At 63.8% G+C, this 56,030-nt stretch carries 54 protein-coding genes and 4 tRNA genes (2 of these 58 running past the window's edge); 24 read left to right on the top strand and 34 right to left on the bottom strand.

Annotated features, from left to right (window positions below; translation table 11 throughout):
• From LDL32_RS13500 to LDL32_RS13525, 6 genes are all read right to left on the bottom strand, one after another.
• On the bottom strand, positions 1-1,256 hold the 5' portion of the coding sequence (locus LDL32_RS13500) for an AMP nucleosidase (RefSeq protein ID WP_233067755.1). 199 nt of this gene lie to the left of the window's left edge; the window shows 1,256 of its 1,455 coding nt (coding positions 1-1,256); the start codon lies at positions 1,254-1,256; its stop codon lies off the left edge, out of view.
• 30 nt (positions 1,257-1,286) lie between these two features.
• Complete coding sequence (locus LDL32_RS13505; RefSeq protein WP_233067757.1) at positions 1,287-2,447, bottom strand: energy transducer TonB; 1,161 nt, start codon at positions 2,445-2,447, stop codon at positions 1,287-1,289.
• 126 nt (positions 2,448-2,573) lie between these two features.
• Positions 2,574-3,365, bottom strand: coding sequence for an alpha/beta fold hydrolase (locus tag LDL32_RS13510; protein ID WP_233067759.1), 792 nt, complete (start codon positions 3,363-3,365; stop codon positions 2,574-2,576).
• 12 nt (positions 3,366-3,377) lie between these two features.
• Positions 3,378-4,421 carry an NAD(P)H-quinone oxidoreductase gene (locus LDL32_RS13515; protein WP_233067761.1) on the bottom strand — a complete coding sequence of 348 codons (1,044 nt, stop codon included), beginning with the start codon at positions 4,419-4,421 and terminating at the stop codon, positions 3,378-3,380.
• Between the two features lie 208 nt (positions 4,422-4,629).
• Positions 4,630-6,090, bottom strand: a complete 1,461-nt coding sequence (gene glnA / locus LDL32_RS13520) for a type I glutamate--ammonia ligase (RefSeq protein WP_233067763.1) — start codon at positions 6,088-6,090, stop codon at positions 4,630-4,632.
• Positions 6,091-6,213: 123 nt separating this feature from the next.
• Positions 6,214-6,552 (bottom strand): P-II family nitrogen regulator, encoded by a 339-nt coding sequence (locus LDL32_RS13525; protein WP_233067764.1) that lies wholly within the window; start codon positions 6,550-6,552, stop codon positions 6,214-6,216.
• Positions 6,553-6,712: 160 nt separating this feature from the next.
• Between LDL32_RS13525 and LDL32_RS13530 the strand changes: the two genes are divergently transcribed.
• The gene (locus LDL32_RS13530) at positions 6,713-7,918 is read left to right on the top strand and encodes an aminotransferase (protein ID WP_233067766.1); all 1,206 of its coding nucleotides are present in this window, start codon (positions 6,713-6,715) and stop codon (positions 7,916-7,918) included.
• Between the two features lie 43 nt (positions 7,919-7,961).
• A tRNA-His gene (locus tag LDL32_RS13535) sits at positions 7,962-8,037 on the top strand.
• A gap of 46 nt (positions 8,038-8,083) precedes the next feature.
• On the opposite strand, the gene LDL32_RS13540 is transcribed toward LDL32_RS13535, so the two are convergent.
• Together LDL32_RS13540 and LDL32_RS13545 are read right to left on the bottom strand one after the other, a co-directional pair.
• A complete protein-coding gene (locus LDL32_RS13540) occupies positions 8,084-8,944 on the bottom strand; it encodes an SDR family oxidoreductase (protein ID WP_233067768.1) in 861 nt (286 codons plus the stop codon).
• The gene (locus LDL32_RS13545) at positions 8,944-10,290 is read right to left on the bottom strand and encodes a hypothetical protein (protein ID WP_233067770.1); all 1,347 of its coding nucleotides are present in this window, start codon (positions 10,288-10,290) and stop codon (positions 8,944-8,946) included. The genes LDL32_RS13540 and LDL32_RS13545 overlap by 1 nt, the downstream gene beginning before the upstream one ends.
• 231 nt (positions 10,291-10,521) lie before the next feature.
• On the opposite strand from LDL32_RS13545, the gene rplM reads away from it, so the two are divergent.
• Together rplM and rpsI are read left to right on the top strand one after the other, a co-directional pair.
• Positions 10,522-11,004: a 50S ribosomal protein L13 gene (rplM, locus tag LDL32_RS13550; RefSeq protein ID WP_233067772.1), complete on the top strand. Its 483-nt coding sequence runs from the start codon at positions 10,522-10,524 to the stop codon at positions 11,002-11,004.
• A gap of 5 nt (positions 11,005-11,009) precedes the next feature.
• Positions 11,010-11,513, top strand: coding sequence for a 30S ribosomal protein S9 (rpsI, locus tag LDL32_RS13555; protein ID WP_102325205.1), 504 nt, complete (start codon positions 11,010-11,012; stop codon positions 11,511-11,513).
• A gap of 202 nt (positions 11,514-11,715) precedes the next feature.
• Here the strand turns inward: rpsI and LDL32_RS13560 are convergent, their stop codons facing one another.
• Together LDL32_RS13560 and LDL32_RS13565 are read right to left on the bottom strand one after the other, a co-directional pair.
• Positions 11,716-11,997 (bottom strand): hypothetical protein, encoded by a 282-nt coding sequence (locus LDL32_RS13560; protein ID WP_233067775.1) that lies wholly within the window; start codon positions 11,995-11,997, stop codon positions 11,716-11,718.
• 29 nt (positions 11,998-12,026) lie between these two features.
• Positions 12,027-12,848 carry a DNA/RNA non-specific endonuclease gene (locus tag LDL32_RS13565; RefSeq protein WP_255673943.1) on the bottom strand — a complete coding sequence of 274 codons (822 nt, stop codon included), beginning with the start codon at positions 12,846-12,848 and terminating at the stop codon, positions 12,027-12,029.
• Between the two features lie 97 nt (positions 12,849-12,945).
• On the opposite strand from LDL32_RS13565, the gene LDL32_RS13570 reads away from it, so the two are divergent.
• Positions 12,946-13,131 (top strand): hypothetical protein, encoded by a 186-nt coding sequence (locus LDL32_RS13570; RefSeq protein ID WP_233067780.1) that lies wholly within the window; start codon positions 12,946-12,948, stop codon positions 13,129-13,131.
• Here LDL32_RS13570 and LDL32_RS13575 read toward each other — a convergent pair.
• Complete coding sequence (locus LDL32_RS13575; protein WP_233067782.1) at positions 13,128-13,736, bottom strand: hypothetical protein; 609 nt, start codon at positions 13,734-13,736, stop codon at positions 13,128-13,130. The two genes, LDL32_RS13570 and LDL32_RS13575, sit on opposite strands and share 4 nt — an antisense overlap.
• A gap of 567 nt (positions 13,737-14,303) precedes the next feature.
• On the opposite strand from LDL32_RS13575, the gene LDL32_RS13580 reads away from it, so the two are divergent.
• The gene (locus LDL32_RS13580) at positions 14,304-14,516 is read left to right on the top strand and encodes a hypothetical protein (RefSeq protein ID WP_233067785.1); all 213 of its coding nucleotides are present in this window, start codon (positions 14,304-14,306) and stop codon (positions 14,514-14,516) included.
• A 108-nt stretch (positions 14,517-14,624) separates the two neighbouring features.
• On the opposite strand, the gene ilvD is transcribed toward LDL32_RS13580, so the two are convergent.
• Entirely contained in the window at positions 14,625-16,487 is a 1,863-nt protein-coding gene (ilvD, locus tag LDL32_RS13585; RefSeq protein WP_233067788.1) for a dihydroxy-acid dehydratase, read from the bottom strand.
• 202 nt (positions 16,488-16,689) lie between these two features.
• On the opposite strand from ilvD, the gene LDL32_RS13590 reads away from it, so the two are divergent.
• Positions 16,690-18,855, top strand: coding sequence for an AsmA family protein (locus tag LDL32_RS13590; protein ID WP_233067790.1), 2,166 nt, complete (start codon positions 16,690-16,692; stop codon positions 18,853-18,855).
• 94 nt (positions 18,856-18,949) lie between these two features.
• Positions 18,950-19,024 (top strand) — tRNA-Thr (locus LDL32_RS13595).
• 199 nt (positions 19,025-19,223) lie between these two features.
• Here LDL32_RS13595 and LDL32_RS13600 read toward each other — a convergent pair.
• Both LDL32_RS13600 and LDL32_RS13605 read right to left on the bottom strand, forming a co-directional pair.
• On the bottom strand, positions 19,224-19,781 hold the full coding sequence (locus tag LDL32_RS13600; protein WP_233067793.1) for a thioredoxin: 558 nt from the start codon (positions 19,779-19,781) through the stop codon (positions 19,224-19,226).
• A 123-nt stretch (positions 19,782-19,904) separates the two neighbouring features.
• A complete protein-coding gene (locus tag LDL32_RS13605; protein WP_233067795.1) occupies positions 19,905-20,720 on the bottom strand; it encodes an SDR family oxidoreductase in 816 nt (271 codons plus the stop codon).
• A gap of 426 nt (positions 20,721-21,146) precedes the next feature.
• Between LDL32_RS13605 and LDL32_RS13610 the strand changes: the two genes are divergently transcribed.
• Complete coding sequence (locus LDL32_RS13610) at positions 21,147-22,313, top strand: IS110 family transposase (protein WP_051672012.1); 1,167 nt, start codon at positions 21,147-21,149, stop codon at positions 22,311-22,313.
• Between the two features lie 702 nt (positions 22,314-23,015).
• Here LDL32_RS13610 and LDL32_RS13615 read toward each other — a convergent pair.
• The 4 genes from LDL32_RS13615 to LDL32_RS13630 all read right to left on the bottom strand — a co-directional run bounded on the left by LDL32_RS13615 (position 23,016) and on the right by LDL32_RS13630 (position 26,022).
• Positions 23,016-23,106 (bottom strand) — tRNA-Ser (locus tag LDL32_RS13615).
• A gap of 144 nt (positions 23,107-23,250) precedes the next feature.
• Positions 23,251-25,056 carry a translation elongation factor 4 gene (gene lepA, locus LDL32_RS13620; RefSeq protein WP_233067797.1) on the bottom strand — a complete coding sequence of 602 codons (1,806 nt, stop codon included), beginning with the start codon at positions 25,054-25,056 and terminating at the stop codon, positions 23,251-23,253.
• 82 nt (positions 25,057-25,138) lie between these two features.
• Positions 25,139-25,810 carry a helix-turn-helix transcriptional regulator gene (locus LDL32_RS13625; protein WP_233067800.1) on the bottom strand — a complete coding sequence of 224 codons (672 nt, stop codon included), beginning with the start codon at positions 25,808-25,810 and terminating at the stop codon, positions 25,139-25,141.
• Positions 25,807-26,022, bottom strand: a complete 216-nt coding sequence (locus LDL32_RS13630; protein ID WP_233068914.1) for a hypothetical protein — start codon at positions 26,020-26,022, stop codon at positions 25,807-25,809. The genes LDL32_RS13625 and LDL32_RS13630 overlap by 4 nt, the downstream gene beginning before the upstream one ends.
• 376 nt (positions 26,023-26,398) lie before the next feature.
• Between LDL32_RS13630 and LDL32_RS13635 the strand changes: the two genes are divergently transcribed.
• Positions 26,399-26,860, top strand: a complete 462-nt coding sequence (locus LDL32_RS13635; RefSeq protein WP_233067802.1) for a hypothetical protein — start codon at positions 26,399-26,401, stop codon at positions 26,858-26,860.
• An 81-nt stretch (positions 26,861-26,941) separates the two neighbouring features.
• Here LDL32_RS13635 and LDL32_RS13640 read toward each other — a convergent pair whose 3' ends face one another.
• From LDL32_RS13640 to LDL32_RS13665, 6 genes are all read right to left on the bottom strand, one after another.
• Positions 26,942-27,721 carry a hypothetical protein gene (locus LDL32_RS13640; RefSeq protein WP_233067804.1) on the bottom strand — a complete coding sequence of 260 codons (780 nt, stop codon included), beginning with the start codon at positions 27,719-27,721 and terminating at the stop codon, positions 26,942-26,944.
• 101 nt (positions 27,722-27,822) lie between these two features.
• Positions 27,823-29,595, bottom strand: a complete 1,773-nt coding sequence (locus LDL32_RS13645; protein WP_233067805.1) for a DEAD/DEAH box helicase — start codon at positions 29,593-29,595, stop codon at positions 27,823-27,825.
• 163 nt (positions 29,596-29,758) lie between these two features.
• Positions 29,759-30,745: a zinc-dependent alcohol dehydrogenase family protein gene (locus tag LDL32_RS13650; RefSeq protein WP_233067807.1), complete on the bottom strand. Its 987-nt coding sequence runs from the start codon at positions 30,743-30,745 to the stop codon at positions 29,759-29,761.
• A gap of 110 nt (positions 30,746-30,855) precedes the next feature.
• The gene (locus LDL32_RS13655) at positions 30,856-32,013 is read right to left on the bottom strand and encodes a GNAT family N-acetyltransferase (protein ID WP_233067810.1); all 1,158 of its coding nucleotides are present in this window, start codon (positions 32,011-32,013) and stop codon (positions 30,856-30,858) included.
• A 79-nt stretch (positions 32,014-32,092) separates the two neighbouring features.
• Complete coding sequence (locus LDL32_RS13660) at positions 32,093-32,560, bottom strand: RidA family protein (RefSeq protein WP_233067813.1); 468 nt, start codon at positions 32,558-32,560, stop codon at positions 32,093-32,095.
• 43 nt (positions 32,561-32,603) lie between these two features.
• Positions 32,604-34,187, bottom strand: coding sequence for a vitamin B12-dependent ribonucleotide reductase (locus tag LDL32_RS13665; protein ID WP_233067815.1), 1,584 nt, complete (start codon positions 34,185-34,187; stop codon positions 32,604-32,606).
• Between the two features lie 235 nt (positions 34,188-34,422).
• On the opposite strand from LDL32_RS13665, the gene LDL32_RS13670 reads away from it, so the two are divergent.
• From LDL32_RS13670 to LDL32_RS13705, 8 genes are all read left to right on the top strand, one after another.
• On the top strand, positions 34,423-34,791 hold the full coding sequence (locus tag LDL32_RS13670; RefSeq protein WP_233067818.1) for an NADH-ubiquinone oxidoreductase subunit NDUFA12 family protein: 369 nt from the start codon (positions 34,423-34,425) through the stop codon (positions 34,789-34,791).
• Between the two features lie 59 nt (positions 34,792-34,850).
• Complete coding sequence (mlaD, locus tag LDL32_RS13675) at positions 34,851-35,384, top strand: outer membrane lipid asymmetry maintenance protein MlaD (RefSeq protein ID WP_233067821.1); 534 nt, start codon at positions 34,851-34,853, stop codon at positions 35,382-35,384.
• Positions 35,381-35,602: a hypothetical protein gene (locus tag LDL32_RS13680; RefSeq protein ID WP_233067823.1), complete on the top strand. Its 222-nt coding sequence runs from the start codon at positions 35,381-35,383 to the stop codon at positions 35,600-35,602. Before mlaD ends, LDL32_RS13680 begins: the two co-directional genes overlap by 4 nt.
• Positions 35,599-36,276, top strand: coding sequence for a DUF2155 domain-containing protein (locus LDL32_RS13685; protein WP_233067825.1), 678 nt, complete (start codon positions 35,599-35,601; stop codon positions 36,274-36,276). The genes LDL32_RS13680 and LDL32_RS13685 overlap by 4 nt, the downstream gene beginning before the upstream one ends.
• Positions 36,277-36,341: 65 nt before the next feature.
• A complete protein-coding gene (locus LDL32_RS13690) occupies positions 36,342-37,685 on the top strand; it encodes an IS1182 family transposase (protein WP_233063728.1) in 1,344 nt (447 codons plus the stop codon).
• A 140-nt stretch (positions 37,686-37,825) separates the two neighbouring features.
• Positions 37,826-38,581: a trehalose-phosphatase gene (gene otsB, locus LDL32_RS13695; protein ID WP_233067827.1), complete on the top strand. Its 756-nt coding sequence runs from the start codon at positions 37,826-37,828 to the stop codon at positions 38,579-38,581.
• Positions 38,569-39,921, top strand: coding sequence for a trehalose-6-phosphate synthase (locus LDL32_RS13700; protein WP_233067829.1), 1,353 nt, complete (start codon positions 38,569-38,571; stop codon positions 39,919-39,921). The genes otsB and LDL32_RS13700 overlap by 13 nt, the downstream gene beginning before the upstream one ends.
• Positions 39,922-39,927: 6 nt before the next feature.
• On the top strand, positions 39,928-40,437 hold the full coding sequence (locus tag LDL32_RS13705; RefSeq protein WP_255673821.1) for a disulfide bond formation protein B: 510 nt from the start codon (positions 39,928-39,930) through the stop codon (positions 40,435-40,437).
• On the opposite strand, the gene LDL32_RS13710 is transcribed toward LDL32_RS13705, so the two are convergent.
• On the bottom strand, positions 40,391-40,567 hold the full coding sequence (locus tag LDL32_RS13710) for a DUF1328 domain-containing protein (protein ID WP_007398807.1): 177 nt from the start codon (positions 40,565-40,567) through the stop codon (positions 40,391-40,393). The genes LDL32_RS13705 and LDL32_RS13710 overlap by 47 nt on opposite strands.
• Positions 40,568-40,696: 129 nt before the next feature.
• Here LDL32_RS13710 and LDL32_RS13715 point away from each other — a divergent pair, with 129 nt between their 5' ends.
• The 3 genes from LDL32_RS13715 to LDL32_RS13725 all read left to right on the top strand — a co-directional run bounded on the left by LDL32_RS13715 (position 40,697) and on the right by LDL32_RS13725 (position 45,172).
• The gene (locus tag LDL32_RS13715; RefSeq protein ID WP_233067831.1) at positions 40,697-42,757 is read left to right on the top strand and encodes an NAD(+) synthase; all 2,061 of its coding nucleotides are present in this window, start codon (positions 40,697-40,699) and stop codon (positions 42,755-42,757) included.
• Positions 42,758-42,957: 200 nt separating this feature from the next.
• Positions 42,958-44,385, top strand: a complete 1,428-nt coding sequence (locus LDL32_RS13720; RefSeq protein WP_233067833.1) for a hypothetical protein — start codon at positions 42,958-42,960, stop codon at positions 44,383-44,385.
• A 517-nt stretch (positions 44,386-44,902) separates the two neighbouring features.
• Complete coding sequence (locus LDL32_RS13725; protein ID WP_233067836.1) at positions 44,903-45,172, top strand: HU family DNA-binding protein; 270 nt, start codon at positions 44,903-44,905, stop codon at positions 45,170-45,172.
• Positions 45,173-45,218: 46 nt separating this feature from the next.
• Here LDL32_RS13725 and LDL32_RS13730 read toward each other — a convergent pair whose 3' ends face one another.
• Genes LDL32_RS13730 through LDL32_RS13740 form a run of 3 tightly spaced genes read right to left on the bottom strand, consistent with a single transcriptional unit; the run spans position 45,219 to position 47,952 of the window.
• Positions 45,219-45,806, bottom strand: coding sequence for an LUD domain-containing protein (locus LDL32_RS13730; RefSeq protein ID WP_233067838.1), 588 nt, complete (start codon positions 45,804-45,806; stop codon positions 45,219-45,221).
• On the bottom strand, positions 45,803-47,212 hold the full coding sequence (locus tag LDL32_RS13735) for a lactate utilization protein B (RefSeq protein WP_233067840.1): 1,410 nt from the start codon (positions 47,210-47,212) through the stop codon (positions 45,803-45,805). The genes LDL32_RS13730 and LDL32_RS13735 overlap by 4 nt, the downstream gene beginning before the upstream one ends.
• Complete coding sequence (locus LDL32_RS13740) at positions 47,209-47,952, bottom strand: (Fe-S)-binding protein (protein WP_233067842.1); 744 nt, start codon at positions 47,950-47,952, stop codon at positions 47,209-47,211. Before LDL32_RS13740 ends, LDL32_RS13735 begins: the two co-directional genes overlap by 4 nt.
• A 106-nt stretch (positions 47,953-48,058) precedes the next feature.
• Here LDL32_RS13740 and LDL32_RS13745 point away from each other — a divergent pair, with 106 nt between their 5' ends.
• Positions 48,059-48,994 carry a LysR family transcriptional regulator gene (locus LDL32_RS13745; RefSeq protein WP_233067843.1) on the top strand — a complete coding sequence of 312 codons (936 nt, stop codon included), beginning with the start codon at positions 48,059-48,061 and terminating at the stop codon, positions 48,992-48,994.
• Between the two features lie 46 nt (positions 48,995-49,040).
• Here LDL32_RS13745 and LDL32_RS13750 read toward each other — a convergent pair whose 3' ends face one another.
• Positions 49,041-50,102 (bottom strand): putative zinc-binding metallopeptidase, encoded by a 1,062-nt coding sequence (locus LDL32_RS13750; RefSeq protein WP_233067844.1) that lies wholly within the window; start codon positions 50,100-50,102, stop codon positions 49,041-49,043.
• A gap of 2 nt (positions 50,103-50,104) precedes the next feature.
• Positions 50,105-51,016, bottom strand: a complete 912-nt coding sequence (locus tag LDL32_RS13755) for a transglutaminase family protein (protein ID WP_233067845.1) — start codon at positions 51,014-51,016, stop codon at positions 50,105-50,107.
• Positions 51,017-51,302: 286 nt separating this feature from the next.
• Here LDL32_RS13755 and LDL32_RS13760 point away from each other — a divergent pair, with 286 nt between their 5' ends.
• Complete coding sequence (locus LDL32_RS13760; RefSeq protein ID WP_233067846.1) at positions 51,303-52,769, top strand: circularly permuted type 2 ATP-grasp protein; 1,467 nt, start codon at positions 51,303-51,305, stop codon at positions 52,767-52,769.
• Positions 52,751-53,773 (top strand): alpha-E domain-containing protein, encoded by a 1,023-nt coding sequence (locus tag LDL32_RS13765; protein WP_233067847.1) that lies wholly within the window; start codon positions 52,751-52,753, stop codon positions 53,771-53,773. The genes LDL32_RS13760 and LDL32_RS13765 overlap by 19 nt, the downstream gene beginning before the upstream one ends.
• A 114-nt stretch (positions 53,774-53,887) precedes the next feature.
• On the opposite strand, the gene LDL32_RS13770 is transcribed toward LDL32_RS13765, so the two are convergent.
• From LDL32_RS13770 to LDL32_RS13785, 4 genes are all read right to left on the bottom strand, one after another.
• Positions 53,888-53,962: transfer RNA gene (locus tag LDL32_RS13770), tRNA-Gln, on the bottom strand.
• A 92-nt stretch (positions 53,963-54,054) separates the two neighbouring features.
• Positions 54,055-54,696, bottom strand: coding sequence for a TetR family transcriptional regulator (locus LDL32_RS13775; protein ID WP_233067848.1), 642 nt, complete (start codon positions 54,694-54,696; stop codon positions 54,055-54,057).
• A gap of 64 nt (positions 54,697-54,760) precedes the next feature.
• Positions 54,761-55,594, bottom strand: a complete 834-nt coding sequence (gene proC / locus LDL32_RS13780; RefSeq protein ID WP_233067849.1) for a pyrroline-5-carboxylate reductase — start codon at positions 55,592-55,594, stop codon at positions 54,761-54,763.
• A protein-coding gene (locus LDL32_RS13785) for a YbjN domain-containing protein (protein ID WP_233067850.1) crosses the window boundary here: on the bottom strand, positions 55,594-56,030 show its 3' portion. Its footprint extends 67 nt past the window's final position; the window shows 437 of its 504 coding nt (coding positions 68-504); its start codon lies off the right edge, out of view; its stop codon occupies positions 55,594-55,596. Before LDL32_RS13785 ends, proC begins: the two co-directional genes overlap by 1 nt.

Below are 56,030 nucleotides of genomic sequence, written 5' to 3' on the forward strand. Positions count from 1 at the left end.
TAGGGCACCCGGAAGCGGAAGCCATTGGCGGCGATGGTGGCCGATTCCATGTCCACCGCAATGGCGCGGGATGTGTTGATGCGGGTGAACAGCGCGCCCAGCCGCAGTTCCCAGTTGCGGTTGTCCGTGGTCATGACCGTGCCGGTACGCAGGCGTGTCTTGACCTCGGCATCATGCAGGCCGGTCACGCGCGCGGTCACGTCCTGCAAGGCCATCTGCACTTCCGCAATGGGGGGTACCGGCACCCAGGGCGGCAGGTCGTCATCCAGCACATGATCATCGCGCAGGTAGCCATGCGCCAGCACGTAGTCCCCCAGCTTCTGGCTGCGGCGCAGCCCCGCGCAATGCCCGACCATGAGCCAGCAATGCGGGCGCAGCACGGCCAGGTGGTCGGTAATGGTCTTGGCGTTGGCGGGGCCGACGCCAATGTTGATCAGTGTGATGCCATCACCATCGGGGCGGCACAGGTGGTAAGCGGGCATCTGCGGCAGGCTCTGGCCCGCATGGGTGGGGGCATGGGGTGTGTGGCGGGTGTGGATGATCTCCCCCGGTTCGACAAGGGCGGTGTATTCCGGTCCTGCATCCACCTGCGCATGGCCATATTCCCGGAACGCATCCACGTAACGCTGGTAATTGGTCAGCAGGATGAAGCGCTGGAAATGGCGTGGCGCGGTGCCGGTGTAATGGTGCAGCCGTGCCAGCGAGTAATCGGTGCGCGCCGCCGTGAACAGCGCCAGCGGGCGTGGTGTGTCGGGGCGGGGGATGTATTCGCAGTTGGCGATCGTATCATCGGTCACATGCAGGTCCGGCAGCGTGAAATGCGACTGGATCCATGCAAGATCGGCTTCCGTGAGCGATGTCACGGCATCTTCCATTACGTAAGGCAGCGGGATCGGCTGGTGCGACAGCCCGACCCGGACCGGGGTGTCGTAGTGGTGCAGCAGGCCTGCGATCTGCTCGCGCCAGTAATCGGCAAACAGGGCGGGGCGGGTCAGCGTGGTGCCATAGAAGCCCGGCTCCAGCACCACATCGAATGGCGGGCGCGGCCCGTCGGGTGGCAGCGCGGCCTGGGGTGTGAAGGCAAGATAGGGATAGACCGCCTCTTTCAGCCCCGTAGTGTCACGGGTGGTGAAGGCATGGCGGATCAGTTCTGCTGCATGGTCATACAGCCGGGTGATGTGGGCCACGGCACCGTCTGCAGTGTCAAAGGCGCGGAAGTCACGCCCGACTTCGCGCAGGAGGGCGGTTGTGTCCATGATGGCGGTTACTCCCTGGTTCCGCACCGCCTAGCGGCGGATCAGGATGTAGTTAATGGTCAGGTCGATGGGGAAGGTATCGCCCTGCATGTCCGGCGGTACGGGGGGAAGCTGGGCATTGCGGAACATGCCAACCGTCGCGGCATCAAGGTAGTAGGAACCTGACTGGCCGGTCAGGCGCACCTTGGTCACATGGCCATCGCGGTCCAGTTCCACATGTACGGAAGAGGGGCCTTCCTCGCCCGCGCGGGCGGCTTCCTCGGGGTAGTACATATGGCTGCGGATCCAGCGGTCCAGTTCACTGCCATAATCCTCGCTCACGCCCCGGATCTGGGTGTTGGTGGAATAGGGGGCATTGATTTTGCCGTTCTGGACCACCGGCCCGAGCGACAGGTCGATCGGCCCCCCCGTGCCCCCCGCGCGCCCGTGCTGGTTGCGGCGTGGCAGGGGCGAGGACGAAAGCGCCCAGTTGCGCGGATGCTGGAGCGGGGCATACCGCCCGGCCGGGGACTGGCTGTGTGACTGCTGGGCCGGATGGTTGCCGTGGCCCGAACTCTGCATGGAGGGATTGAATTCGTCATGCCGTTCGGCCTGCGGGACCGACAGGTCGGACGGTGCCTCGCTCATGGGCGGGGCGGAGGGGGTTTCCGGCGTGGGTGTGTTGGGGGAGGGGGAGGATTCCTCATCCTGTGTCTGCGGGTTCTGGCTGTTGTCCTGGGCGGTGGGCTGGCTCTGCTCCTGCTGCTGGCGCGGTGCGTTCTGTCCGCCGGCCATGTCGGGTGAGGACTGGCCCTGCAATCCGCTGGAGGTGGGGGGCGAGAACACCATCTCCACCTGTGGTTCCGACTGTGTGGCGTTGGGGGAACCATGCTGGCTGTGATGGGCGGATTCGATCAGTACCGCCGCCAGCAGCGCGGCATGCAGCAGTCCCGATACGGCCATGGCCCGGCCGGGACCGGGCGTCTCGATCGTGTCGGGACGGATCAGGCCCGACATGGTGGGCCGCAGCTTGCGGTACCCCGCGTGCGGCGGCACGACGGCGCCCGGCAGCAGGCGTTCGCGCCGGGGGGGCACGTACTCCTTCTCCGCCACGGGGCGGGGCGGGGTGCCGCCCGGTTCCGTGTGGCGCGGGATCAGCACGGGCTCCACGGCATTGCGCCGCCGGGAGGAGGGACTGAGTGTCACCGTCATGAAAGACTACGGGTCTCCGCCATAGGGGTCTGTTCGTGGGGGCCGCGTGCCTGCCCTGTTATATCGACAGCATAACTGACGCCAGGGGGGGGGTTGTCAAGGACGGGGTACGCAATGAAAGGACGTTCAGTAGCTTTCGGTAAATTTTTCCAGCAGTTCGGCGAATTTCAGCGGGTGTTCGGTATGCAGCCAGTGGCCGGCATGTTCGATCAGTTCCAGCCGGTAGCACGGGAACAGCCTGCGCATGGTGGCATAATGCTCGCGGCGGATATAGGGCGAATTCCCCCCCGCCAGGAACAGCGTGGGACCGGGATAGGTATAGCCTTCGGGAATGTAGGGCCAGCTTTCCACGTTGGGCATCGATTCCACGATTTCACGCAGGCCGATGATCCAGCCAGGGTTTTCGCCAACCCGGATGTTCTGGAGCATCAGCGCCCGCACGTCGGTATTGGCAATGTAGTGCTGGAGCAGCCTGTCCGCCCCCGCCCGGTTCAGGAAAGGGGGAAAGGGCATGCGCAGCATCTGCTCACCCAGCCCGAACTGCCCGTGGCCGGTATGGGCGGGGGGAATGTCGGCCACCAGCAGGCTGTGCACCATGCCCGGTCGTGTCAGGGCCAGGGTCATGGCGACCTTGCCCCCCATGGAATGGCCGACCAGTGTCGCGGGCAGTGCGTTGTGGTGGGCCAGTGTCTCGAGCAGGTCGGCTGCCATGACGTTGTAGTCCATCAGCCCGTGCGGGCTGTCGCCATGGTTGCGCAGGTCGATGGCCAGCGTGCGCCGTGTGCGGGCCAGCCGGCGCTGGAAAAAGCCAAGATTGCGCGCCCGCCCGAACAGCCCATGCAGCAGCACGACGGGGGGCCTGCCGACATGTCCGGGTATGGTTTCTTCCGGTCCGCGCTCGATGACGTTCAGTAGCACCAGCTTGTGTTCCTATCGTGGTGTCGCATCCATGGACGGGTGCCGGAGATCCAGCACGATCTTGCCCATATGGGACCCGTTTTCCATGAGTTTATGGGCATCGGCAACCCGCGCAAAGGGGAAGGTGGCATGGATGAGCGGGTGGATGGCGCCGCTGGCCAGCAGCGGCCAGACCCGGTCTTCAAGCTGGCGGGCGATTTCGGCCTTGTATGCCCTGTCACGCGGGCGCAGCGTGGTGCCGGTCACCACCAGCCTGCGTGTCATGATGCGGGCCAGGTTGACACCATCCGCCTTGGCGCCCCCCTGCAGGGCGATGATCACCAGACGCCCCCCGATGGCCAGCGCGCGCAGGTTTCCATCCAGATAGGACGCCCCGATCATGTCGAGGATCACATCGACCCCCGTCCCTTCCGTCAGGTCCCGGATGCGCTGGGAAAAGTCCTCGGTGCGGTAGTTTATGGCAGCCTTTGCCCCCAGCGTCGTGCACAGGGTACATTTGTCCTGTGTCCCGGCGGTGGCGTAGACCGTACCCCCCATCGCGCGCACAAGCTGGATGGCGGTGGTGCCGATGCCGCTGGTGCCACCATGCACCAGCACGCTCTCGCCGGGTTTCAGCCCCGCGGTCATGAACAGGTTCGACCAGACGGTAAAGAACGTCTCGGGCAGGCTGGCCGCCTGTATGGCGTCGAATCCGGCGGGCCATGGCAGGCACTGGCCGACAGGCACGGTGCAGTACTGCGCATAGCCGCCGCCATTGGTCAGCGCGCACACGCGCGCGCCCTGTGTGGGAAAGCTGTCACGCGGCACGTCATCGCCCACGGCCACGACCTCGCCCGCCACTTCCAGTCCCATAAGCGGGCTTGCGCCCGGCGGGGGTGGATAGAGCCCCTGGCGCTGCATGATGTCGGGCCGGTTGATGCCGGCGGCCATGACACGTACCAGCACTTCGCCCGCGCCGGGACGGGGCAGGGGCATGGTGGTGACACGCAGGGAATCGGGCGTGCCGTCTTCGGTGACGGTAATGGCCTGCATGGTGTCGGGCAGGGTGTCGGTCATGTCTCTGGCCTCCGGGGCATGTCGCGTGCTTGGGGGAGCATGGTGTAGGCGATATGGCGGGCAGGACCAGTCTGCATGGCATGGAATCGAGCAAACGTGTGGGGTCTGCGCCAGTTGCGCGGGCCTGCCGCCGGACAGAAAAAGGGCGCCGGGACCTGTGTGGTCCCGGCGCCCTGCCTGGCCGTTTTCCCGTAGGGGAAGACGGGGATCAGACGGAGTAGTACATCTCGAATTCGGCCGGATGCGGGGTGTGCTCGAACTTGTAGACTTCCTGCCACTTCACTTCACAGTAGCTCTCGATCTGGTCCTTGGTGAACACGCCGCCAGCGAGCAGGAATTCGTAGTCCGCTTCCAGTGCCGTCAGCGCCTCACGCAGCGAGCCCGCAACGGTCGGGATCTGCTTGAGTTCCTCGGGGGGAAGGTCGTACAGGTCCTTGTCCATCGCTTCGCCGGGGTGGATCTTGTTCTTGATCCCGTCCAGGCCCGCCATGAGCATGGCGGCGAACGACAGGTAGGGGTTTGCCGTGGGGTCGGGGAAGCGGACCTCGACGCGCTTCGCCTTGGGGCTGGTCGCGTACGGGATGCGGCACGAAGCGGAGCGGTTGCGCGCCGAGTAGGCCAGCAGCACGGGCGCTTCAAAGCCCGGGATCAGGCGCTTGTAGGAATTGGTGGACGGGTTGGTGAACGCGTTCAGCGCCTTGGCGTGCTTGATGATGCCGCCGATGTAGTACAGCGCCTCATCCGACAGGTCGGCATAGCCGTTGCCGCCGAATGTGGGCTTGCCGTCGCGCCAGATGGACTGATGCACATGCATGCCCGAGCCGTTGTCGCCATAGATCGGCTTCGGCATGAAGGTTGCCGTCTTGCCATAGGAATGGGCGACGTTGTGCACGCAGTACTTGTAGATCTGCATGAAGTCGGCGGAGCGGACCAGCGTGTCGAACTTGGTGCCCAGTTCGTGCTGCGACTGTGCCACTTCGTGGTGGTGCTTTTCGATGGGCAGGCCCATCTCGCCCATGGTGGTCAGCATTTCGGCGCGCAGGTCGCCTTCGCTGTCAACCGGGGCAACGGGGAAGTAGCCGCCCTTGACGCCGGGGCGGTGGCCCATGTTGCCTTCGGGGTAGTCCTTGAGCGACGCGCCGGGGCCTTCGATGCTTTCCAGCTCGTAGGTGCCGAAATTCGGGCCGGTGCCGAATCGTACGCTGTCAAAGATGAAGAATTCGGCTTCGGGGCCGAAGAAGGCGGTGTCACCCAGGCCGGTGGACTGCAGGTACTGCTCCGCCAGCTTGGCGGTCGCGCGCGGGTCACGGTTGTAGAACTGCCCGGTGGACGGTTCGACAATGTCACAGATCAGGATAAGCTGCGGCTTGGCGGAGAACGGGTCCATAACCGCGGTTGTCGGATCAGGCAACAGGATCATGTCGCTTTCGTTGATGGCTTTCCATCCGGCGATGGATGAACCGTCAAACATGAAGCCTTCGCGGAAGGTGTCTTCCTCGATCGTGGTGACGTACTGGGTCGTGTGATGCCACTTGCCACGCGGATCGGTGAAACGCAGGTCAACCATTTCCACCGCGTTTTCCTTGATGATTTCAAAGACCTTCGCGATGGCTTTGGCTGAATGCGACGGCGTGGAGGCCGCGACCGGGGCCTGTGCTTTTTTTGCCATGTCTAAATTACCTGTCCTGAACTTTAGGTGTGCCGTTCCATGCGGCGCGGTGGTTATGGTTACGGAAACGTAAGGCCCGTGTCGAGAGTCCTGACACCATGCGGTGCATGCCCGCATGGTGGTTCAGACCGCATCCGCCCCCCGTTCGCCCGTGCGGATGCGGATGACATCCACAACCGGGGTGACAAAAATCTTGCCATCGCCAATGCGGCCGGTGCGGGCGGCCCCCATGATTGCCTCGATCGCACGCTCGGTCATGTCGTCCGGGCATACGATTTCCAGCTTTACCTTGGGCAGGAAGTCGATGATGTATTCCGCGCCACGATACAGCTCGGTATGGCCTTTCTGCCGCCCGAAGCCCTTGGCCTCGATCACGGTTATGCCCATCAGACCGATTTCATGCAGGGCATCCTTCACCTCGTCGAGCTTGAAGGGCTTGATGATGGCCTCGATCTTTTTCATGCTGCTGTGTCTGTCTTCCGTCTCGTAGCTTGTGTCCGCGTTGCCGTCTGATCGGGCGGCGGGCAGGGTTGCATGGCTTTTGATTTCAGGCAATCGGATGATAAGGCAAAAAAACAGGTGCGCACGGGACGCCAAGGCTCCGTTGGGACAGGATGAGACGATGAAACCCGCGAACGCGATGCTTTCGGGACTGCCGACAACCATTTTTTCCATCATGTCCGCACTGGCGGTCAGGCATGATGCCATCAATCTCGGCCAGGGTTTCCCCGATACCGAAGGCCCCGCCGACATGGTGGAGGCGGCGGCCGGGGCGCTGCGTGACGGGCGCAACCAGTACGCCCCCCTGGCCGGCCTGCCCGAACTGCGCGCCGCCGTTGCCCGCTCCAATGAGCGGTTCTACGGAATCACGGTCGATCCCGCGCGCGAAGTGGTCGTGACCTGCGGGGCGACGGAAGCCATTACCGCGTCCCTCATGGCGCTGGTCAACCGTGGGGATGAGGTGGTGGTGTTCGAACCGGTATACGACACCTACCTGCCGGTGCTGGAAATGCTGGGCGCAACCGTGCGCACGGTGCGCCTGGCCCCGCCGCGATGGGACCTGCCGCGCGCGGAACTGGCCGCGGCCTTTGGCCCGCGTACCAAGGCGATCCTGCTCAACACGCCCATGAATCCGACCGGCAAGGTCTTCACGGCCGATGAACTGGCCTTCATCGCAGGCCTGCTTGCCCGGCACGATGCCTATGCCGTGTGTGATGAAGTGTATGAACACCTGACGTTCGCCCCGGTCCGGCATCTGCCGCTCATGGCGCTGCCGGGCATGCGCGGGCGTACGATCCGCATTGGCAGCGCGGGCAAGAGCTTTTCCCTTACGGGGTGGAAGGTGGGGTATGTGACCGCCCCCGCGCCGCTGGCTGATCTGGTGGCGAAGGCCCACCAGCTGCTGACCTTTGCCGTGGCCCCCAACCTGCAGCGCGCCGTGGCGGTGGGGCTGGACAAGGATGGCGCCTATTTTACCCGGCTGGCCGGGGGGATGCGCGCGCGCTGCCAGCAGCTGGGCGATGGGCTGCGCCAGGCAGGGTTTGGCGTGCTGCCGTGTGATGGCGGCTACTTCGTCATTGCCGATATCGCGCCGCTTGGCTTCACGGGCGGGGATGTCGCGTTCTGTGAGCAGATGACCGCACGGGTCGGGGTCGCGGCCATTCCCGTTTCCGCCTTTTATGACAGCCGGGGCGTGGACATACCCGACCGTTATGTCCGCTTCGCCTTCTGCAAGCGGCCAGAGGTGATCTCAGGCGCCATCACGCGCCTGCAGACCGTGCGCGAACGGCTGTGTACCGGAAAAATTGCGGAAACCCAAAAAGGGTAATTGACGCGCCCGTGCTGCTTTTCTATATAGCAGCGCAGTTGTGGCGGACGTAGCTCAGTCGGTAGAGCGCCGGTTTGTGGTACCGGTTGTCGCGGGTTCGATCCCCGTCGTTCGCCCCAACCCACGTTATCCCAGATAAAATTGTGTTCCGGATGGCAGGCTGTTTCAGTCCGTACCGCCAAACGTGTGGGCAAGCCCCACCGCCAGGGGCGTGGGGTCCAGCCCGAGCTGTGCCCGCATGGGCACTATATCGAATATCTTGTCTTCCATCAGCCGACGCACCTCGGCAGGCCTTATGCGCGGCAGTCCCGGCACGGGCAGCCGGGCCAGCAGCATGAGCAGCCGCCCCGGCACCGGCACGGCCGGGCGGGGATGCAGCCCGGCCGCAAGGGCCACCCTGCGGGTGAAGTCACGGTAGGTGACCTGTTCCCCCCCGGCAATGACAAGTTCATGCGCTCCCTCCCATTTCCGGCCAAGGGCCGCGATGAGGGCGCGCGTCACATCGCCCTGCCATATGGGCTGGATACGGGCCTGCCCCCCGCCGGGCAGCGGCAGTACCGGCAGGCGGCGCATGAGGGCGGCCAGGCGCTGCACGTTGTCTTCCCCCCGCGCGCCATAGATCATGCTGGGATGCAGCAGCACGCCCCGGTGGCCCGAACGTGCAAACGCACGCGCCCCCGCCATTACGCCACGGGCATGGGAATCAGGCCAGCGGGTAAAGATGCGTGTGCTGCCAAGCGCCACGATGCCTGCTGACAATGGTGCAGCCGCCACAACGGCGGGCAGGTGGCGGGCATGGGCTGTCAGAACAATGGATGTGGCATCCGCCAGTGCCGCGCGCAGGGCGGCGGTTCCGTGCGCCAGGTCGGCCATGCGGGCCGGAACCGCCATACCGCTTTCCCGCCAGCGCGGCAGGCTGCGCACGATGGGCACGATGGCGCACCCCCGTGCGGTCAGGGCATGGCAGAGCGCCAGTCCCGACCGGCCGGTCGCGCCGATGACATGCACCGGCCCACCGATTCCCATCAGGGCGTGGAAATGGTCAGGCCCAGCGGCGCCGCAATCGAAGGATCGCCCGCCATGGACAGGGCAACGCCCAGCATCATCAGGTTGACCGGCTTCATCGGGCGCAGCGCGATCTGCAGCGGGTGATCCTGCGGGGATTGCACGAACCGGCCCATTGCGCGCATCGAGGCATCATCGGATGTGGCCAGCGAGGCCAGCAGGGCCTGGCGGTAGGCATCCACTTCCGTGTTGCGGCTTTTTGCCAGTCCCGCCACGATATGCTCGGCCAGCGAATGGTCTTCCCATGTCAGTGCGGCGGAGACGATGCGCGCGGTCTCGGGGATGATGGCCATGTCATCAAACGGAATCTGGTCCAGTTCCGCCACCACGGACAGGTTGCCCATCTCCGGCGCCTCTACTGTCATGGGTTCCAGATGCACGCGGCCCGCACTGCGGTCACTGGTGCTGTTGATATGGATGTTGCCGGTAAAATGGTCATAGCCGAATGCATTGAGGATGGAGGGATTGTCCGTGCCGGTGGACCACAGCGTGAGGCTGGTCAGGTCCGTGTCCATCTTGTCCTCCGTCTCGGTGGAGAAGCGCGATGTGGTGACATGGTCGATCTGGAGCATGGGGTGGGTGCTGGCGATCTCCACCTTCTTCAGGTCCATGGTCTGCGGGTGGCGTTCATGGATCAGGTGGCCGGACTGGATCAGGCTGGCGACCTCGCTGGCGAAGTCCGGCCCGTCAAGCCGGATATGCTCGACCGCGATGCGGCGCGAGGGGGTCAGGTTGATCTGGGTCGCCAGCTTCTCCACATCGAGATGCGAGGACCGTCCCACCCCGTACTGGCCGATCACCATGCGTCCGATGGTGACATCGGTCTGGCTGGCGGGAATGGCCAGGTGCAGGTTGGTGAAGGTGCCGGTGTCCAGCACGAGCGAATCGAAGCCCAGCGGGCGGGCCGTTTCCGCCGTGACGCGCGCGGTATTGGGCATGACAAGATTGCCCAGCGCCACCTGGTCGAGCGAGATGGTGCTGTCCTGTGTCATGACCTTCACGTCACGCAGTACGATGCTGCCGATCTTCTCCCCCTGCACGTTGTTGCCGGTCAGTCCGCCCAGGCGCACGTCGGCCGCGATCAGCGTCATGGCCGGATTGCGGTAGGTCACCGCGGTAAAATGCGCGCCGCGCGCCAGCGTGCGCGGCCGGGCCGTGGCGTAGCTGAACGTGGCGTCCGGCCCGAGGGAGGCGCGGAAGTCGGCGATACCGGCCTCCAGCCTGCGCTGGGCGAAGTGATGCACCCCCCAGCTGCCAACCAGTAGAACAAGTATGAGCAGGGGAATGGCGGGATAGAGTTTCTTCACGAGCCTGATATCCGTAATGACCTTGAGATGAGTGCTATCGCATTACCGCCCCCTTCGGCAATCGCCCGTGGGGGAGAGCAGGCGGGAAAGAAGGTGGTATCATGATACCACATGCGTTTTTTTACCGGAAAAATGCCGTCCATACGGGATTATGTGCTTGACGTTCGTGTCCCGTACGGATGATAACGCGCCACCTGTTACCGCGACATTACTGGACGGAACACTGAATCCATGAAGACCACACTTTCGCTGAAGCCCGCCGAGGTGACGCGTGGCTGGACCCTGATCGACGCCGAGGGCCTCGTTCTGGGCCGTCTGGCCGCCATCGTTGCCCAGCGCCTGCGCGGCAAGCACAAGCCCCAGTTCACTCCGCATGTTGATTGTGGCGACAATATCGTCATCATCAACGCCGAGAAGGTCCGCCTGACCGGCAACAAGGTGGACCAGAAGCTGTTCCATTACCACACCGGCTACCCCGGTGGGATCAAGGAACGCACGATCACCCAGCGCCTGACCGGCAAGAACCCCGGCCACGTGGTGCGCAAGGCGGTCGAGCGCATGATCACCCGCGGCCCGCTGCAGCGCGCGCAGATGAAGCATCTGTACGTCTATGCCGGCAGCGAACACCCGCATGAAGGCCAGAAGCCGCAGGTGCTCGATGTCGCGGCGCTGAACCGCAAGAATGCCGTCAACACCCAGAAGGTCGGGGGCTGAACCACATGTCTGAAACCCAAGAACGTACAGGCACGCTGGCTGACCTGAAGGACGCGGTTGCGTCCGGCCAGGTCGTTTCCTCCCAGGAAGCCGCACCCGTCTATGAAGCCAAGCGCGATGCGCAGGGCCGTTCCTACGCCACCGGCCGCCGCAAGGACGCCGTGGCCCGCGTGTGGATCAAGCCGGGCAAGGGCGACATCATCGTCAATGGCCGTCCGGTCGGCACCTACTTCGCCCGCCCGGTGCTGCGCATGCTGATCACCCAGCCCTTCCTGGTGGCGGACCGTTACAACCAGTTCGACGTGTACTGCACGGTCGTTGGTGGTGGTCTGTCCGGTCAGGCCGGTGCGGTCCGTCACGGCATCAGCCGTGCGCTGACCCATTACGAGCCCGCGCTGCGCAGCATCCTGAAGGCTGCCGGCTTCCTGACGCGCGATTCGCGTGTTGTTGAACGTAAGAAGTACGGCCGCGCCAAGGCCCGTCGTTCCTTCCAGTTCAGCAAGCGCTGATCCTGCCTTTCCCGTGGCATGCCACGGGATACGGGTTCTGCAACGGGGTCGGTCCGGAAACGGACCGGCCCCGTTGTGCATCCGGTCTGCTGCCTGCAGGCATGAAAAAAGTTTCCGGTGAAGCTTTTTTCAAAATCTCCGGAAGAACGCCACTTTTCCTGGAAGGCGGTGCCCGGAAATTTTCTTTGTTTGAAAACAGCCGTTACGCAAAGGGATTGGGCACCCTGGCCGCCTTGTGCGGCGGCAGGCTGTCGGGCAGATCCTTCTGCGCGGCCAGTGTATCGACCACCTGCTGCATGAATGCCAGAAGCGCGCGGGCGCGTTCCAGCCCGGCCCTGTCTCGGCTGAGGTCGGTCTGGCCATAGAAGGCGATGCTGTCGGTGCCGTTTTCAGCTGTCATCCCGCCAATGGTGCGGCTGGTGGCATTGTCGGCAAAAGGCACCAGGGGTGTGCTGGCATCGGATGCGGGGCGGTGTTCCGTCATGGCGGGTCTCCTGTGCGGGGCGCGCGCGTTTACCAGTGCAAGGACGTGCGGCGCGAATAATGATGGCGACGGCGATACGTTGCCGTACGCTTCTGGCCAAAGGGCAGGGCCATACAGGTCTGTTTCAGGCGTGCGGGCAGGGCGGGAAACGGATCGACCCCCGTCATGCGTGTGAGTTCCGTCACGCTGACATGGCTGCACCCGGGATTGCGCGTCACGTTATGGCATACATACACCCCCGTCTGCTGCCTGCGCGGTGAATAGATTGCCTTCCATGTGGATGTGGGCACAAGCACCCGGTCGGCACCTATGGCCGCAAGGGTGCTGGCGTGGAAGGCCGGGCCGGTCACGACATACAGTTCGCCTTCCCGCAGGGTCAGCCTGCGCAGGCCCGATTCGATCATGGCCCATTTTTCCCGGTTCAGCGTGGCACGCTGGGGCACGATGTTGGACAGGGCGAAGGTTTCTTCCTGCGTCTGGCGGTCGGGCATGTCGCCGGATGGCGTCATGTGCCCCCGGTCAAAGCCGGAGCGGACATAATCCTCCAGTTCCGCGCGTGATCCGGGGGGGATGCGGGTATCGGGATGAAATTCTCCCTCCCGGGGGGTGGACATGGCGGCACGTACCATCGCGGTGTCCAGATGTTCCGCCGACCACAGGGGTTCGCGTGCAAGACCGGAATACAGCACCGCGAATTTCGTGCTGCACAGTACCTGGGTCTGTGGCGCCATGCGGGGATTGTCCAGAACGGGCAACTGCCCGCCCGCCCCCAGTGCGGCGCAGTCTTCAGCCCGGGCGCCGGGGTTGCCCGTCACGGCCAGCAGGCAGGCCAGCAGCAGGGCAGGCCGCAACCCATGGTAGAAGAAATGGCATGTGGGCACGGACTGGTGTTATCCATCTGTTCTGGTAAAACAGGCCTATTCATGAAACATCCGACAGGGCAGGGCAATGGCGGAACATCCCGATTCAGGTCCTTCCGGCTCCCGGCAGCCTTCCTATGTCCTGCACCGGCGTGAACTGCCGCCCACACGGCGTGAGCGCTGGCTGCGCATTGCGCTGCGTGTGGTGACGGCGGTGCTGGCGGCGGGGGCGCTGACCGACCTTGTGCTGCGTGTGATCCGCAACGGGCATTAGGGTGTCGGCCCCGGTTTCTGGCCGGGTGGCGGCAGGTCGGCATCCTGCCTGCGGGCCAGGGCTATGGTGACATCCACGGTTTCCTGATTGACCTGGGCATCAAAGAGCGGATTGACCACGAGGTTCTGGACAAGGCCGGTCATGTCACCAAAACGCAGGTGGTCCCAGTCCATGCGGTCGTGCGCCTGCCGCGTGAAGTCAAAGCCCAGCATGGGGCGGGATGTGCCGTCAGGGGCAATGTAAGACCAGGCGAAGTGGCAGCGCGCCGGGGCACCGCGCTGGGTGAACAGCGCATGGACAAAGCCGGGCGTCGCATCCGTCTGTACCGTGTTCATGAGATAATGCGGTGCCTGCCGCTGCAGGGCAGGCGTGACCTGCGCATTGAACAGTCCCGCCTGCACCATTTCCGGCACATGGGTCATGAAAACGGACTGGTTCATGGTGATCTCGACCCGGCACGGCGTGGTGCTGGCAATGCGGGTCTCGATACCCCATGCATGGGCCGTGCTGTGCACATCCGTAATGGGTGTGGGATAGGGCGCGCCTGCCGCATGGGCCATGCCGGGCATCAGGGCGTATGTAGAAAGACACAGGGCCAGTGCCATGTTCCGTAGCGGATGGTGGTACGGGGCGTGGGCGTTGCGGGGGGGGACAGGGCAGGGCAAGGGCAGGCACCGGTTGTACTGGGTGGGGCGGACGGGCTGGCTACGGCATGCGGATGCCGCGCCCTTTTGTGTCACGGTGCGGCGCGCCCTGCCACCCCCACCTACGGGTAGGGTGCCATGCTGTGCATCAATACTTTGCAATGGGACGGAATATCACGAAACTCCTGCCAGAATGGCGGTTCTGTTCTGTAATGATTGCGTATCGATCCGTACAGATGCAATCCAGTCATTGAAATGACACAATAACAGGGCTTTCATGCCGCCTGTCCCACACCATGGTCCGAGCGTGGAGTGGCTGGTGAATTCATGGCAAAATAAGACACAACTCCTTATTAAAGAATGTCTTTTTGCAATATCGTGAACGGGAAACTTTTCATGGCGCGCTGCGTTGGCGCCCATGTCATGCAAATAACAGCAAGACACCGGAGGCGCATGTCACGCCCCATGCCCGCAGGGGCACGGGCTGCAACGCAGGCCAGCCAAACCGGTGGTCCAGGTCAGGAAACCATGTTTGATTCAAAAATAATAGAAGTCGATGGCGTGTTCGTGGGCGCGGCCATCATTACCGGCATCGCGACATCGCTGCGCTTTTATGCCACGCATGAAAGCGTGCGCTCGCTGCATAACATGCTCATGCCCGATCTTCGGGTATTGCGGGAGCATGTCACGGCGACATTCCATCGCATGGGGCACAGGCTGCCAGCCCCGCGCCGGACATAAGGATATCCCGCCCCTGCATGATGACAGGCACGGCATGTCATACGGATATGAAAGATACCCCGGCGGGTATGCCCCCGCCGGGGTGTGCTGCCTTTTGGCGCAGGACCGTCAGCGGCTGGTGCGGCGACCAAGCTGGCTGACATCGCGCACCGCACCCCTGGCCGCGCTGGTGGTCAGCGCGCTGTAGGCCTGCAATGCAACCGAGACCTCACGCTTGCGGTCGGGCTGCCAGGCACGGTCGCCGCGTTCCTCCATGGCGTCACGGCGGGCGGCAAGATCCGCATCGCTTACGGTGGTGCGCAGGATGCGGTTGGGGATGTCGATCTCGACGGTATCGCCTTCCTCCAGCAGCCCGATGATGCCGCCTTCCGCCGCTTCAGGCGAGATATGGCCGATGGACAGCCCCGAACTGCCGCCTGAGAAGCGGCCATCGGTAATCAGCGCGCATTTTTCGGCCAGTCCCTTGGATTTCAGGTAACTGGTCGGGTACAGCATTTCCTGCATGCCCGGGCCGCCCTTCGGTCCTTCATAGCGGATCACCACGACATCACCCGGCACGATCGCATTGCTCAGGATGGCGGAAACGGCGGCATCCTGACTTTCAAAGATACGCGCGGGCCCGGTAAAGGTCAGCAGGCCGGGAGCCACGCCCGCGGTCTTCACGATCGCGCCGTCTTCCGCCAGATTGCCAAACAGCACCGCAAGCCCGCCATCCTGGCTGTAGGCGTGTTCCGCGTCACGGATCGCGCCGCCGACGCGGTCGGTATCCAGCGCCGCATAGCGGCTGGACTGGGAGAACGCCTGCGTGGTCCGCACCCCACCGGGCGCGGCGCGGAAGAAGGTACGCGCATCCTCATCCGCCGTGCTGGTGCCGATATCCCACTTTTCCAGTGCGGCGCTGACACTGGGGGCATGCACGCTGGGCGCATCCATGTGCAGCAGCCCCATGCGCGCCAGTTCCCCCATGATGGCGGGAATGCCGCCCGCGCGGTGCACGTCCTCCATATGGATGTCCATGCGTGAGGGCGAGACCTTGCACAGGTTGGGTACCCTGTGGGACAGCCGGTCGATGTCGGACATGGTGAAATGTACCCTGCCCTCATGGGCTGCGGCCAGCAGGTGCAGCACGGTGTTGGTCGACCCGCCCATGGCGATATCGACCGACATGGCATTCTCGAACGCAGGCTTGGTGGCGATGCCGCGCGGCAGGGCGGTGGCATCGTCGTTTTCATACCACCGGCGGGCCAGCGCCACGATTTCGCGTCCCGCACGCATAAACAGTTCGCGCCGGTCGGCATGGGTGGCGACAAGGCTGCCATTGCCCGGCAGCGCCAGGCCCAGCGCTTCGGTCAGGCAGTTCATGGAATTGGCGGTGAACATGCCCGAGCACGACCCGCAGGTGGGGCAGGCCGAGCGTTCGATGGTGGCGGACTGTTCATCACTGACATCCGCATTGGCCGCTGCCACCATGGAGGTGATCAGGTCGGTGCGCTGCTCGGTGCCGTTGGTGATGATCTTGCCCGCTTCCATCGGCCCGCCAGAGACGAAGATGGTGGGGATGTTGAGCCGCATCGCCGCCATGAGCATGCCCGGCGTGATCTTGTCGCAGTTGCTGATGCACACCAGCGCATCGGCGCAGTGGGCATTGACCATGTATTCCACCGCATCGGCAATCAGCTCGCGCGAGGGCAGGCTGTACAGCATGCCGCCATGGCCCATGGCGATGCCGTCATCCACCGCAATGGTATTGAACTCCCGCCCGATGCCGCCTGCATCGGCCACAGCGCCCGCGACAAGCTGGCCCAGGTCCTTGAGGTGCACATGGCCGGGCACGAACTGCGTGAAGGAATTGGCGATGGCGATGATCGGCTTGCCGAAATCACCGTCCTGCATGCCGGTTGCACGCCACAGGCTGCGCGCACCGGCCATGTTGCGGCCATGGGTCGTAGTGCGGGAACGATAGGCGGGCATGACGGTGACCTCTCGCGACAATCGGGTTGGCATCATAAAACGGCATGAAGTTGCCTGACCGCATACAGGACACGCGCCCTGCACGCCAGTCCAAACCTGCCGTTAACCGTAACCGGTCACGCTGGGGCAGGGTCGCAACTCCATGTGCGGCCATCCGTTCATCTGATATCCCTTCCGCCCCTGCACAAGGAGTGCCTGCAGCATGCCTCAGCCCGATCATTCCGACACCCCGCCTGGAACAGCGCGGCGCGGCCTGCTGGCGCAGATACGCTTTCCGTTTCTCGGGGTGCTGGCGGTGGGGGTGCTGGCGCTGGTCATTTTCTGGTCCTGGGACTGGTTCATTCCCATGGTGGAACGCAGGGCCGGGGCGGCGCTGGGGCGCAGGGTCAGCGTGGCGCACCTGCATGTACATGTCGGCCGTGTGATCCGCATCACGGCCGACGGGGTGCGGATTGACGAACCCGAAGGATTCGACACCCTGCCGCCCTTCGCCACCGCCGACCACCTGATGGTGGGGATCAGCCTGTGGCACCTGCTGGGTGGCAGGGTGGACCTGCCGGTCATTGCGCTGGACAGGCCCGTGGTGGAACTGAACGAGAAGCGTGACGGGAGCGCCAACTACCATTTCCCGTCCAGCGGTGGTGGCGGTTCGACCGCCATGCCGCGTATTGGCGAGCTGAATATCGAGGCGGGCCAGCTCCACCTTGTCCATGCCGGCCTGCGCAGCGACATGCGCGCACAGGTCCATACCACGCCGGGAAAGGGCGACGTGCAGCCCCGCATCGTGGCCGATCTGCGCGGGACCTATACCGGGCAGGCCATCATCGGGCATTTTTCGGGCGGGGCGCTGGTCTCGCTGGCCGACAGGACCCGGCCCTATCCGGTTGATGTGGACGTGCGCCACGGCCCCACGCGCCTGACGCTGATCGGCACGGTGGATGATCCGCTGTCCTTTGCCGGTACACGGCTGAAGCTGACGCTGGCGGGGCCGGACATGTCGCTGCTCTATCCGCTGACGGGCGTGGTGATTCCCCAGACCCCCGCCTACCATGTCGCGGGCAGCCTGGATTATCATGACAGGCGGGTGCGCTTCCGTAATTTTGAAGGTGTTGTCGGCTCCAGCGACCTTGGCGGCACGCTGGACGTGGACCCGCACCAGAGTGTGACATTTGTCGATACCAACCTGCATTCACGCCATGTGGACCTGGCGGACCTGGGCGGTTTCTTTGGCGCGACACCGGGTGAGCATCCCTCCACCACCCAGCAGGCGGCACAGGAAAAGGCGCATGAGGCCAGTGGCGCGGTGCTGCCTTCCACACCGATCAACATGCCCCGTCTCAAGGCCACCAATGTCCATCTTGTCTATCATGGCGACCATATCGAAAACCGCCATACGCCGCTCGACAACATCGATGTGCTGGCCGATATCCGCGATGGTACGATCGATGTCCATCACCTGAACTTTGCCGTGGGCAAGGGAACGCTGGCCAGCAGCGGCACCTTCGTACCGCAGGGCAACGGCATGGATGCGCGCATCCGCATCGACATGGAACAGATCGACCTGGCCCGGCTGATGCAGGCCATGGGGCATAACCTGCACGGGCAGGGGATCATTGGCGGGCATATCGTGGTGCATGGCCATGGCCAGTCGCTGGCCCAGATCGTGGGTGATGGCGATGGCGGCATTACCATGGCGCTGGATGATGGCGGCGATATTTCCGCCATCCTGCCCGACCTGGTGGGGCTGGAACTGGGCAAGGCGCTGCTTTCCGCGCTGGGCCTGCCCGCGCGGACCGACCTGAAATGCCTGATTGCCGACATGCCGCTGCAGGACGGCGTGTTCCACACCCGCACCATGCTGCTGGAAACGGGGGATACGCGCACCGTGGGCAGCGGGGACATCAGGTTCAGCAACAATACCATCGACTATAAACTGCTCACGCATTCACGGCATTTCGCCATCGCCTCCTTTCCCGGCCCGCTTTACATCACGGGTGCGCTCAGGAGCCCGAATATCAGACCGGGGGCGGAAATCATCGGCCGGGCCGTGGCGTCCGTGCTGACGGGTTTCGTGTTCTCGCCCATAGGGCTGCTGCCCACCATTGAAGGCGGCGTGGGCAAGAATTCCTCCTGCGCCAGTGCCATCCGGGAGGTGAACGAGAACCCGGCCGCAGGTATCGCGCCCCATGCCAACCATCCCGCCAGACGGGGCAGGCACGGGCATGGAACTCCCGTGGGAACATCCGGGCAGCATGATGTGAATGCCGGCAGTCATGCCGGTGGCACCGAAAATGCTACCGGCGGGCTGAGCGCAGCCGAACGCGCGCGGATCCGGGCGGCCTGGGCGCACAGGCAGGCAGCCCATTGAGGAGTGGAATCCCCGCTTGACCATGCAGGGCATTTCAGCAAAAAGGAACAGGTGCCGCAGGGAACCCGCAACAGCGGGCCGATCCTGCCGCCATGCCGGGTTAGCACAGTGGTAGTGCAGCGGTTTTGTAAACCGAAGGCCGGGGGTTCAAATCCCTCACCCGGCACCACATTTTCAAAAGAAAACAGTCAGTTAGAAAAAGCGCACGGGGCGCATGAAGCGCACGCTTCGCATACGGCCCCGGCAAACAAGCCGGACAACCATAAAGCAGTTTCTGGTGAAGCTTTTTTCAAAACGCTTCGGGGAACGCCGCCTTTTTCTGGAAAAGGCGACGTTATTTGAAAATCGTATTATTTCAGAACAGTCGCTTACGCAAAAATCCGTTCCAGCCACGCGTCAACCGTATCACCGCTGCCGATGGCAGGATCGATCAGTCCGTCGACCATGAAGGTGGGAGAGACGTGAATGCCGTTCTGCCGCGAATACCTGCACTGCCACTTGATGGCCTTCTGCAGTTCCGGCACGGCAAAGGCGGCCGCCAGTTCCAGCCCGCTAAGGCGTTCGATCCGCTTTATGATGTCATTGGGTGTGGCATCCATGTTGGGGCCGGCGCAGTGATCGGTAAACTCGAATGATTCGCGGTGCGCGCCCACGGCGGCCATGACGGTGCGGGCCGCGTCACGACCACCCTCCAGGGTTGCCGCGGCAAGGATGCAGCGCACGATGACACCGGAAAACATGTGCCATGGCTGGGATTGCAGGCGGATCCGTATGGTGATCCGCTCATCCCCCGCACGGGCCAGCAATTCCGGCAGTTTGTTGAATGCCCGTACTGAAAACGGGCAGGTCGGTTCCAGGAAGGCCTCGAAAATTTTCGGACCATGCCCCCATTCAAGCGGGGCGACGTGGAGGGAGGGGACGGTCATGATCATGATGCTCCTTCAGGCGGGCCGCTGTTCTCCCGGCCGGGTGGCGCAGGGGATGCGTGCCGCATGGTGTCCATGGCCGGGGGGCGCGCCGCGCATGACCGGCCTGAACATGGAAGGCCGTCAGCGCCGCTGGGCGGACAGGCGGCGCATATGGGCGCGATAACCCCTGCGGCCCAGTATCTTCATGATGGGCAGGCTTGCATTGAGCAGCGGCATGAAGGTGAGGCAGGCATGGGTGAACAGCTTGTCAAATACGGAACTGAAGCGTTCGCGGCTGCCGCGTTCACAGCATTCAAGGATACGCGCGGCCGTGACATCGGGTTCCTGTGGCGGGTCGATAAAGTTGTAGATCGATCCGCCGGCCTGCATTTCCCGGCTCAGCATGGGGGTGTTGACGCTGGCGGGATAGAGGGATGACACCGCGATGCGTCGGGGCCGGAGTTCCTGCTCCAGCGCGCGGGCAAAGCCGCGCAGACCGAATTTCGCCGCCGTGTAGACACTGCTGCCCGCCAGCGGAAACACCGCCGCCATCGAGTTCACGAAGACGATATGCCCCCCCCCGCGCATGCCGGGCAGCAGGGCATTGGTCAGTTCGATCGGGGCCAGCAGATCCACCGCAATCTGCTCGGCCGTCATGGCGCTGTCCAGTTCCCCCACCGGTTGTGGCGCGATCACGCCCGCGCAGTGTACCAGTATGTCGATGGCAGGCTCATGACTGGTAATGGCCGTGGCTGCCGTGCATATGCTGTTCATATCCGTCAGGTCACAGGGTACGACCGTAATGCCGGGCATGTCCGTTGTGGCGTGACGTGAAAGGATGATGACCCTGTACCCGCAGCCCAGCATGCGCTGCACCAGTGCGCGCCCGATTCCGCCCGTAGCACCCGTTACAACCGCAACCCGACTGGACCTGTCGTTTAAATCGCTATTTTCCAATGACCTACATACTTCCCTGACCGCAACGCCCATTGTAGCGCCTGATACGCGCCACAGTGGACATTCCGCAAGCTGTTTTCCCTGTGGGGAAAGAGAATACTTTCCCGTTGCTTGATGGGGGTCATGCTATCGGTAACGAAATCATCCGTCGATCATTCGTTGGCTGGAAATCAACTGATCCGCCAGCCAGGGCCAATATCAGCCACCGGATGCTTCTGCCGGAGCACCGGGAGCATGGAAAAAATGGGTACGCATCCATACCCATCCCTATGGTCATGCCCGCAGACCGCCAGGTCAGTACAGGATGTTCGATATCTCGAATGGTTCTTTCACCTGAAAAACAGTCCGATCAGATTCCATGAGGAGTGGATAGCGAGCCGCGCCGTGTCAGAGTGTGCTTGCTGAAACTCTCTGGAGGGCAGAACCATGCTCGAGGCATCTGATCATCCCACGACCCCGGTCGCTATCCGCGTTGATCTTGGCGCGATCTTCGTTTCACTGGAACTTGGAAAATCGAGTTGGCTGGTCACATCGCTCTCACCCGGAAGCGAGAAGATGTCGCGCCACTCGGTTCAAGGTGGCGATATTGCGGGCCTGTTCGGCTGTTTCACTAGTCTTCGTGACAAGGCCCGCGCTCGGGAAGGAAGACTTTTTCCGCTTGTGGTGATTCAGGAAGCCGGATTGGATGGATTCTGGATCGATAGAGCCTTGAAGCAGGAGGACTGGATCGAGAGCCATGTCGTCGATGCGGCGTCGATCGCAGTTCCCCGCAAGCACCGGCGTGCAAAGACGGATCGTATCGACGGGGAGATGCTGGTCCGTACGCTGCTGGCGTTCAAACGCGGAGAGGCACGGGTCTGCTCAATGGTCCGCCCTCCATCACGGGAAGAGGAAGACCGCCGACGTCTCAGTCGGGAGCGTAAGGTTCTGGTGGGCGAGCGCACGCGGCATATCAACCGCGTCCAGGGCCTGCTGCTGAGCCAGGGCATTCGAGGTTACCGGCCGCTGCGACGGGATCGGCGTGCCTGTCTCGACGAGTTGCGAACGGGCGATGGTCATCCCTTGCCGAAGCATCTCAAGGCGCAGATCGGACGAGAACTGGACCGCATCGAACTTCTCATGGAACAGATTAAAATGGTTGAGAGCGAACGGGACGAATTGGCAAAAGTGAATGACAACAATCAATGTTCGCCAGTTGTCCTGTTGCAGGGTCTCAGAGGGATTGGCGCCGAGTTTGCCACCGTTCTGACGCAGGAAGGACTGTTCCGGCATTTCGACAACAGGCGGCAGGTCGCGGCTTATGCCGGTCTGGCGCCTTCGCCGTGGAAAAGCGGATCGATCGACCGTGAACAAGGCGTCTCGAAATCCGGTAATCCGCGCCTGCGCACGGCCATGATCCAGCTTGCCTGGCTGTGGCTCCGCTACCAGCCTGACACCGCGCTGGCGCAGTGGTTCCATGAACACGTGGGCGCAAGAAGTAACCGGAGCCGCAAAACGGCGATCGTTGCCCTGGCCCGCAAGCTTCTTGTTGCGCTCTGGAAATATGTCACGAGTGGTGTCGTTATCGATGGCGCGCATCCGGCGTCCCGCTGATGGAAACACCACAGACATAAACCCCATCCCCAGGACCTGATCAGTCCTGTGGATCCAGGTGAACGGACCGATCGGCCCCATGGCTTGCAATGCCGACCTTTCAGAATGGTCCCGTTCTCCTGAGCCTTTGCCCCGAATGCGGGATAGTGGTGCTGCCGCGCGCGAGCGGCGACCGGATGTGAGGTTCTACAGGTGCGGCATCGCGCCGGTAGTCGTTAAACAGGCTCAGACCATGGATCCAAAACACGGAGAAGAAAAAATGATCTCGCAGTGAAAGTGGCCATTGACGTGAAACTCCTCATGTGAGGGGCTGATATTACATTCACGAACCGATGCAATACCTGCGCCGTGATGGTCATTACGGGTTCAAGAAATGAAGCATGTGGATGTAAATTGGAAAGGGTATATAAATAATAAACACATGTATATTAATTTTTTATTCCGTATTATTTATATTTTGTAAATAAAAATATTAAATAATACTATCGGGGAGAAAAAGGGTATATTTCATGAAAATGATATAGGTCCGGCAATCTCCGGATTTCCTGCCGCCCTCTGGCTCCCTGCCATAAGGAGATAACGGTTTCTGACAATGAGCACAGTGTCCCCTGCCTTCTTCCCCGACGCATAGGAAAAAGGTCCGGGAATACCACAACCGATAGGCGATTGTGAAAATTCTTTAAATATTTCAATGGGTTGTCGTGGCGGAGAGAGTGGGATTCGAACCCACGGTACGCTATTAACGTACACACGCTTTCCAAGCGTGCGCCTTAAGCCGCTCGGCCATCTCTCCAGCCGTTACCGGGTTCCATGCCATCCCTTGGCGGCCGTACCCGATGCGGCGGAACATATCACCAAATTTTATTGGCGCAAGAGGAAAACGCCATGCCCATGCCACCCGCCCCGATTGCGCGGGGCGGGGCGGCATGACGGCAGGCTACTGGTCCATCTTGAGTGCGGCGAGGAAGGCGCTCTGCGGTATCTCCACCTTGCCGAACTGGCGCATGCGCTTCTTGCCTTCCTTCTGCTTGTCCAGCAGCTTGCGCTTGCGCGAGATGTCACCGCCATAGCACTTGGCCGTCACGTCCTTGGACATGGCGCCAATGGTCTCACGCGCGATGATGCGGCTGCCAATGGCGGCCTGCACCGCGATCTTGAACAGCTGGCGGGGGATCAGTTCCTTGAGCTTGGCGCAGATCGAGCGCCCGCGCGTTTCCGCTGCCGAGCGGTGGGCGATGAAGGACAGCGCATCCACCGGCTCCTGATTGACAAGGATGGAGATGCGCACGAGATCGCTCTCCTCATACCCGTCCATCTGGTAATCGAAGCTGGCATAACCGCGCGTGACCGACTTCAGGCGGTCGTAGAAGTCGAACACCACCTCGTTCAGCGGCAGGCGATAGACCGCCATGGCGCGGTTGCCGACATAGGTCAGGTCAATCTGCACGCCGCGCCGCTCGCTGCACAGGGTCAGCACCGCGCCCAGATATTCGTCCGGCACCATGATGGTGGCGCGGATCCACGGTTCCTCGATCGTCTCGATCAGGGACTGGTCGGGCATGTCGGCGGGGTTGTGCAGTTCCGCCTGCTCGCCATTGGTCAGTTGCATGCGGTAGACTACGGACGGGGCGGTGGCGATCAGGTCCAGGTCGAATTCGCGGCTCAGGCGCTCCTGGATGATTTCCAGATGCAGCAGGCCAAGGAAGCCGCAGCGGAAGCCGAAGCCCAGCGCCGCCGATGTCTCGGCCTCGTAATGGAAGGAAGCGTCGTTGAGCCGCAGCTTGGCCAGGCTGTCACGCAGTTTTTCAAAATCATCGGCCACGATGGGGTACATGCCGCACCACACCACGGGAATGGAGGGCTTGAAGCCCGCCAGCGGGGCATCGGCCGGGCGGCGGTCGTCGGTAATGGTGTCGCCCACGTTGGTGTCGGCCACGGTCTTGATGGCGGCGTTGATGTAGCCGATCTCACCCGGGCCCAGTTCGGCCACGTTGGTCATGCGGGGGGCGAACACGCCCACCTGGTCGACCAGATGCACCACGCCCGACGACATCATGCGGATGCGCATGCCGCGCTTCAGCCGCCCTTCCTTCACGCGCACCAGCGTGATCACGCCCAGATACGGATCGTACCAGCTATCGACCAGCAGCGCCTTGAGCGGGGCTTCGGCATCACCCGTGGGCGGCGGCAGGCGCTTGACCAGCGCTTCCAGAACGGCCTCGATGTTCAGTCCGGTCTTGGCCGAGACCTCGACCGCGTCATCGGCGGGAATGCCCACCACTTCCTCGATCTGTTCCTTTACGCGCGGGCAGTCGGCGGCGGGCAGGTCCACCTTGTTCAGGACCGGCACGATCTCGTGGTTGGCGTCGATGGCCTGGTACACATTGGCCAGTGTCTGCGCTTCCACCCCCTGGGATGCATCGACCACCAGCAGCGAACCCTCGCACGCGGCAAGCGACCGGCTGACCTCATAGGCAAAGTCCACGTGGCCTGGCGTGTCCATCAGGTTAAGGACATAGGTCTTGCCATCTTCCGCCGGATAGGTCAGGCGTACGGTCTGCGCCTTGATGGTGATGCCACGTTCACGTTCCAGGTCCATGTTGTCCAGGACCTGGTTGGTCATTTCCCGCTGTGTCAGCGCGCCGCAGGCCTGGATCAGCCGGTCGGCCAGGGTGGATTTCCCGTGGTCGATATGCGCGATGATCGAGAAATTGCGGATCAGGGAGAGGGGCGTGTCGGTCATGGGCGAGACATAGTGTAAAATTGGGAGAAAGTCAGCCGCTACCTGTCGGTCGCGTGTAAAATATCCGCCTGTCCGCGCGCGGCTACATGCAGGCCATTGTGATGCGGTGGATACGGGTTGCGCCATCCAGAATGATTTCCTCACCCTCTATGGCGGCAAGCCCCTTTATGCGGACAAGTTCATGCACGGGCGCCGTGACCGGCGCGTCATGCCAGCGTTCCGTCACGATGCCGCAGCACGCCATGCCCTGCGGGGTATGGAGGAGTACGCGGTCATGCACCCGGATCGCGGCGGTGGGGGAGACGACCAGCGTGCCCCCCTTGCGAAAAATCGGCTCCATGGTGTCGCAATCCACATGCACGGCATAGGAATGGTGGTCCGCCATGCCATGGAATTCCCATTTCTCCCACCGTTCACCTTCGGGCAGGCCGGTTGCATCGAACAGTTCGGGGTGGGCAAGCTGGGAAAAAGGCGCGATCTTCAGGTGCGAATGGTGCGTCTTGCTGGTGGTGTCCGGGTCATGATGGCCCGACAGCAGGCGGCTGAATCCCTCAAAGGAAATGCCGGTGGCTGACAGCGTGCGCGCAAGACTTTCCGTGCCCGGCCAGCGTGGCCGCCCCGAAGGCGTGATCCGCTTGGAGGGATTGAAGGTCGTGCTGTCCAGACCCGCCGCACGGGCAAGGCCGGAGGGAGTCAGCCCCCGTTCGGCGGCCAGGCGGTCTATGGCGCGCCAGATGTCGTCGTGGCTGATCATGTTGGCAGTTTCAGTATCTCGGTCCTGTGGCGTGCATGCCCCTGCTCGGTCAGGGTGAAGCGATCGTCCCCGGTCCGGGCCAGGCCCATGCCTTCCAGCCGGTGCAGGCAGGGCGCATCCCCCACGGTCGCGGGGCGACCGGACTGTCCGCTCAGTTTCAGCCGGTGCAGGGCCGAACGGCAGCATGATTCGAGATAGGGTTCATTCCACATGGGACCACCAGAAAAGCAGGAGAGCAGTACCGCCGCCATTGCATGAGAGTGCACTGGCAGGATTCAGGCATAGGTGGCGTGTGTGCTTGCTGATGTCACATAGTGGCATTATTGCGGCATGTCTACTACGCGGGGCGGTTGCGCCTGCGCCTGAATGGAAGGAGGCATGTGCCCCTTGCGCTACGCTTTCAGCAATTGATTACCATATTCTGTACGTGATGGTAACGCATTGACATATTTCTGGCCAATCCATGCCATATGCCAGTGTAAAGCTTATGTAGAAAACTCTTTGACCAAGGTTATGTCTATGAAATTCCGCAGATATGTTCTTGTTTTTTCCATTGCTGCCGCTACCGTTACCGGAACCGCGGGTGCAATGGCGGCTGATTGCAACAGCAGCCAGAACACGCCCGGCTGGGATGTGCTGGGCCGTGTCGCCCATGCGGGGGACTGCGCGGACAACCGGCTGCAGTCCTATCGCAATAATGTTGACCAGAGCGTCCAGAATCGTGAGCAGAGCTGGAAGGACGGGCAACAGAACCTCAGGCAGGATTATGACAATCGGGTGGACAGCCTGAAGCAGAATACGGTTGGTAAATGGGACAGCGCGCGCGACAGCGAAGCGCAGAAGCTGGCCGACCAGCGCTCGCGCGTTGACCAGAAGATCCAGAACGGCCGTGACCGGCTGGATGCAATCCGCAACGCGCCCAGGAACCGGCTGGACGACCTGCGCAACGCAGGCAGCACGGAACGCCAGCGGTGGGACAACCTCAAGAGCGACACCCGCTCCAACGTCAATAATTTTCTGGATGGTGGCAGCCAGCAGGGTAACCAGTAACAGCTGTGTCCCGGCCGGTTGGACCGGTACGGGCCGGTCCGTGGCATCAGGGCCCGTTACCCTTGCGGTAACGGGCTTTTTTCATGGCTGCGCGCTCATGCCCAGGCTGAAGGCGCGCGACCCGCCTGCGGTGGGATGTTGTGGCCGTGTAACCTGCACAAGATAGAGGTCATCATCCGGCACGCTCCATGACTGCACCGCCGCGGCAGGGGCATGACGGGGATCAAGCACCTGCATCTGCAGCCCGGTGCCTGCCGGTTCCAGCCGTGCGGTGACCTGCTCGCCCCGGTGCAGGCCAACGCGGTAGATGCACTGCGCGCCCGGCCGGAGCTGCCCACGCCATTCAAGCCGCATGCCGGGTGCCAGATCCTGCGCCGGGTTGCACAGCGGCGGGACGGTATCCAAGTTTTCAAGCAGGGTGCGGATGTCGGCAGGTCTGGCAGGTGGTGTGGAACCGAGGGTGTATATCTCGACCCGGCCGGGGTTGAGCAGGCCCACGGTCATGTTGCGCCCCTGCCGGTCGGTCAGGAGCCAGGCGATGCGGCTGCCGCCTTCATGCTGCCTGTTGCCGGTCATGAACAGCGTGTCGCCCATAGGTTGCAATGGCCCTGCCACCTGCATGTTCTGCACGAAGGTCGCATACCGCCCACCAAGCAGCTGCCGCAGCGTGGTGGCCAGCGGTCCCGTGTCAAACAGCCCTGTATCGGGTGCGTAATGCCCGCTTGCCATGGTCAGTTCTTCCGCAAGCGAGGCAGCAGGATCAGCGGCGGGTGGTGGAACGGCAGGGGCCGCGCAGGCGGAAGCGATACCTATGGCGGCAAAGGCACAGAAACTGGCAACGACAGGGCGGGGAAGGAACACGGGCAGACCTGAATCGCATGGTTAAGAAAAAACGCATGCCCGGTGGGGACCGGGCATGCGCTTAACGTTCAGTACGGATTCCGGGTTGCCCCGGATGTGCCTCAGGCGCGCGGCGGGCGCTTGCGTGTGGAGGCACCCCCACGCGTCGGGCCACCAAAGCCACCGGGGCGCCCCGCCCCACCGCCGGGCCTGCGCGGTGCGAACGGCCGGCCCCCACGTGGCGGGCCACTCCGGCGCGGCGGGCCACCGGCAGGTGCGGTGGCGGGAGAGATCTGCACTTCGTCATTCTCGATCGAGGCGATGCAGGCGCGGAATTTCTCGGTCGAGTCCGGCGTGATCTCGAACAGCGTCTGGGTATCGTTGATGCGGATGGCACCGATATCCGCCTTGCGCACACCCCCCAGGCGGCAGATCAGCGGGATCAGCCACTTGGGATCAGCCTTTTCCTGCCGACCCACATTCATGGCGAACCATGCGCCCGGTTCGGCGCTGGCATAGCTGTCGCGCGTGGGACGGGGGCCATCACGCTCCGTGCGCTCACGCACCGGGCGGGGGGCATCGGGGGTGATGTGGCGCACGTTCTCGGGTGCCGGCAGCCGGGCGCGGTACATCTGCAGCAGGGCGGCTGCAAGCTGCTCGCTGCTGCGGCCTTCCACCAGCTGGCCCACCAGTTCGCTGTCGGCTTCCGCCACGTCCTGGTTCAGCACCGGGTCGGCCAGAAGGCGTTTGGCGTCATTGGCACGGATTTCAGCCGCCGTGGGCACGCCGGACCATGTTGCGGTGATCTTGGCACCCTGCATCAGCCGCTCGGCACGGCGGCGCTGCGACATGGGCACCATCAGCACGCACACGCCCTTGCGGCCCGCGCGGCCGGTACGGCCCGAACGGTGCAGCAGGGTGGCAGGATCGGTCGGCAGGGTGGCATGCACCACCAGCGCCAGTGCCGGGATGTCGATGCCACGGGCGGCGACGTCGGTCGCGACGCACACATTGGCCTGGCCCTTGCGCAGGCTGTCGATGGCGCGCGTGCGCTCGTTCTGCCCCAGTTCACCCGACAGCGCGACGGAGGAGAAGCCGCGCTCCACCAGTGCCGCCTGCATGTGGCGCACCATTTCACGCGTGGCGCAGAACACCATGGTGGTCTGGCTGTCGGTATAGCGCAGTACGTTGACCACGGCGGGGATCAGTTCACGCGCATCGGCCACGACGGCGCGGTATTCGATATCGGCATGCTGCTTGGCGCCCGACAGGGTATCGATGCGCACGGCGTCGTTCTGGTAACGGCGTGCCAGCGATGCGATTTCCTTGGCGATGGTAGCCGAGAACAGCAGCGTGCGCCGCGTCTTGGGCATGGCGTCGAGCAGTTGCTCGAGTTCATCACGGAAGCCGAGGTCGAGCATCTCGTCCGCCTCGTCCAGCACGACCACGCGCAGGTCCGACATGTCCAGACGGCCACGGGACTGATGGTCGCACAGCCGTCCGGGTGTGCCGACCACGATATGGGCACCCATCTGCAGGGCACGGGCTTCACGCCGCGCGTCCATGCCGCCGATGCACGATACGATGCGCCCGCCCGCCGGGGCATATAGCCACGTCAGTTCACGCGTGACCTGCATGGCCAGTTCGCGCGTGGGCGCGATGATGACGGCCAGCGGCGGCCCCGCCGGGCCAAAGCGTTCGGCCCCGCCCAGCAGGGTGTCGGCCATGGCGATACCGAAGGCAACGGTCTTGCCCGAACCCGTCTGGGCGGAAACAAGCAGGTCGCGGCCTTCGGCGGCGACATCCAGTACGGCTTTCTGGACGGGGGTCGGGTTATCGTACCCACGCTCGTCCAGCGCGCGTTGCAGGGCGGGGTGGGTTTCAGGAAACGGCATGTATCGGGCAATCCGGACAGAGCATGAAGAACATGGGCGACGCAGGAAGGAAACTGGCCGCCGGCCGTTCATGCGTCAGGGAGAAGGCCGGTGCATAAAGAATGATTGCCCCAAAAGCCAGAATTAATAACAGGCGGGGCATTTTCCCCCGCCCCCGTGGCAATCAGGGCACCAGCACGGCCGCACCTTCAAAGCGGCCATAGCGCAGGTCGTCAAGCGCCCTGTTGGCCTCGCGCAGGGGGTAGGGCGTGGTCGTGGTGCGGATTCCCACGCGGGGCACGATATCAAGAAAGTCGATGCCATCCTGCCGGGTCAGGTTGGCGACGGATACGATCTGCCGCTCCTCCCACAGCAGGTCATACGAAAAGGCGGGGATTTCGCTCATGTGTATGCCCGCGCACACCACGCGTCCGGCCTTGTGCACGGCCTTGAGCGCGGCGGGCACCAGCGCGCCCACGGGGGCGAAGATGATGGTGGCGTCCAGCCGTTCGGGCGGCAGTTCATCCGACCCGCCCGCCCAGACGCAGCCCAGCGAGCGGGCGAATTCCTGCGTTTTCGTATCACCCGGCCGGGTGAAGGCATAGACCGAGCGCCCCTGCCATGCCGCCACCTGCGCTATGATGTGGGCCGCAGCCCCGAAACCGTACAGCCCGATGCTGCGCGCATCCTTTCCTGCCATGACCAGCGAGCGCCAGCCGATCAGTCCCGCGCAGAGCAGGGGGGCGGTCGCCACGTCATCATCACCCTCGGGCAGGGGGAAGGCGAAATGCGCGTCCGCCACCGCAAGCGTGGCGTAGCCGCCATCGCGCGTGTAGCCGGTGAACAGCGGGTGGTCGCACAGGTTCTCGTGGTCGGTCTCGCAATAATGGCAGCAGCCACATGTATGGCCCAGCCATGGAATGCCCACGCGCTGGCCCATGCGCAGTCCTGTCACGTTCGGGCCGATCGCGTTGATCCGTCCCACGATTTCATGCCCTGGTGTCAGTGCATGGCCGGGAAAGGGCAGGTCCGCATCAACCACATGCAGGTCGGTGCGGCAGACGCCACACGCCCCCACCTTTACCCGGATCTGTCCCGGTCCGGGCTGCGGATCGGGCAGTTCGGTCCATTGCAGGGGGGTATGGGGGGCAAGCAGTCGCATTGCGTACATGATCCGCTCCTTGACGTCCGGGATGTGCGACCCGCCGGTTGTGCGGGTGCATTCGGGTGCAGTCTGGCATGTCGCGGCCGATGTGGGGCATGACATGGGTCATCACGGCGTCACGCCTGCGTGCGGTAGGGGGTCAGCGCATCGAGTGCCGGCAGTTCGGCCATGATGGCGGCGCGTTCATGGGTCAGGAATTCCGCCACCGCTTCACGCAGGCCGGGATGGCTGATCCAGTGGGCGGAATGGGTCAGGCAGGGACGGTAGCCGCGCTGGAGCTTGTGCTGGCCCTGCGCACCGGCTTCCACCCGCTTCAGCCCGTGTTCGATGGCAAAGTCGATGGCGCGGTAATAGCACAGTTCAAAATGCAGGAAGGGCCAGTCATGCCCCTCCAGCCGCCCCCAGTTGCGGCCATACAGCGTATCACGGCCCATGAGGTTGAGCGCGCCGGCCACGGGCACGCCCTCATGGCGCGCGACCATCAGCACGACCCGGTCGCCCAGCCGTTCCGAAAGCAGCGGGAAGAAGTCGGGCTGAAGATAGGCACTGCCCCATTTGCGGTCCACGGTGGACAGGTAGAACTGGTGGAAGTCATGCCACAGCGCCCCGGTAATGTCCGTGCCGCGATAGGTGTGGAATGTCAGCCCGCAGGCATTGGCGTCACGCCGTTCGCGGCGGATGGCCTTGCGCTTGCGTGAGGCAAGGGCATCCAGGAAGTCATCGAAGCTGGCATAGCCGTCGTTATCCCAGTGATACTGCACCCCCAGGCGCTGCAGCCAGCCGCTCTCGCCCAGCAGGTCATATTCATGCCGCGTGCAGAAGGTGACATGGACGGAAGACAGGTCCAGCTCCCCGCAGGCCTGCCGCAGCGCGCGCCCGGCCAGCAGGCGGCGGGCATCGGCATCGGGCGTGTCGGGATGCACCAGCAGGCGTGGCCCCGGCACGGGGGAGAAGGGAACGGCTACCTGCAGCTTGGGATAATACCGTCCACCCGCCTGCGTGAAGGCCTGCGCCCATTGCTGGTCGAACACGTATTCACCAAAGGAGTGGCCCTTGGCGTAAAGCGGGGCCACGGCCAGCAGGTGGCCTTCACCGTCACGCAGGACAAGATGCTGGGGCAGCCAGCCCGTGGTGGGGCCGGTGGAACCGCTGTCCTCCAGCGCGGAAAGGAAGGCGTGGCTGACGAACGGGTTGGCATCCCCCGCGCAGGCATCCCATTCCCGTGCCGGGATTTCGGCAATCCTGCGGTGCAGGGTCATGGTGGTGCCGGTCATGACGCGCGCATCGCGGTTCGGGCGACGGGGTGTGCTGTGGTCATGACAGGCTCCCTGCGGTGGGGTGTTACATCCGTGTTCAGCCGATCTCGAACAGGCCTTCGACCTCGACAGCCGAATCGAGCGGCAGCGAGGGCACGCCCACGGTGGAGCGGGCGTGGCGGCCCGCATCGCCAAATACCGCCACCGCCAGGTCGGAGGCCCCGTTCATCACCGCCGCATGCTGCGTGAAATCCGGCGTGCAGGCAATGAAGCCGCCCAGCCGCACCACGCGTTTCACGCGCGACAGGTCGCCCACGGCCGCCTTAACCTGCGCGATCACGTTGATCATGCTGTAGCGCGCGGCCTCCACGGCCAGTTCCACCGGCACAGTGCCGCCCAGCTTGCCCGTGGTGAGCAGTTTGCCGTCAACCAGCGGCAGCTGGCCGGACACGACCAGCGAGGAACCGCTGAGTACGGCACCCACGTAATTCGCCACCGGTGCCGCAGGCGTGGGCAGGATGATGCCAAGCTGCTTGAGGCGCTGTTCGGGAGTGGTGTCAGGCATTGGTGTCGTCCTTGTCATTGTGGGTCGGGCAGTGCGGGGCCGGTCAGCCGACCAGCCGCAGCCTGCGCCGCCGCGGGGGGGTGTCATCGCCATCATCATTGCCGGACTCGGGCAGGTCCAGCGGCAGCATGGGGGCGGGGCTATCGGCCATCATGTCCTCGTGCGGGGCGTCGGGCAGCCTGCGGCCCAGATATGCATCGGACAGGGCGCGGAAGGCATAGTCCAGCATGGATGTCGCGTAGGATGCAACCGGGTCGCCTTCCACCGTGCCGGCGGGGCCGAAATGGGTGTAGGCGAAGGCCTCGACATAGCTTTCCAGCGGCGCGCCATACTGCAGCCCGATGCTGACGGCCTGCCCCAGCGTGTCCATCAGCCCGCGTACCATCGGGCTTTCACGCGTGGGGGTCAGGCTGATCTCGCCCAGCGCGCCATCGGCGTATTCGCCCGTGCGCAGGAACAATCGGTGGCCGCCCACGCTGGCCTTCTGTGTAAAGCCGCCATGGCGCGCGGGCAGCGGGCGGCGCACGCCGCGTTCCAGCCCGGCCCGGGTGGCCAGCGCGTCGCGCGTGACATCGGGACGCGGGGGCGCGCGGTCCACGAAGCCGCTCAGCGCGCGGTGCATGGCCTGGTGGGACGCGGCACCCGGCAGGGGCAGCACGCTCTCACCCGCCAGGGTGGCGGCGAAGGCGGTCTCCAGCGTCAGGCCCCGGCAGGCCAGGCGGGCCAGCGTGCTGGTGGCAAGCCTGCCATCGGCACGCAGGGGCGAAAAGACGGGGGCGAGGCCGCAGGCCTCGACACCCAGCAGCGCGTCGACCGGGCCGGGGGCGGAAAAGCCCGTCTCGACCCGTGCCGCGGGCTGGTCGGCCTCCACGGCGGCTTCCTGCCAGACACTACGCGCGATCTGGCTGACACCGGGCAGGATGCTGCGCACGGGGGGAAGTGGCATGGCGTCCGCGCCTTCGCCGGAATGGGCGACAAGGGTGGCCAGTGCCACGATGCTGCAGGCGGCATCGCGCCCGGCCTCGCTGTCATAGTCGAAGCCCAGCCCGGCCAGGCAGGCATCAAGGTTGGTCAGCAGGATGGAGCCGGCAGTCACCGGGTGTTCCTGCCCCGGCGGCGGGGCGGTGCGCAGATGCGCGCCCAGCCGGCCCGCGGGGTCGGGCAGGGGCAGTTCGCCATTGCACGGGTGCTGTCCGTGCCGTGCGATCGTGCGCAGTGTACGGGCCAGCAGCCGCAGGGCGGCCACGAAGTCGCGGGCCATGAAGCTGCTGTCGGCCTCCACAAAGGCCGCGAGATTGACCACGAAGCCGGGTCTGCGGTCATGGTGGCCCTGCCACAGACCCTGGGCCGGGGCGGCCTGCCGCATGAGCAGCAGGCACGACAGCGCGCGCGCGACGGGGCGGACGGCCGGGCCGGAGGTTTCCCCCATGCACAGGTCGTCTATCCAGTGCGCCGCCTCCTCGGGCAGGCTGACGGGACCATGGCCGGGGGTCAGTCGGGCCAGGGCCTCGGCTGCCGTATCATCCCAGTCGGCGGGCAGGGTAACGGAACGTGGCGCGTCGTCAGGGTCCGCTGCGGCCTCTACCGTCCGCATGCGCACGCCGTTCCAGTGGCTTCGTGCTGTCATGCCTTCCGTTTTACCGGTGGGCATGGGGCGGGCGGAACCCGTTCGTGGCGGAGTCGCAACTATACATCCCACTGGGTACAGTGGATATGGGGGATAACTTCCCGTGAGCGGGGCGCATGGACCGCAGCCCCGGAACCGCCACCCTGCCGCGGCCGTGGTGCGATCCCGCAGATGTGAGGGGCGGAGGCGCATATCCGCGTGGACCGCGCGGGCCCGCGCGGACTAGGCTCGGGGCATGGCAAATCTAGGCACCCGTATCTATACCCGTTTCAGGGGGCGGCTGGTCGGCAGGGACGCCGATGGCCGGTGTTATTATGAAGCCCGGACCCCCAACCGCACCGGCGGCGGGGAGAAGCGGCATGAGCGCTGGGTCATCTACCACAAGGGCGAGGACGCATCCGCCGTGCCGCCCGAATGGTGGGGCTGGCTGCACCATATGGATGCAGCCCCCCTGCCCGAAAGCGCGCGCCAGCCCTGGCAGCAGCCCTGGCAACCCAACCAGACCGGCACGGCCGGGGCCTATCACCCCCCAGGCAGCGACCTGCGTGGCGGGCAGCGGGCTTCTACCACCAGCGATTATGAGGCATGGTACCCCGAGGGATGAAACCCGTGGCGTAACCTGCTAGGGTGCGCGCCATTGGATATTGGGGAAGCATTGCCACCATGGTTGCTGCTGTTTCAGGGCGCGCGGGCCACCAGCCGGCGGAACTTATTGCCGGGTTTGCCGTGCTGGCCATACTGGCCGGGATGCTGGCCTATGCCGTGCTGGACAAGGGCCGGACACATGAATCCGGTTACCGGCTGAATGCGGGCTTTGCCCATATCGATGGCCTGTCCGTCGGCTCCGACGTGCGGCTTGCCGGCATTACGGTGGGTCATGTGGTGGATGAACGGGTCGACCCCAAGACATTCGCCGCCCAGGTCGCCTTTACGGTCCGGCCCGATATCAGACTGCCAGATGACACGGCGGCGATCATTACCAGCGACAGCCTGCTGGGGGGCAAGTACATCGCCCTTTCCCCCGGCGGGGATGAAAAGATGCTCGCCCCCGGCGGCACGATCGGCCAGACGCAGGGTGCGATCAGCCTCGAGCAGCTGCTGAGCAAGTTCATCTTCTCCGTAACGGATACATTGACAAAGAACCGGCAGGACAGGGCACAGGCCCCGGCCGCCCCCGCAGGGGACGCCACGCCATGAGCCATGATGACGCAGGCATGCCCGAAATCTGGCCGCAGCCTGATGGCACCCCCGTCTCCTGCCGTGACAAGCTGCTGGTGCTGCGTGAAAACCATGTCGAACTGCACGGTATCCTGCGCGATGCGTTCGAGGATGCGGTCATAATGGGCGTGGATGAAGCGGCGATGCGCCGGATCCTGCATGGGCTGGTGGACAGCCTGCGGAGCCCGAAGGCATGAGGCGGGCCGCATGCCGCCTGCCCGGCCTGATGCTTGCACTGTTGCCCGGCCTGGCCCACGCGGCGGAGTGGCTGCCCGCGCCCGCCATGTACCCGCCCGATACGTGGCAGGGCCGTTCGGTTGCCGTGGTGCGCGTGCTGGACAAGCTGGATGCCCATGTCCAGCAGGTCGAGATTCCGGTGGGCCAGGACGTGCCCTACAAGAGCCTGACGCTGCACGCCACCTCCTGCCTCGAGCGCCCGGCCACGCTGTCGGCCGATAGTGCTGCATGGCTGGAAATCCATGACGCGCATGAAGGCATGGCCGCCTTCCAGGGGTGGATGGCCATTGCCGAACCGGCGACGGGCGTGTTCCAGAACCCGCTTTATGACGTGCAGCTGGCCAGTTGCGGGGGGGATGCGACAGCGCCCGTCCCGCCGCCGCTGGCGGTTGCTGCGGCACAGCCCCCGGCACCGGCTGCGAGCGATCCCGCTGCCGCCACGCCCCCCATGCCCGACGGCACCGTGCCGCCCGCGCCCAGCCGTGCCACCCCCGGCACCGGCGGGGTTGAGGGAACACAGGCGCTTCCCCCCGCGCAGGCGCCAGCGCTCGCGCCACCACCGGCTTCTCCCCCGCTGCCCGCTCCGCCAGCGGACCCTGCGGATGACGGAGCAGCCCCGCTGATGCTGCATTAGAAAATAGTTTAGCAGCCTGTCGGGTTGGGGTACCCTGTGAAGGGGTAAGGCTGTAGAGTGTCGCGATGAGCCGCTTCATCCCGTTTGACCGATCCCAGCCGTATCTTCTGCCGCCTGATCTGACGTCGTGGCTTCCGGCTGACGATATGGCGCATTTCATTGTCGCAGCTGTTGAGCGGGTTCCGATGAGTGCGTTCTGCGTGCCAGTGCGCACGGGAGGCAAGGCGCAGTATCATCCGCGCCTGATGCTGGCCCTTCTGATCTTCAGCTATGCGAACGGGTTGTTTTCCTCACGCCGGATCGAGCGGGCGACATATCGCGACATCGGGGTACGCTTCGTGGCGGCGAACCTGCATCCGGATCATGATACGATTGCGACCTTCCGCCGGACGAACCGGACAGCCATTGAAGCTGCATTTGCGCAGGTCCTGCTTCTGGCGCGCGAGACGGGTCTGCTGCGTCTGGGTGTCGTATCGATTGACGGCACGAAAATTGATGCCGACGCTTCGAAATACCGTTCCCTGCGCTACGACCGGATCAGGGCACTGCGCGAACAGCTGGCGGTGGATATCGCGAAACTGATGGACCAGGCGGAGCACGCAGATGCCACAGACAGAGATCCGCAGGCCCTGCCAGAAGAGCTTGCCCGACGGGAAACACTGAAAGCGAAGCTGGACGAAGCCTGCGCCCGGCTGGAAGCAGATGCGAAAGCGCAGGCCGAGGCGGCGCGACCGGCATACGAGAAGAAGAAAGCCGCTTATGATGCGAAAACAGGGCGTCGTGGCAGGGCGCCGAAACCGCCGGATGATGAACCGCCACCCGACCGGCAGATCAGTCTGACCGATCCCGACAGCCGCCTCATGCGGCGTTCGGACGCCCACGAGTTCCGGCAGGCTTACAATGCCCAGGCCGTGGTCTGCGCCGAAGGCAGTCAGCTGATCGTGACAACCGACGTTGTCGCCACGTCAGCGGACGCGCCATCCTTTGCCAGCACCGTGCTGTCGATGGAACACACGATCGGTCTCCCAAAGACAGTGCTCGCCGACACCGGTTACGCCAGCGGGCAGGCGGTCCGGGACCTGCGGAAAAAAGGCATCGATCCGCTGGTCGCCATCGGACGGCCCTGCGCCCGCAGGCCTTATGACTTCCGGCCACCTCCTGAAGACAGGGAACCGCGCCGGATCACCGAACCCTGGCGGCTTGCCATGAAGAAAAAACTGGAAACCACAAAAGCCGGAAATATTTACAGACTACGAAAACAGACCGTTGAACCGGTCTTTGGAATTATCAAAAGCATCATGGGCTTCAGAAGATTCAGTCTGCGTGGCCTTGCAAAAGTCACGACTGAATGGACCCTCGTCGCTCTCGCATACAACTGCAAAAGAATGGCACGGCTTCAGGCAGCATAAGCCGGGTCAGCCTCGGCGTTATCAGCCGCAAAATGCCCAACCCGACAGGCTGTTAGTTTTTATCGTATCAATGCTGCAGGCCTGCACAGCGCGGTTGCGGGCTTGCGTATTCCCCGGCTTTGCCAGAGGCTAGAACAACCATGAGCAAGATTTCTTCCCTTCCTTCGCTCGATCAGCTGCCTCCGCCGGCCCGCGCGGCGTTCCTGCTGGATTTTGATGGTACGCTGGTTGATATCGCGCCCACGCCTGAATCCGTGGTTGTCGCCCCCGGCCTGGTCGATACGCTCAGGCGCCTGCGTGACAGGTGCGGCAACGCGCTGGCTGTCATATCGGGTCGGCCGATCGAACAGATCGACCATTTCCTGCCCGGTGTGCCCTATGCGGTGGCGGGCGAGCATGGCATCGCCATCCGCCACGCGCCGGGCCAGCCCATTGAACGCGTGCCCCTGCCCCCCGTGCCCCAGGCCTGGCTGGAACAGGCGGACAGGCTTGCGCAGGCCCATCCCGGCATGCGGGTCGAACGCAAGAAGGCCGCCCTGGTGCTGCACTATCGTGGCGCACCCGATGCAGGTGCGGCGCTGCGCCGGGTCGCGGATGAATGGGTCGCGGCCACCGATGGCGCCTTTCATGTGCAGGAGGCCAAGATGGCATGGGAAATCCGCCCCGCGGGCATAGACAAGGGCCATGCGGTGGAGGTGCTCATGCAGGCGGCACCTTTTGCCGGGCGTTCCCCCATTTTCGTGGGTGATGACGTAACGGACGAGGACGGCATCCGCATGGCGGTGCATCTGGGGGGAGTGGGTTTTCGCATTCCCGCCAATTTTCCTGACCCGGCTTCCTTCCGTGGCTGGCTTGCCCGACTGGCACAGGGGGGCAATGGCGCATGGGGCGGCTGATCATTGTTTCAAACCGGGTACCCTCCCCGCGTGAGCGCAGCCAGCCCGCCGGCGGCCTGGCCGTTGGCCTGAAGGACGCGCTGCGCGAAGGGGAATCCCTGTGGTTCGGCTGGTCGGGCAAGCAGGTGCAGCTGCATGGCGGTGACCCCGTGCCCCGGCTGGACCGGGTTGACAACGTGACCTACGCCACCATCGACCTGACGCCGCTGCAGTATGAGGGGTTTTACCAGAACTTCTCCAACGGCATCCTGTGGCCGCTGTTCCACTACCGCGTCGGGCTCATGAACTATTCCCGCACGGACTGGGAGACCTATCTGGCGGTCAACGCCATGTTTGCCCGCACGCTGCTGCCGCTGCTGCGCCCCGATGACGTGATCTGGGTGCACGATTACCATCTGTTCCCGCTGGGGCAGGCGCTGCGTGACCTGGGGGTAAAGTGCCGGATCGGCTTCTTCCTGCATATTCCGTTCCCGCCATGGAGCCTGGTGCGCTCCCTGCCGGGGGCCGACCTGCTGCTGGAAGATATGCAGAGCTACGACCTGGTGGGCGTGCAGACCCCGGAAGACGCCGAGAACCTGAACCATTCGCTGGAGGTCAATGGCCTGCCAGCGCGTGGCGAGGCCTTTCCCATCGGCATAGACCCCGATGAATTCCGTGCACAGGCGGAAAAAAGCATGGAGGGCGAGGAGGTCGAGCGGCTGGAAGGCAGCCTGCGTGGCGCCAAGCTGGTGCTGGGCGTGGACCGGCTGGACTATTCCAAGGGCCTGCCCGAGCGCTTCCGGGGGTATGAAGCCCTTCTGGCGCGCTATCCCGAACACCGGGGCAGGGTCACGTTCCTGCAGGTGGCACCCATCTCGCGCGGCAGTGTTGAGGAATACCGCCAGCTGCGCCGCCAGCTTGATGAACTGACCGGGCGGATCAACGGCGCCTATTCCGAATTCGACTGGACCCCCATCCGCTACATCACCCGCCCGCTCCCGCGGGAGGTGCTGGCCGGCTTCTACCGCCGTGCGGAGGCTGCCCTGATCACCCCGCTGCGCGATGGCATGAACCTGGTGGCCAAGGAATATGTGGCAGCCCAGGATCCGGACAACCCGGGTGTGCTGATCCTGTCGCACTTTGCCGGTGCGGCGCCGGAAATGGATGAGGGAATACTGGTCAACCCCTATGACCCGGATGAAATAGCCGATGCCCTGCATCAGGCCCTGACCATGGGACTGGCCGAGCGCCGCACGCGGTGGCGCGCGCTGGAACGTGAAGTCAGCAGTACCACGGCCGTAAGCTGGGCGGCTGACTTCCTGCATGCTCTTGAAGCGGCCCCGGTCGCGGACCGGTCGTAGGCCATCATGCGACAGGCTGCGTGGTTGATGGTTTTGGCAGGGGCGGCCGCCCTTGCCGTTGCATGGTGGAGCGAGCATGGCCTTGGCCATGTGCCCTGCGGGCTGTGCCTGTGGGAACGATGGCCCTACCGTATGCTGCTGGTGCTTGGCATGCTTGCCGCCGTGCTGCCGCGTGATGCGGCGCGCGGCGCGCTGTCACTATGCGTGCCGGTGCTTGTGGTTGCGGCGGGGCTCGGGTTTGTTCATGTCGGGGTGGAACAGGGATGGTGGCCCAGTCCGCTGCCCGAATGCCGTGCCCCCACGTTCAGGGGTGGCAGTTTCGCGCAGCGTCTGGCGTCCATGCCGGCGCGCCCGGCCAAGCCGTGCGACGCGGCAACCTATCTTGTGCCCGGTGTGCCGCTTTCAATGGCGGCAGCGGGCTGTCTTTACGCGCTCGTGCTGATTCCTTTCGTACGGCGTGGGACGCGGGTCAGGACAAGGTTCCGCGGCCGCGGCCGAAAATCAATCCAAGGATGAACAGCACGATGAAGATGAAGAACAGGACCTTGCCAAAATAGGCAAAGGTGTCAGAGATGCCGCCGAAGCCAAAGACCGCGGCGATCAGGGCCAGGACAAGGAATGTGATGGTCCAGCGTAACAGGTCCATGATTCGGGTTCCTTACAGGTGGTTTGTGATGACAGACGGGGCATGCCATCCGTCCTATAACAATGCGCCAGCAGGCACCCGGTTCATCCGGGGCGGTGATTTTGGTAAATGCGGCGCGGGAGGCCGGACATGACAGCAGGCAGCGGCACGGCTGGTTTCCATGGTTTGTACCAACATGGTTTTGCCCGCGTGGCTGCCTGCACCCTGCCTGTGGTGCTGGCCGACCCGATGGAAAATGCCCGCCGCATTGATGAAGGCGTCCGTGCCTGCCATGAAGCGGGTGCGGTGCTGGCGGTGTTTCCTGAACTTGGCCTGTCCGGTTACGCCATTGACGACCTGCGCCAGCAGGACGTGCTGCTTGACCGGGTGAAGGAGGCGGCGCTGTGGCTTGCCCGCCAGACCGCGGGCCTGCTGCCGCTGGTACTGGTCGGTGCGCCGCTTGAATGGGGGGGCGCGCTGTACAACTGCGCCATCGCCCTGCATGATGGCCGGATCGTGGGGGTCATTCCCAAATCCTACCTGCCCAATTACCGGGAATTCTATGAACCCCGGCAGTTTACCGCCGGTGCCGGGGTGGTGGGCGCCCATGTCATGCTGGGTGGCCGCGCGGTTCCGTTTGGCACCGACCTGCTGTTCCAGGCGCATGGCGTGCCCGGACTGGTGATTGCAGCTGAACTGTGTGAGGACATGTGGGTTCCCCAGCCCCCCGCCATCCATGCCGCGCTTGCCGGTGCCACGGTCATTGCCAACCTGTCCGCCAGCAACATCACGGTAGGCAAGGCGCGCACGCGCACGCTGCTGTGCCAGTCCCATTCCGCGCGGTGCCTGTGTGCCTATGTCTATGCCGCGGCGGGGGAAGGCGAATCCACCAACGACGTGGCGTGGGACGGGCAGGCCTCCATCTTTGAAAACGGTGCGATACTGGCGGAAAGCGAACGCTTTCCCACCGGGCTGGTCACGCTGATGGCCGATGTGGATCTGGACCTGCTGCGGCAGGAACGGCTGCGCATGGGCACTTTTGCCGACAATCGCGCCCATGTTGCCGGAACACAGTGGCGGCATGTCGAACTGGTCCTGAACCCGCCTGCAAACGCGCCGGGGCTGAAGCGCGCCGTCTCCCGCTTTCCGTTCGTGCCAAGCGATCCGGCCCTGCTGGACCAGGACTGCTACGAGGCCTTTACCATACAGGTCACGGCGCTCAGGCGGCGGGTGCTGGCATCACGGGCGAAGACGCTGGTGATAGGTGTGTCGGGCGGGCTGGATTCCACCCATGCCCTGCTGGTCGCGGCCCGTGCGGCGGATGAATGCGGGCTGGGGCGGCAGGCGGTGCTTGGCTATACCATGCCCGGTTTTGGCACCAGCAGCGGCACGCGCGACAATGCGCATGAACTGATGGCGGCCCTGGGCGTGCAGGCACGCGAGATCGACATCCGCCCCGCAGCCCGGATCATGCTGGAGCAGATGGGCCATCCCTTTGCCGCGGGGGAGGCGGTGTACGACGTCACGTTCGAGAACGTGCAGGCAGGGCTGCGCACCGATTACCTGTTCCGCCTGGCCAACCAGTCCGGCGGGATCGTGATCGGCACGGGGGACCTGTCGGAACTGGCGCTGGGGTGGTGTACCTATGGCGTGGGGGACCAGATGGCGCATTACAACGTCAATGCCGGGCTGCCCAAGACGCTGATCCAGCACCTGATCCGCTGGGTCATGGCCCATGAGCACGAGACGGCGCGCACCTGCACGGTGCTTGACGCCATCCTGTCCACCGAGATTTCGCCCGAACTGGTGCCCGCAACGGCAGGGCAGGCGGTGCAGAGCACGGAATCGCTCATCGGGCCGTACGCCCTGCATGATTTCACACTGTTTTACGTGCTGCGTTATGGCTTCCGTCCCTCCAGGATCGCATTCATGGCGCTGCACGCATGGGGGGATGCGGCGCGGGGGGACTGGCCGCCGGGATTTCCCGAAAGCGGCCGGAAAACCTATACGCTGGCGGAAATCCGGCACTGGCTGGGGATTTTCCTCAACCGCTTCTTCGGGTTCAGCCAGTTCAAGCGCTCGGCCATGCCCAACGGGCCAAAGGTGCTGGCCGGTGGCGCGCTCTCGCCGCGTGGCGACTGGCGTGCGCCATCGGATGGCAATGCCCGCATCTGGCTGGAGGAACTGGAAAACCGTGTTCCACCCGGCTGACCGGTCCGGGCGCAGGAAACCGGTCCGGCAGATGGCATCTGGCCGGGCCTGATTCTGAATTTCTTAACCCATTCCTGACAAATACGGTCCTGAAAGCTTTCCGGCTCGCGCTTCGGTCACGACAGCATGGGCGGTGGCACATCGGCGGCGCGGCGGGACGCATGACATGGTGCCGCCGCGTGTAGGAAGGAATGAAATGCATGATGGGATACGTGACCGTAACCGGTGCGACCGGGCTGACGCTGGATGTCAATCCGGACAGTAGTGACATCATACTGGCACTGAAGGATGTCGGGGAAGAAGCCGCACTGCAGGATCTGAGCCAGTTCGCGGCCAGCGAGGACGTGACGGGCACGGAAATCGTGTCCCTCAAGGGGGATTTCAGCAACAGTCCGTTCCAGGAAGCGCGTCTGATCGGTATGGCCGGGATCGATTACAACATGGACGATGCCGCCGCCAGCCAGCTGCAGGAAATCACGGCAGGCGGCCGCTATGACGTGAAGGCCGGCTCGGTCGAGATCGGCAGCACCACGTCCTCCACGCTCGATCAGCAGCTTTTCCTGTATGGCGGCAAGGGCGCCACCAACGTGGTGGACGGCAATGCCGGCACGGTGGATTACCACGCCGGTTCCGGCAGCGTGAATTACTACGCCGGTGGTGGCAACACGCTTTTCTTTGCCGGTTCGGGCAGCGACGACATGCGGACGATGGGCGGGTCGGATACCGTCTTCGCCTATGCCGGCACGCCTACGGTGACAGGCGACTGGAGTGCCACGGACAGCAGCCAGTCACTCTTCAACGGCGCGGGCACCACCCTGACTGCCGTGGATGGCACGGTGATGCACGATGTCAGCCATTCCACCATCAATACATTCATCAATGTCAGTTTCCTTGACTATGCGGACACGCAGGTCAACACCATCCAGGGTGGCATGGGCGATACCATCAATGGTAGCGGCGACCTGACCATGACCGATGTCTCCACCAGCCTCATAAGGGAATCGAACGGCAGCCTGAGTGTTACGGGCGGCAGCGGGGATACGATTTCGGCCAGTTCGTCCGCCCAACTTTCCGGTGTGGATGACAGCACCATCGCGGTCAGCGTATCGGGTACCCTGCGGTTCATTGATGGCACCAGCGGCATGTCCGATACCGTAACGGGTAACAAGGCCACCATTTACGGCACGGCGGGGCTGGATCTGGACGTGGGCACCACGGGTGCCACCACCTATTATGCCAGCAGCGGCAACGAGACGCTGGATGGCGGCCTGACCACGGGCAGGCTGCGCGCGGTTGCCGGTAGCGGGGCTGATACGCTGGTTGGCGGCAGCGGGCAGGATACGCTTCAGGCCGGAACGGGCAGCGACTTGCTGCAGGCCGGGAGCGGCACGACGGAGTTCGACTTCATCAAGGGCAAGGCCGGCGGCACCGACATCATCCAGGACTTTGGCAGGTCGGCTGGCAATGTGGTCGATCTGTCCGGTTACAAGGCAACTCCGGCCACCATCCAGTCCATGCTGGACCAAGCCACCATTGCCGGGGGCAATACGACCGTAAGCCTGGATGACAGCACCAAAATCACCTTTGTCGGCGTAACGGACCTGAAAGTACAAAATTTCAAGAGCTGAGCCGATCCGGCCAGCCCGGCCGGTGCCCCCCACCCCATCGGGCCATGGGGGGCACCGACCACTGCAATGGCGGAACAGGTGGATTCCACATCCGGAACGATTCTGTATCGATATGAATTTCCCCGCCGGGACCGTTCCGGACGCCCGATTTTCAAACAGCGTGTAAATTGCAAAGAAATTTTTGGTGAGGCTTCTTTTTAAAAAAGCCTTCTGAAAATGTCGCCTTCCCGGAAAAAGAAAGGGAACGGAATTGTATTATTTATCAAATAGTTATTTTGAAACAATCGTTTATTGCACAATTCCCCGCCCTGCATGGCCCTTTGGGAACGGAATGTGATTCTTGCTGATGGCATCAGCAGAAATTTTTATGTGATAACAAAAAATTGCTGGTCTAACCCTGATCAGCAGGTTACAAGCCGCGACCGTCCCGCCCGGAGGATGGCACCGGCCGCATTCCAGTGTGGATAACGGATATTTTCGATAATTTTTTTTAGCCAGCAGGGAGCAGGTCGTTCCGATGAGTAAAGCCTTCATTGCAGCCGTTATACAGGACTCGATTGATTGTACCGGTGTTGCTGCCAATCAGGCTGCCAGTGACCTGATCGAGGCGATTGTCAAGGAACTCAAGCGCGAGGGCGGTTTTACCCTGCCGTCGTTTGGCACGTTTACCGTCAAGAAGACCAAGGCCCGCAAGGCGCTCAACCCCCGCACGGGCGAGCCGGTGAAGGTCAAGGCAGGCAAGACGGTACGCTTCAAGGCCAGTCCGAACCTCAAGAAAGCGGTCTGATCCCGCAAGGTGCCACCCTGCCATGACGGCAGGGCGGCCCATCCGGTCAGGTAAACCAGACCGAGAGCGAGCGCACACCCTGCGCGCCACGGATCAGCACGCCCTGGATATCCGCCGTGGCGGAGGGGCCGCTCATCAGCACGCCATAATTGGCCGATTTGAATTCCGGCCGCTGCTGATAGGCGGTGTGCATGTTGGCCGTCAGTTCACTGGCCGAGAGCAGCACCACGATATGCTGCCCCAGATGCGCGAATGAATTGATCGGCAGCTGGGCCTCGCTCAGGAAAATGGACCCCATTTCCGCAATGCCGAAGGGCGCGCGCACCACGGTCACGTCAATCATGGCCGCATCCTGCGGTGTCCTGATCTTGTCCACCGGCAGCGTGCCACGGGCTTCGGGCACGTTGGAGCAGATGATCTTCGCATCGGGGTGACGGCGCGCAATGGCTTCATCCAGCGTCTCGCCCGGTGTGGCCGGTTCCAGCACGTCGCCGCCCAGTATCTTCAGGCTGGTGATGAAGCGTTCCCTGCTGGCATCAAGGTCCCCCAGCGTTGCGACTGGCGGCAGCGGATGGTTTTCGGGCGTGGGGCGGTTGGCCCGCAGCGCCTGCAGGATCTCGTCGCGTGCGCTCATTTCTTGGCCTCCGGTGTGCCATCTTTGCCGGGCTTGCGGTTCTTGCGGTACCAGTCATTGAAGGTCTGCTTGACCGGATGGGGGTTTTCGCGGTGCCTGCCCCACGGGTTCAGCCAGTTATACAGCACGAAGCGGGGCATGGTGCTGAGCGAGACCTCGGTTGCCTTGATGGCAGCGCGGTACAGCTTGGGCTGGCCCATCAGCTTGCCCGCCATGTGCATGATCTCACGCTTCACAAAAGGCATTTCGTGGTGCTGGACCAGCACGCGGCGCCATTTGTACAGCTGTTCGTGAATGTTGATCTTGACCGGGCAGACATTGGTGCAGCTTCCGTTCAGCGTGGAGGCATAGGGAAGCGTGCTGTATTTGCGTTCGTTAAACGTCGGGTCGATGATCGCGCCGATCGGCCCGGAATACACGGCACCGTAGGACAGCCCGCCCGAGCGGCGGTAGACCGGGCAGGTGTTCATGCACGCGCCACAGCGGATGCATTTGAGCGACGTCCAGAAATCTTCCATCCCCAGGCGGGCGGAACGGCCATTGTCCACCAGCACCACATGCATCTCGCCGCCCTTCTGCGGGCCACGGAAATGGGTGGTGTACTGCGTGATGGGTGAGCCCAGCGCGCTGCGCGACAGCAGCCGGACGAACACGCCCAGATCTGCCATGCGCGGCACCAGCCGCTCGATGCCGATGGTGGCGATGTGCAGGTTGGGCACCGTTGCACTCAGGTCGGCATTGCCTTCGTTGGTGCACACGACAAAGGTGCCGGTTTCCGCCACCACGAAGTTGCCGCCGGTCATGCCCGAATCGGCCCCCAGTATGACCGGGCGCGCAGCCTGGCGCTGGGCCTCGGCCAGCAGGTGCGGGTCGCGGATATCGGGATCGGTATTGTAGTCCTTGGCGAAGATCTTCGCCACGTCGGATGTCAGCTTGTGCACGGCCGGCACCACGATGTGGCTGGGCAGCTGGTCATCAAGCTGCTGGATGCGCTCGCCCAGATCCGTCTCGGTTACGGTGACACCCTGCTTTTCAAGGTAGGGCCGCATGTCACACTCCTCGGTGACCATGGACTTGCTCTTGATCAGCTTGTGCGCGTTATGGGCCTTCAGGATCTCGCCCACGATGCGGTTGTGCTCCGCCCCGTCGCGCGCCCAGTGGACGTGGATGCCGTTCTTCTTCGCGTTTTCCTCAAACTGCTCGAGGTATTCGGGCAGGCGGGAGAGCGTGTGTTCCTTGATGCGCGATGCTTCCTCGCGCAGTTCCTGCCATTCGGGCAGGATGTGCATCTGGGCATCGCGCTTCTGGCGCATGTCCCACAGGCGTTCATCATGGAACTGCAGGTGGGGCTTGTCCTCAAGGAAGTGTTCCGCCGCACGGGCGTGATTGACGGGCTTGTTGCTCATTGAGCGGCTCCGTTCAGGATCTGCGCGATATGGATGAAGCGGATGGGCACGCCCGCACGCTCGGCGCAGCCCTGCTGGTGCATCACGCATGAGGAATCGGCCGAGACGATGTATTCCGCCCCCGCCTCGTGGTGGTCACGCACCTTGTCCACGCCCATCTGCGCGGACACGGCCTCTTCCGTAACCGAGAAGGTACCGCCAAACCCGCAGCACTCATCGGGACGTTTCGGGGTGACGAAGCGGATGCCCCTGACCTTGCTCAGCAGGTCCATCGGCTTGGAAAAAGGCTTCTCCCCCAGTTCGGACATGCTGGCCGTACGCAGCGCGCGCAGCGTGCCGCAGCTGTTGTGCAGGCCCACGGTGTGGTTGAACTCCGCCCACGGGAAGGCATCGACCTTCAGCACGTCATGCAGGAATTCCACCAGCTCGAAGGTGTTTTCGCGCACGTGGCGGACTTCATCGGTCTGCTCGATGGCATCGAAATTGTCGCGCACATGGTGGGTGCAACTGCCCGAAGGCATGACGATCTTGTCATATCTGGCAAAGTTGCGGACAAACAGCGCTTCCGCTGCGGCGGCATCGGAATTGCAGCCGGAATTGCCCATGGGCTGCCCGCAGCAGGTCTGGTCCAGCGGATATTCGACATCCTGCCCCAGTTTTTCCAGCAGCTCCAGCGTGGCGATTCCCGCCTCAGGGTAGAACGCATCGATATAACACGGAATGAACAGGCCGATTTTCATTGTGGGACACTCATCCTCAGCACGATTGGCGCGAAACGTGGCGCAAGGTATGTTATTTCGTCAAATATATATTGAAAGACGATCCCATATATAATTTATATGTCATATGGATCTAAGGCATTTACGTTATTTCGTTGCCGTTGCCGAGAACGGAAGCTTCACGCGTGCCGCAGAGCAGCTAGGCATGGAGCAGCCCCCTCTGAGCCAGCAGATCAAGCAGCTGGAGAATGAACTGGGGGTCCTGCTGTTCCAGCGGCTTACGCGCGGGGTCAAGCTGACGGACGTGGGGCTGGTGCTGCTGGATCAGGCACGTGCGCTTCTGGGCATGCAGCAGCAGTTCATGGCCACCGCGCAGGGCCTGGCGCGTGGTGAGAAGGGGCATATCCGTGTCGGTCTGGCCGGCGCCGTGTCGATGCTGCCCATGATGCCGCTGACCGTGCGGCGGTTCCGTGAAGCATGGCCCGACGTGACCATCTACCTTGAGGAAAGCAATACCCCCGCCCTGCGCAAGGGGCTGCATGACCGTGCCATCGATATCGCCATTGTCCGCCCGCCGGTGCCCGATGGGGCCGGGCTGCTGGTTTCCCCCCTGCTGGAGGAGGAAACGGTGGTGGCGCTGCCCAAGGGGCACCCGCTGGCCACCCGGCCGCATCTGGAACTGGAAATGCTGGTGGATGAACCGTTCATCATCTTTCCGCGTGAACTGGGGCCGGGCTTTCATGACGCGATCCTGTCGGCCTGCCACAATGCGGGTTTTACCCCGCGCATGGGCCAGCAGGCACCGCAGATCGCCTCCACCGTGCCGCTGGTGGCGGCCGGGCTGGGGGTTTCGGTCGTGCCGCGCTCGCTGCACCAGATCCATTCGGGTGGCGTGACCTACCATTCGCTGGGAGCCAAGGCGCCGCGCGCGGAACTGGCCATTGCCATGCGCGCGGGCCAGCATGTGCCGCTGCTGGCCAACTTCATCTCCACGCTGCGCGCCTGCTGCCGGGACATGCATGACAGCGCACTCTCCATCGCCCCTGACGAGACGGCGGCATAAGATGGCGCCACGGCCCGCGCGCGCGCCGGCATCCTGCCCGGGCTGATCAGTCCACGCGGCTGGTGCGGATCAGGTCGTGGATGAAGGACAGCTTGCGCAGGATACCGGATGTCAGCACGAAGGGGTAGAAATCCGGCAGCCCCATGGAGCGGTTGAGACTGTTGACCGCATAGGTCAGCGGCAGCCAGCCTTCCGTGATCTCGGTAAAGGACATCTCGGTATACGGGTCGCGCTGCACGCTGGTACGCAGGGGAGGCGCCTGCGCGCCCGCCGCATCGATGGAGATGCGGTAGGCCCATGCGGTCTCCAGTGTCGAGATGATGTGCAGGTAATGCGCCCATGTCTCGGCAAAGTCCTCCCACGGGTGGGAGGTGGCATAGTGGCTGACGTAACTGCCGCGCCAGTCGGTGCTGGGGGGGGCATTGTAATGCGCCTGCAGGCTTGCGGCGTAATCCTGCCGGTCATCGCCGAACACCGCCCGACAGGCCGCCAGCCGGTCGGGTCCTGCATCGCGGATCAGGACATTCCAGTAGTAATGCCCGATTTCGTGGCGGAAATGGCCCAGCAGGGTGCGGTAATATTCCCCCATTTCCAGACGCATCTTCTCGCGCTGGGCATCATCCGTCTCGTTCATGGCAATGGTGATGATGCCGTTCATGTGGCCGGTCATGGCGGGGGTGCCATCGGGCTGGCTGTCCAGGAAATCGAAGGCCAGCCCGTTTTGCGGGTCCTCGCGGCGGTTGCGCATGGGCAGGCCCAGCCGGAGCAGGGTATAGAACAGCCGGTGCTTGGCCACTTCCAGCTTCTGCCACCGCGCGATATTGCCGGGCACCGACAGGTTGGGAATGGTGCGGTTGAAACTGCATGCCACGCAATAGGCCTGCCCCGGCTCGGCCAGCCAGTTGCATGCACCGCAGGCGTTGTTGGCGCACAGGGCGCGGGGGGCGTGCGGTGCGCCCAGCGGCTGCCACAGCCCATCGCCCATGGCGTCAAGCGCATAGAGTTCGGTCGCCTGCGGCAGGTAGCCCAGCGTATGGCCACAGCGTTCGCAGGCCGTGTTCTCGAAAAACAGGACCTGCTGGCATGACTGGCAGAAAAACAGCTTCATGATTACAGGCTGGTCCGCCGCCGGGGGGGCATGCCGTGGGTATCCGTGGGCACGGTGGTGGTTTCCATCACCGCCTCGAAGGTTGCGACACACTGGTCCAGCAGCCCGCTTACGGGTGCGGCCTGCTGGGGAATGGCAGCCACCGCCAGCGGCACATGGCCCTGTGCCGCCAGCAGGCCCGAAGTCGTGTCCAGCCCGATCCATCCGGCGCCGGGTACATAGGCCTGCGCCCATGCATGCAGTTCGCCGCCCGTCTGGTCCGATGCGCCGGTACGGGGCTGGAACAGGTAGCCCGACACGAAGCGGGCGGCAAAGCCCAGCCTGCGCAGCACCGCAATCAGCAGCCATGCGGTGTCACGGCAGGAACCGACACCGTTACGCAGGGTTTCCTCCGGCGACCACACGCCCGCTTCGGGCCGGACGCGGTAGGTGATGCGCGTTGCGATGGCACGGGTCAGCCCCACCAGTAGGTCCAGCGTCGGCCGGGGCAGGGTGGCGCGCCATTGTCCGCTCAGCGCATCCAGCAGCGGGGTGGGGGCATCGTCCGGGTTGTCGCGTGGCTGCATGCAGGAGACCAGTGCGGGATCGGTGGGCCGCCAGTCCCGTGCTGGCCAGTCCCGCGCGGATGGCGTGATGGCGAAGGGGCCGGGACTGGTCGGCGTCTGGTCCGTGACAAGGCGGACGGTAATGTCGAAATGCGTGACCTGCCGGGCAAAGGTGACGCGGGCGACGCGGTTGCCCGATGCATCGTAGTCCCATGTACAGCTATGGGGCGAAGGTGCGATTTCCATGGCGTAGGACAGTACGCCCGGACAGCCGGGCCGGGGGTGCAGGCGGATTGTCTGCGGGCCAAGATGGACGGGCCGGTCGTAGCGGTAGCGTGTGTGGTGGACCAGCATGGCATGCGCGTTCATGTACTCTTGAGCCCCGGAAAACAGTCCCGCATGCCTGTCATCGGACCCGGCGATGGTACGGTTCGGACATGGTTGCAATGTGCCGGCCCCACGCTATCAGGATTGGCGGTGGCAGCAATATCGTATTTTTCGGCTATTTGCGCCCGAAAGGGAAGGTTGTGCAGATTCGTTCTTGGCAAGAGACGATTTTCTTGCTCCGCTAGTCATGGATCGAAATGATTGATGGCAGGTGGGTGGACATGATTCCTTCGCCCCTGATCCACCTCCACTCCAGCGGAGGTAGGGCATGAATGATATGAAGATGACGGCGCAGGCAGCCGGGCTGTTCGCGACCTATGATGTTCCGGATTTTTTCTGTGAACTGCTCAATCGCCGGGACATCCCCCCATCGGGTCTGCAGCTTGTGCGTGACCGGCTGGCCTGTTTCGATCCGGGTGAACTGCGCCGCCGCGCGGCCGCGGTGGAGGCCCAGTTCTACCGGCTGGGCATTACCTTTACCGTCTATTCCGACAGCGAGGCGATAGACCGCGTCCTGCCGTTCGACGTCATTCCCCGCGTGCTGACCGCGGCGGAGTGGGATCATGTGGAACGCGGCGTGCAGCAGCGCGTGCAGGCGATCAACCTGTTCCTGCATGACATCTATCATGACCGTCATATCCTGCGCGATGGCGTGGTGCCCGAACATCTTGTGCTGGGCAATGCCAATTACTGCCAGGCCATGGTGGGGCTGGATGTGCCCGGCGGGGTGTACGTGCATGTCAACGGCACCGACCTGGTGCGTGACCGTGATGGCCGGTTCCTGGTGCTGGAAGATAATGCCCGCACGCCCTCGGGCGCGTCATACGTGCTGGAAAACCGGCAGATGATGCTGCGCCTCATGCCCGATCTTGCCACGGGGCTTGATATCCGCCCGGTGGATGAATACGGCCCCCGCCTGCACCGTGCACTGGCGGAGGTGGCCCCTGCGGGCGTTGCGAATCCGCAGGTGGTCCTGCTTTCCCCCGGGATCTACAACGCCGCGTATTTCGAGCATGTGTTCCTGGCGCGCGAGATGGGCATTCCGCTGGTCGAGGGGCGGGACCTCATGGTGGAGGACGGGCGTGTGTACATGCGGACCGTGGGTGGCCCGCGTCCGGTCCATTCCATCTACCGCAGGCTCAATGACGATTTCCTTGACCCGCTGGTCTTCAATCCCGACAGCCTGCTGGGCGTGCCGGGACTGGTGGATGCCTACCGCCGGGGCAACGTGACGCTGGCCAATGCCATCGGCACCGGTGTTGCCGATGACAAGGCGGTCTATGCCTACATGCCGCGCATCATCCGCTACTATCTGGATCAGGACCCGATCCTGACCAATGTGGAGACCCATATCTGTGGCGAGCCGGAGGGGCTGGCCTACACGCTGGCCAACCTGGAGCATCTGGTGGTCAAGCCGGTGGGGGAATCCGGTGGCTACGGGCTGCTGATCGGTCCGCACGCAACACAGGCGCAACTGGATGAATTCCGCGCATTGCTGCGTGCCGATCCCGCCAATTACATAAGCCAGCCCGTCATCAGCCTGTCGGTCTCGCCCACGCTGTGCCCGGGGGGTGTGGAGGGGCGGCACGTGGACCTGCGGCCCTTTGCCGTGACCGGGCGCAATACATGGGTGCTGCCCGGCGGCCTGTCACGCGTGGCGCTGCGCAAGGGGTCGCTGGTGGTCAATTCCTCGCAGGGCGGTGGGGCGAAAGATACATGGGTTCTGGCATCATGACACAGGTTTCGGCCTTTCCCCCCCCGGTGCTGCCGGGCCTGCGCAACCTGCTTTCACGCTATGCCGAGAGCACGATGTGGCTGGCACGCTACATGGAGCGCATCGAGAACATGGCGCGCCTGATCGAGGTGACAGGCTCCTCCGTCCAGGCCAGCAACATGGATGCCGGGTGGGACAGCGTCATCCGCATCAACGCGGATGATGCCCTGTTTTTCCAGCATCATGAGGCCGCGACCGAACGCAGCGTGGTATCCTTCTACATCACCGATCGCGACAATCCTGATTCCATCGTGTCCATGGCGCGCTGCGCGCGTGAGAATGCCCGCGTGCTGCGCCCGCTCATATCAACCGAGATGTGGATGCACCTCAATGTCTTCACCCGCTGGGTGATGGAACTGGGCCCGGATGACGTGGGGGCAGGCGACCTGTCGCCGCTATGCACGCGGCTCAAGCAGGACTGCCAGACCCATTTCGGCATTACGGAAGGCACGCTGTACCGTGACCAGGCCTGGCTGTTCTACATCTTGGGCAAGAATCTCGAGCGCGCGGACCAGATCACGCGGCTGATCGACATAAAATACCATACCCTGCTGCCCAGCGGTGCCGATGTCGGGTCGGACATCGACCTGAGCCAGTGGACATCGGTGCTCCGCTCGGCCGCAGCCTACCACGCTTTCCGCCGTGTGCTGCCAGAAGGCATGACACCCGCCAATATCGTGGGCTTCATGCTCAAGAATGATGGTTTTCCCCGCTCGCTTTCCGCCAGCCTGCGCAGCGTTGATGGCGCACTGAGTTCGCTGGCGGGCGAATACCGGCTGCGCCATTGCAGTCCGATCCTGGAGCGGCTGGAGGAACTGCGCGTCACATTGGTCGAGCAGACGGTGGAGGACATCATCATGCGCGGGCTGCATGAATACATGGACTGGATCCAGCGTCAGCTCAGGCAGATCCAGAACGACATTGCCCACGCCTTCTGGCCACCAGTCGTGTCCGTGCAGGCATAAGGTCTGGATGATGGGAGTGTTCGGGGGCCGCCTTTTTCCAGCCAGGCGGCGTCTCTGATGCTTTTTTTGAAAAGCTTCAGCAGAAATTTCTTTATGCTCTTCAAAGACTGAAACTGGCTGGGGCGGGAGGGTTCGAACCTCCGCATGGCGGAATCAAAATCCGCTGCCTTACCACTTGGCTACGCCCCAACAGGCCACGGGCCGCGCGATTCGCCCGGTCCGGGGTTGTTCTAATGGCTAAAGGGCGGTGCCGTAAAGGGGGAACCGCCCGGCTCCATGGTTCAGGCGGATGGTTCCAGCGGCAGGTCGACCATCGGGTCCGTGCCCGTGTCATGGGCCGTGCCGGCGGTAGTGGATTGCGGGGTGGCAGGCCCCAGTCCGGTAAAGCGGGCGGCGCGGTCCAGCGCCTGATCCAGGGCGGCCATGGTCAGGCCCATGTCCTGGCTGTCATCCCTGTCCCATGTACGCAGGGTCAGGGTCCATACGCCCAGCAGCGCCTGCAGGCGCACCGCACCGGCAAGCCCCGCCGTATCCAGCCCGGCAGCATCCGCGATCCACTTCATGCTTTCCACCGTGGCGCCACCCAGCAGCAGCGCCAGCGGCGGGTCCAGCGGCACCGCACGCAGTACGGCGCGCACGCCCTCACGGTACTGCTGGAACACATCAAGGCGGCGCATGAGCATGTCGAACAGCTTTTCGCGCACGCTGCCTTCGGAACCGTCCTCCACCAGTGCCGCCTCATCGGCCAGCCGGCCCAGGGTCAGCAGGACCATGGTCTTGCACGCAAAGCGCTTGCGCGCGGTCTCCAGGCTCAGCCCCGCATCGCGTGCGGCGTCAACGACCGTCGTGCGGCGCCACCCGTGCGAGGCGGCACGTTCCAGCGCGGAACGGAGAAGGGTGGCGTCAAACTGGTCGTTATCCATCGAAGGTTCGGTCTTCCGGGTCAGGGGTGTTCAGGTCAGTGCGAACCATGCGGCGCGCGCATGGTCATGAAACGGGCGACGGGCCCGACAGTTCACGTGCCCGCCGGGCGGCGGCCCTGATGGCCGTGGCCAGCGTGGCGGGCCACGCATCGGGTGCCATCAGTACCTCCAGCGCCTGCTGCGTGGTGCCGCCGGGGCTGGTCACGTTGCGGCGCAGGGTAGCGGCATCCACGCCGCTGCGGAGCATGAGCGCACCGGCCCCCGCCACGGTCTGGCGCGCAATCTGTCGGGCAAGTGCGGGGGGCAGGCCCTCCATGGTGCCGACCTGTTCCAGCAGTTCGGCCAGCAGGAAGACATAGGCCGGCCCGCTGCCGGATATAGCGGTCACCACATCCATCTGGTCTTCATGTTCGATCCAGGCCACATCACCCACGGCGCGCATCAGCCGCGTGCACAGGCTGCGCTGCGCGGCCGTGGCGGTGGGGGCATAGCACACGCTCATGCCCTGCCCGATGCTGCTGGGCGTGTTGGGCATGACGCGGATCACGACCGGCACCGGACTGCCCGCGGGCAGGGCCTTGTCCAACCCGTCCGTCAGGGCGCCTACCGTCCGGCCCGCCAGAACCGACAGGACCGGTGCGCGCAGGGCAAAGGGGGCGATGGCGGACATGACGGCATCCACCTTCTGCGGTTTGGTGGCCAGTACGATCATGCCGGGGTGGAAGGTGTCGGGTATCTCATCCATGCTGCGGACAAGATGGTGGGGCGCGGGGACGGAGGGGCGATGCCGGTCGAGGATGAAGGAAGGGGCAAGCCCTTCCTTCAGCCAGCCATCAAGCATGGCCCCCCCCATGTTCCCGCAGCCGACAAGCAGGATGGGGGGAAGCATGCCGTCCATCAGGCCATTCCCGCGCAGTCAAGCATGGCCGCTTCCAGCGCCTCTGCCGGTTTCTTGCCGCCCCACAGCACGAACTGGAAGGCGGGGTAGAAGCGCTCGCATTCGGTCAGGGCGATGTCGATCATGTCTTCCAGGCTTTCCATGGATGCGCCGCGTGAACCGCGCAGCAGCACGGCATGGCGGAAGACGGGCGTGCCGTGTTCAAGATCCATGCCGAAATGGCCGATCCACAGCCGCTCGTTGGCCAGGGCCACCAGTTCGAACAGGTTGTGGCGCTGCTCGGCAGGGACCTTGAGGTCGAACGTGCAGGTGAAATGCATGGCGCTGACTTCTTCCGACCAGCAGAAGAACAGGCCGTAATCGCACCATTTGCCCGGTGCCTCGGCCGCCATTTCCGAATCGCTGCGGCGTTCGAAATTCCAGTCATATCCGCCCA

Source organism: Komagataeibacter sp. FNDCF1, from assembly GCF_021295335.1.
GTDB lineage: Bacteria > Pseudomonadota > Alphaproteobacteria > Acetobacterales > Acetobacteraceae > Komagataeibacter.

Bases quoted from the DNA above. Each gene is read 5' to 3' on its own strand.
- LDL32_RS13505 (WP_233067757.1), bottom strand. From the start codon at position 2,447: ATGACGGTGACACTCAGTCCCTCCTCCCGGCGGCGCAATGCCGTGGAG.
- LDL32_RS13515 (WP_233067761.1), bottom strand. From the start codon at position 4,421: ATGACCGACACCCTGCCCGACACCATGCAGGCCATTACCGTCACCGAA.
- glnA (WP_233067763.1), bottom strand. From the start codon at position 6,090: ATGGCAAAAAAAGCACAGGCCCCGGTCGCGGCCTCCACGCCGTCGCAT.
- LDL32_RS13525 (WP_233067764.1), bottom strand. From the start codon at position 6,552: ATGAAAAAGATCGAGGCCATCATCAAGCCCTTCAAGCTCGACGAGGTG.
- LDL32_RS13530 (WP_233067766.1), top strand. From the start codon at position 6,713: ATGAAACCCGCGAACGCGATGCTTTCGGGACTGCCGACAACCATTTTT.
- LDL32_RS13540 (WP_233067768.1), bottom strand. From the start codon at position 8,944: ATGGGAATCGGTGGGCCGGTGCATGTCATCGGCGCGACCGGCCGGTCG.
- rplM (WP_233067772.1), top strand. From the start codon at position 10,522: ATGAAGACCACACTTTCGCTGAAGCCCGCCGAGGTGACGCGTGGCTGG.
- rpsI (WP_102325205.1), top strand. From the start codon at position 11,010: ATGTCTGAAACCCAAGAACGTACAGGCACGCTGGCTGACCTGAAGGAC.
- LDL32_RS13560 (WP_233067775.1), bottom strand. From the start codon at position 11,997: ATGACGGAACACCGCCCCGCATCCGATGCCAGCACACCCCTGGTGCCT.
- LDL32_RS13570 (WP_233067780.1), top strand. From the start codon at position 12,946: ATGGCGGAACATCCCGATTCAGGTCCTTCCGGCTCCCGGCAGCCTTCC.
- LDL32_RS13575 (WP_233067782.1), bottom strand. From the start codon at position 13,736: ATGGCACTGGCCCTGTGTCTTTCTACATACGCCCTGATGCCCGGCATG.
- LDL32_RS13580 (WP_233067785.1), top strand. From the start codon at position 14,304: ATGTTTGATTCAAAAATAATAGAAGTCGATGGCGTGTTCGTGGGCGCG.
- ilvD (WP_233067788.1), bottom strand. From the start codon at position 16,487: ATGCCCGCCTATCGTTCCCGCACTACGACCCATGGCCGCAACATGGCC.
- LDL32_RS13590 (WP_233067790.1), top strand. From the start codon at position 16,690: ATGCCTCAGCCCGATCATTCCGACACCCCGCCTGGAACAGCGCGGCGC.
- LDL32_RS13600 (WP_233067793.1), bottom strand. From the start codon at position 19,781: ATGACCGTCCCCTCCCTCCACGTCGCCCCGCTTGAATGGGGGCATGGT.
- LDL32_RS13610 (WP_051672012.1), top strand. From the start codon at position 21,147: ATGCTCGAGGCATCTGATCATCCCACGACCCCGGTCGCTATCCGCGTT.
- lepA (WP_233067797.1), bottom strand. From the start codon at position 25,056: ATGACCGACACGCCCCTCTCCCTGATCCGCAATTTCTCGATCATCGCG.
- LDL32_RS13625 (WP_233067800.1), bottom strand. From the start codon at position 25,810: ATGATCAGCCACGACGACATCTGGCGCGCCATAGACCGCCTGGCCGCC.
- LDL32_RS13630 (WP_233068914.1), bottom strand. From the start codon at position 26,022: ATGTGGAATGAACCCTATCTCGAATCATGCTGCCGTTCGGCCCTGCAC.
- LDL32_RS13635 (WP_233067802.1), top strand. From the start codon at position 26,399: ATGGCGGCTGATTGCAACAGCAGCCAGAACACGCCCGGCTGGGATGTG.
- LDL32_RS13645 (WP_233067805.1), bottom strand. From the start codon at position 29,595: ATGCCGTTTCCTGAAACCCACCCCGCCCTGCAACGCGCGCTGGACGAG.
- LDL32_RS13650 (WP_233067807.1), bottom strand. From the start codon at position 30,745: ATGTACGCAATGCGACTGCTTGCCCCCCATACCCCCCTGCAATGGACC.
- LDL32_RS13655 (WP_233067810.1), bottom strand. From the start codon at position 32,013: ATGACCGGCACCACCATGACCCTGCACCGCAGGATTGCCGAAATCCCG.
- LDL32_RS13660 (WP_233067813.1), bottom strand. From the start codon at position 32,560: ATGCCTGACACCACTCCCGAACAGCGCCTCAAGCAGCTTGGCATCATC.
- LDL32_RS13665 (WP_233067815.1), bottom strand. From the start codon at position 34,187: ATGACAGCACGAAGCCACTGGAACGGCGTGCGCATGCGGACGGTAGAG.
- LDL32_RS13670 (WP_233067818.1), top strand. From the start codon at position 34,423: ATGGCAAATCTAGGCACCCGTATCTATACCCGTTTCAGGGGGCGGCTG.
- mlaD (WP_233067821.1), top strand. From the start codon at position 34,851: ATGGTTGCTGCTGTTTCAGGGCGCGCGGGCCACCAGCCGGCGGAACTT.
- LDL32_RS13680 (WP_233067823.1), top strand. From the start codon at position 35,381: ATGAGCCATGATGACGCAGGCATGCCCGAAATCTGGCCGCAGCCTGAT.
- LDL32_RS13685 (WP_233067825.1), top strand. From the start codon at position 35,599: ATGAGGCGGGCCGCATGCCGCCTGCCCGGCCTGATGCTTGCACTGTTG.
- LDL32_RS13690 (WP_233063728.1), top strand. From the start codon at position 36,342: ATGAGCCGCTTCATCCCGTTTGACCGATCCCAGCCGTATCTTCTGCCG.
- otsB (WP_233067827.1), top strand. From the start codon at position 37,826: ATGAGCAAGATTTCTTCCCTTCCTTCGCTCGATCAGCTGCCTCCGCCG.
- LDL32_RS13700 (WP_233067829.1), top strand. From the start codon at position 38,569: ATGGGGCGGCTGATCATTGTTTCAAACCGGGTACCCTCCCCGCGTGAG.
- LDL32_RS13705 (WP_255673821.1), top strand. From the start codon at position 39,928: ATGCGACAGGCTGCGTGGTTGATGGTTTTGGCAGGGGCGGCCGCCCTT.
- LDL32_RS13710 (WP_007398807.1), bottom strand. From the start codon at position 40,567: ATGGACCTGTTACGCTGGACCATCACATTCCTTGTCCTGGCCCTGATC.
- LDL32_RS13715 (WP_233067831.1), top strand. From the start codon at position 40,697: ATGACAGCAGGCAGCGGCACGGCTGGTTTCCATGGTTTGTACCAACAT.
- LDL32_RS13720 (WP_233067833.1), top strand. From the start codon at position 42,958: ATGATGGGATACGTGACCGTAACCGGTGCGACCGGGCTGACGCTGGAT.
- LDL32_RS13725 (WP_233067836.1), top strand. From the start codon at position 44,903: ATGAGTAAAGCCTTCATTGCAGCCGTTATACAGGACTCGATTGATTGT.
- LDL32_RS13730 (WP_233067838.1), bottom strand. From the start codon at position 45,806: ATGAGCGCACGCGACGAGATCCTGCAGGCGCTGCGGGCCAACCGCCCC.
- LDL32_RS13735 (WP_233067840.1), bottom strand. From the start codon at position 47,212: ATGAGCAACAAGCCCGTCAATCACGCCCGTGCGGCGGAACACTTCCTT.
- LDL32_RS13740 (WP_233067842.1), bottom strand. From the start codon at position 47,952: ATGAAAATCGGCCTGTTCATTCCGTGTTATATCGATGCGTTCTACCCT.
- LDL32_RS13745 (WP_233067843.1), top strand. From the start codon at position 48,059: ATGGATCTAAGGCATTTACGTTATTTCGTTGCCGTTGCCGAGAACGGA.
- LDL32_RS13750 (WP_233067844.1), bottom strand. From the start codon at position 50,102: ATGAAGCTGTTTTTCTGCCAGTCATGCCAGCAGGTCCTGTTTTTCGAG.
- LDL32_RS13755 (WP_233067845.1), bottom strand. From the start codon at position 51,016: ATGAACGCGCATGCCATGCTGGTCCACCACACACGCTACCGCTACGAC.
- LDL32_RS13760 (WP_233067846.1), top strand. From the start codon at position 51,303: ATGAATGATATGAAGATGACGGCGCAGGCAGCCGGGCTGTTCGCGACC.
- LDL32_RS13765 (WP_233067847.1), top strand. From the start codon at position 52,751: ATGGGTTCTGGCATCATGACACAGGTTTCGGCCTTTCCCCCCCCGGTG.
- LDL32_RS13775 (WP_233067848.1), bottom strand. From the start codon at position 54,696: ATGGATAACGACCAGTTTGACGCCACCCTTCTCCGTTCCGCGCTGGAA.
- proC (WP_233067849.1), bottom strand. From the start codon at position 55,594: ATGGACGGCATGCTTCCCCCCATCCTGCTTGTCGGCTGCGGGAACATG.